This window comes from Vibrio sp. VP6, from assembly GCF_028823755.1.
Taxonomy (GTDB): Bacteria; Pseudomonadota; Gammaproteobacteria; order Enterobacterales; family Vibrionaceae; genus Vibrio; species Vibrio parahaemolyticus.
Window position 1 is genome coordinate 57672 of the sequence record NZ_JAPEID010000015.1, and the last position, 52968, is coordinate 110639.

General features: G+C 45.3%; 51 protein-coding genes and 1 tRNA gene (1 of these 52 cut by a window edge). 20 read left to right on the forward strand and 32 right to left on the reverse strand.

Annotated elements, in window-relative coordinates; all coding sequences use genetic code 11:
* The 4 genes in view from OU793_RS11715 to OU793_RS11730 are tightly spaced (at most 20 nt apart) and all read left to right on the forward strand, a layout consistent with a single transcriptional unit that may run on beyond the window.
* Positions 1-1569, forward strand: partial view of a penicillin-binding protein activator gene (locus OU793_RS11715; protein WP_005458195.1) — the 3' portion only. 243 nt of this gene lie to the left of the window's left edge; the window shows 1569 of its 1812 coding nt (coding positions 244-1812); its start codon lies off the left edge, out of view; its stop codon occupies positions 1567-1569.
* Positions 1556-1921 (forward strand): YraN family protein, encoded by a 366-nt coding sequence (locus OU793_RS11720; RefSeq protein WP_025534742.1) that lies wholly within the window; start codon positions 1556-1558, stop codon positions 1919-1921. Before OU793_RS11715 ends, OU793_RS11720 begins: the two co-directional genes overlap by 14 nt.
* Positions 1922-1924: 3 nt before the next feature.
* Positions 1925-2515 (forward strand): phosphoheptose isomerase, encoded by a 591-nt coding sequence (locus tag OU793_RS11725; RefSeq protein ID WP_005458175.1) that lies wholly within the window; start codon positions 1925-1927, stop codon positions 2513-2515.
* 20 nt (positions 2516-2535) lie between these two features.
* The gene (locus tag OU793_RS11730; protein WP_159404177.1) at positions 2536-3219 is read left to right on the forward strand and encodes a BON domain-containing protein; all 684 of its coding nucleotides are present in this window, start codon (positions 2536-2538) and stop codon (positions 3217-3219) included.
* A gap of 60 nt (positions 3220-3279) precedes the next feature.
* Here OU793_RS11730 and sspB read toward each other — a convergent pair whose 3' ends face one another.
* From sspB to zapE, 8 genes are all read right to left on the reverse strand, one after another.
* On the reverse strand, positions 3280-3762 hold the full coding sequence (gene sspB, locus OU793_RS11735) for a ClpXP protease specificity-enhancing factor (protein WP_053320559.1): 483 nt from the start codon (positions 3760-3762) through the stop codon (positions 3280-3282).
* A 16-nt stretch (positions 3763-3778) separates the two neighbouring features.
* Entirely contained in the window at positions 3779-4414 is a 636-nt protein-coding gene (gene sspA / locus OU793_RS11740) for a stringent starvation protein SspA (RefSeq protein WP_274647774.1), read from the reverse strand.
* Positions 4415-4510: 96 nt separating this feature from the next.
* On the reverse strand, positions 4511-5248 hold the full coding sequence (locus OU793_RS11745) for a cytochrome c1 (RefSeq protein WP_005479715.1): 738 nt from the start codon (positions 5246-5248) through the stop codon (positions 4511-4513).
* Entirely contained in the window at positions 5245-6510 is a 1266-nt protein-coding gene (locus OU793_RS11750; RefSeq protein ID WP_005479717.1) for a cytochrome bc complex cytochrome b subunit, read from the reverse strand. The genes OU793_RS11745 and OU793_RS11750 overlap by 4 nt, the downstream gene beginning before the upstream one ends.
* Positions 6510-7100, reverse strand: coding sequence for a ubiquinol-cytochrome c reductase iron-sulfur subunit (gene petA, locus OU793_RS11755; protein ID WP_005479718.1), 591 nt, complete (start codon positions 7098-7100; stop codon positions 6510-6512). The genes OU793_RS11750 and petA overlap by 1 nt, the downstream gene beginning before the upstream one ends.
* Positions 7101-7646: 546 nt before the next feature.
* Positions 7647-8039 (reverse strand): 30S ribosomal protein S9, encoded by a 393-nt coding sequence (gene rpsI, locus OU793_RS11760; protein WP_005458217.1) that lies wholly within the window; start codon positions 8037-8039, stop codon positions 7647-7649.
* A gap of 15 nt (positions 8040-8054) precedes the next feature.
* Positions 8055-8483, reverse strand: coding sequence for a 50S ribosomal protein L13 (rplM, locus tag OU793_RS11765; RefSeq protein WP_005396465.1), 429 nt, complete (start codon positions 8481-8483; stop codon positions 8055-8057).
* A 252-nt stretch (positions 8484-8735) separates the two neighbouring features.
* On the reverse strand, positions 8736-9839 hold the full coding sequence (gene zapE, locus OU793_RS11770) for a cell division protein ZapE (protein ID WP_017449190.1): 1104 nt from the start codon (positions 9837-9839) through the stop codon (positions 8736-8738).
* 196 nt (positions 9840-10035) lie between these two features.
* Here zapE and zapG point away from each other — a divergent pair, with 196 nt between their 5' ends.
* From zapG to degS, 3 genes are all read left to right on the forward strand, one after another.
* Complete coding sequence (gene zapG, locus OU793_RS11775) at positions 10036-10479, forward strand: Z-ring associated protein ZapG (protein ID WP_005457173.1); 444 nt, start codon at positions 10036-10038, stop codon at positions 10477-10479.
* A 336-nt stretch (positions 10480-10815) separates the two neighbouring features.
* On the forward strand, positions 10816-12183 hold the full coding sequence (locus tag OU793_RS11780; RefSeq protein ID WP_005457169.1) for a Do family serine endopeptidase: 1368 nt from the start codon (positions 10816-10818) through the stop codon (positions 12181-12183).
* 259 nt (positions 12184-12442) lie between these two features.
* A complete protein-coding gene (degS, locus tag OU793_RS11785; RefSeq protein WP_005490480.1) occupies positions 12443-13507 on the forward strand; it encodes an outer membrane-stress sensor serine endopeptidase DegS in 1065 nt (354 codons plus the stop codon).
* A 43-nt stretch (positions 13508-13550) separates the two neighbouring features.
* Here degS and parC read toward each other — a convergent pair whose 3' ends face one another.
* From parC to nudF, 6 genes are all read right to left on the reverse strand, one after another.
* On the reverse strand, positions 13551-15836 hold the full coding sequence (parC, locus tag OU793_RS11790) for a DNA topoisomerase IV subunit A (protein WP_005482017.1): 2286 nt from the start codon (positions 15834-15836) through the stop codon (positions 13551-13553).
* A 3-nt stretch (positions 15837-15839) separates the two neighbouring features.
* On the reverse strand, positions 15840-17720 hold the full coding sequence (parE, locus tag OU793_RS11795; protein ID WP_005457157.1) for a DNA topoisomerase IV subunit B: 1881 nt from the start codon (positions 17718-17720) through the stop codon (positions 15840-15842).
* Positions 17721-17972: 252 nt separating this feature from the next.
* On the reverse strand, positions 17973-18557 hold the full coding sequence (yqiA, locus tag OU793_RS11800) for an esterase YqiA (RefSeq protein ID WP_024703389.1): 585 nt from the start codon (positions 18555-18557) through the stop codon (positions 17973-17975).
* Between the two features lie 48 nt (positions 18558-18605).
* A complete protein-coding gene (gene cpdA / locus OU793_RS11805) occupies positions 18606-19412 on the reverse strand; it encodes a 3',5'-cyclic-AMP phosphodiesterase (protein WP_100661516.1) in 807 nt (268 codons plus the stop codon).
* A gap of 61 nt (positions 19413-19473) precedes the next feature.
* Positions 19474-19917: a DUF1249 family protein gene (locus tag OU793_RS11810; protein ID WP_005482022.1), complete on the reverse strand. Its 444-nt coding sequence runs from the start codon at positions 19915-19917 to the stop codon at positions 19474-19476.
* Complete coding sequence (gene nudF / locus OU793_RS11815; RefSeq protein WP_005497056.1) at positions 19917-20567, reverse strand: ADP-ribose diphosphatase; 651 nt, start codon at positions 20565-20567, stop codon at positions 19917-19919. The genes OU793_RS11810 and nudF overlap by 1 nt, the downstream gene beginning before the upstream one ends.
* Positions 20568-20796: 229 nt before the next feature.
* Between nudF and tolC the strand changes: the two genes are divergently transcribed.
* Complete coding sequence (tolC, locus tag OU793_RS11820) at positions 20797-22161, forward strand: outer membrane channel protein TolC (RefSeq protein ID WP_005497054.1); 1365 nt, start codon at positions 20797-20799, stop codon at positions 22159-22161.
* A 222-nt stretch (positions 22162-22383) separates the two neighbouring features.
* Here tolC and hldE read toward each other — a convergent pair whose 3' ends face one another.
* The 3 genes from hldE to OU793_RS11835 form a co-directional block, all read right to left on the reverse strand.
* Positions 22384-23814, reverse strand: a complete 1431-nt coding sequence (hldE, locus tag OU793_RS11825) for a bifunctional D-glycero-beta-D-manno-heptose-7-phosphate kinase/D-glycero-beta-D-manno-heptose 1-phosphate adenylyltransferase HldE (RefSeq protein ID WP_005497052.1) — start codon at positions 23812-23814, stop codon at positions 22384-22386.
* A gap of 77 nt (positions 23815-23891) precedes the next feature.
* The gene (gene glnE / locus OU793_RS11830; protein WP_005497050.1) at positions 23892-26735 is read right to left on the reverse strand and encodes a bifunctional [glutamate--ammonia ligase]-adenylyl-L-tyrosine phosphorylase/[glutamate--ammonia-ligase] adenylyltransferase; all 2844 of its coding nucleotides are present in this window, start codon (positions 26733-26735) and stop codon (positions 23892-23894) included.
* A gap of 108 nt (positions 26736-26843) precedes the next feature.
* A complete protein-coding gene (locus tag OU793_RS11835) occupies positions 26844-28100 on the reverse strand; it encodes a methyl-accepting chemotaxis protein (RefSeq protein ID WP_005455439.1) in 1257 nt (418 codons plus the stop codon).
* Positions 28101-28148: 48 nt separating this feature from the next.
* Here OU793_RS11835 and OU793_RS11840 point away from each other — a divergent pair, with 48 nt between their 5' ends.
* Complete coding sequence (locus OU793_RS11840) at positions 28149-28967, forward strand: potassium channel family protein (RefSeq protein ID WP_005455438.1); 819 nt, start codon at positions 28149-28151, stop codon at positions 28965-28967.
* 62 nt (positions 28968-29029) lie between these two features.
* Here OU793_RS11840 and OU793_RS11845 read toward each other — a convergent pair whose 3' ends face one another.
* Positions 29030-30565: an inorganic triphosphatase gene (locus OU793_RS11845; RefSeq protein WP_025538085.1), complete on the reverse strand. Its 1536-nt coding sequence runs from the start codon at positions 30563-30565 to the stop codon at positions 29030-29032.
* A 212-nt stretch (positions 30566-30777) separates the two neighbouring features.
* Between OU793_RS11845 and OU793_RS11850 the strand changes: the two genes are divergently transcribed.
* The 3 genes from OU793_RS11850 to OU793_RS11860 all read left to right on the forward strand — a co-directional run bounded on the left by OU793_RS11850 (position 30778) and on the right by OU793_RS11860 (position 33637).
* The gene (locus OU793_RS11850; RefSeq protein WP_274647775.1) at positions 30778-31458 is read left to right on the forward strand and encodes a TIGR00153 family protein; all 681 of its coding nucleotides are present in this window, start codon (positions 30778-30780) and stop codon (positions 31456-31458) included.
* A gap of 130 nt (positions 31459-31588) precedes the next feature.
* Positions 31589-32848, forward strand: coding sequence for an inorganic phosphate transporter (locus OU793_RS11855; RefSeq protein ID WP_005479165.1), 1260 nt, complete (start codon positions 31589-31591; stop codon positions 32846-32848).
* 177 nt (positions 32849-33025) lie between these two features.
* Entirely contained in the window at positions 33026-33637 is a 612-nt protein-coding gene (locus tag OU793_RS11860; RefSeq protein WP_005455434.1) for a TIGR04211 family SH3 domain-containing protein, read from the forward strand.
* Between the two features lie 93 nt (positions 33638-33730).
* On the opposite strand, the gene OU793_RS11865 is transcribed toward OU793_RS11860, so the two are convergent.
* Complete coding sequence (locus tag OU793_RS11865) at positions 33731-34414, reverse strand: general secretion pathway protein GspB (RefSeq protein ID WP_025543200.1); 684 nt, start codon at positions 34412-34414, stop codon at positions 33731-33733.
* Entirely contained in the window at positions 34414-36033 is a 1620-nt protein-coding gene (locus tag OU793_RS11870; RefSeq protein WP_005455431.1) for an ExeA family protein, read from the reverse strand. Before OU793_RS11870 ends, OU793_RS11865 begins: the two co-directional genes overlap by 1 nt.
* Before the next feature lie 138 nt (positions 36034-36171).
* Here OU793_RS11870 and OU793_RS11875 point away from each other — a divergent pair, with 138 nt between their 5' ends.
* Positions 36172-37392, forward strand: a complete 1221-nt coding sequence (locus OU793_RS11875; protein ID WP_140103146.1) for a multifunctional CCA addition/repair protein — start codon at positions 36172-36174, stop codon at positions 37390-37392.
* A gap of 96 nt (positions 37393-37488) precedes the next feature.
* On the opposite strand, the gene OU793_RS11880 is transcribed toward OU793_RS11875, so the two are convergent.
* From OU793_RS11880 to folB, 3 genes are read right to left on the reverse strand one after another with little or no spacing between them, the layout of a single operon-like run.
* Entirely contained in the window at positions 37489-38292 is an 804-nt protein-coding gene (locus OU793_RS11880; RefSeq protein WP_005497040.1) for an undecaprenyl-diphosphate phosphatase, read from the reverse strand.
* Positions 38293-38307: 15 nt separating this feature from the next.
* The gene (gene folK / locus OU793_RS11885; protein ID WP_023584970.1) at positions 38308-38790 is read right to left on the reverse strand and encodes a 2-amino-4-hydroxy-6-hydroxymethyldihydropteridine diphosphokinase; all 483 of its coding nucleotides are present in this window, start codon (positions 38788-38790) and stop codon (positions 38308-38310) included.
* Complete coding sequence (gene folB / locus OU793_RS11890) at positions 38787-39146, reverse strand: bifunctional dihydroneopterin aldolase/7,8-dihydroneopterin epimerase (protein ID WP_140103147.1); 360 nt, start codon at positions 39144-39146, stop codon at positions 38787-38789. The genes folK and folB overlap by 4 nt, the downstream gene beginning before the upstream one ends.
* A gap of 248 nt (positions 39147-39394) precedes the next feature.
* Here folB and plsY point away from each other — a divergent pair, with 248 nt between their 5' ends.
* On the forward strand, positions 39395-40006 hold the full coding sequence (gene plsY / locus OU793_RS11895) for a glycerol-3-phosphate 1-O-acyltransferase PlsY (RefSeq protein ID WP_005479185.1): 612 nt from the start codon (positions 39395-39397) through the stop codon (positions 40004-40006).
* 21 nt (positions 40007-40027) lie between these two features.
* On the opposite strand, the gene OU793_RS11900 is transcribed toward plsY, so the two are convergent.
* Both OU793_RS11900 and tsaD read right to left on the reverse strand, forming a co-directional pair.
* Positions 40028-40843, reverse strand: coding sequence for an alpha/beta fold hydrolase (locus OU793_RS11900; protein WP_025500414.1), 816 nt, complete (start codon positions 40841-40843; stop codon positions 40028-40030).
* 157 nt (positions 40844-41000) lie between these two features.
* A complete protein-coding gene (gene tsaD / locus OU793_RS11905) occupies positions 41001-42017 on the reverse strand; it encodes a tRNA (adenosine(37)-N6)-threonylcarbamoyltransferase complex transferase subunit TsaD (protein ID WP_140103150.1) in 1017 nt (338 codons plus the stop codon).
* A gap of 230 nt (positions 42018-42247) precedes the next feature.
* On the opposite strand from tsaD, the gene rpsU reads away from it, so the two are divergent.
* From rpsU to OU793_RS11930, 5 genes are all read left to right on the forward strand, one after another.
* Positions 42248-42463 (forward strand): 30S ribosomal protein S21, encoded by a 216-nt coding sequence (gene rpsU, locus OU793_RS11910; protein ID WP_001145625.1) that lies wholly within the window; start codon positions 42248-42250, stop codon positions 42461-42463.
* A gap of 28 nt (positions 42464-42491) precedes the next feature.
* The gene (locus tag OU793_RS11915; protein WP_140103148.1) at positions 42492-42935 is read left to right on the forward strand and encodes a GatB/YqeY domain-containing protein; all 444 of its coding nucleotides are present in this window, start codon (positions 42492-42494) and stop codon (positions 42933-42935) included.
* Positions 42936-43083: 148 nt separating this feature from the next.
* The gene (gene dnaG, locus OU793_RS11920; RefSeq protein ID WP_020904246.1) at positions 43084-44844 is read left to right on the forward strand and encodes a DNA primase; all 1761 of its coding nucleotides are present in this window, start codon (positions 43084-43086) and stop codon (positions 44842-44844) included.
* A 99-nt stretch (positions 44845-44943) separates the two neighbouring features.
* Complete coding sequence (gene rpoD, locus OU793_RS11925; protein ID WP_005453778.1) at positions 44944-46806, forward strand: RNA polymerase sigma factor RpoD; 1863 nt, start codon at positions 44944-44946, stop codon at positions 46804-46806.
* Positions 46807-46946: 140 nt separating this feature from the next.
* Positions 46947-47022, forward strand: a tRNA-Ile gene (locus tag OU793_RS11930).
* Between the two features lie 224 nt (positions 47023-47246).
* Here the strand turns inward: OU793_RS11930 and OU793_RS11935 are convergent.
* The 3 genes from OU793_RS11935 to OU793_RS11945 form a co-directional block, all read right to left on the reverse strand.
* Positions 47247-47378: a hypothetical protein gene (locus OU793_RS11935; RefSeq protein WP_017634400.1), complete on the reverse strand. Its 132-nt coding sequence runs from the start codon at positions 47376-47378 to the stop codon at positions 47247-47249.
* Between the two features lie 67 nt (positions 47379-47445).
* Positions 47446-48321, reverse strand: a complete 876-nt coding sequence (locus OU793_RS11940) for a phage integrase N-terminal domain-containing protein (protein WP_029839152.1) — start codon at positions 48319-48321, stop codon at positions 47446-47448.
* A gap of 483 nt (positions 48322-48804) precedes the next feature.
* A complete protein-coding gene (locus tag OU793_RS11945; RefSeq protein WP_236579070.1) occupies positions 48805-49167 on the reverse strand; it encodes a hypothetical protein in 363 nt (120 codons plus the stop codon).
* Positions 49168-49241: 74 nt separating this feature from the next.
* Here OU793_RS11945 and OU793_RS11950 point away from each other — a divergent pair, with 74 nt between their 5' ends.
* Positions 49242-49496 carry a hypothetical protein gene (locus OU793_RS11950; protein ID WP_029839156.1) on the forward strand — a complete coding sequence of 85 codons (255 nt, stop codon included), beginning with the start codon at positions 49242-49244 and terminating at the stop codon, positions 49494-49496.
* A 60-nt stretch (positions 49497-49556) separates the two neighbouring features.
* Here the strand turns inward: OU793_RS11950 and OU793_RS11955 are convergent, their stop codons facing one another.
* From OU793_RS11955 to OU793_RS11970, 4 genes are all read right to left on the reverse strand, one after another.
* Positions 49557-50327 carry a hypothetical protein gene (locus OU793_RS11955; protein ID WP_029839158.1) on the reverse strand — a complete coding sequence of 257 codons (771 nt, stop codon included), beginning with the start codon at positions 50325-50327 and terminating at the stop codon, positions 49557-49559.
* A gap of 178 nt (positions 50328-50505) precedes the next feature.
* Positions 50506-50706: an AlpA family phage regulatory protein gene (locus OU793_RS11960; RefSeq protein ID WP_324186314.1), complete on the reverse strand. Its 201-nt coding sequence runs from the start codon at positions 50704-50706 to the stop codon at positions 50506-50508.
* 188 nt (positions 50707-50894) lie between these two features.
* Positions 50895-52163 (reverse strand): VapE domain-containing protein, encoded by a 1269-nt coding sequence (locus OU793_RS11965; RefSeq protein WP_031823103.1) that lies wholly within the window; start codon positions 52161-52163, stop codon positions 50895-50897.
* Positions 52147-52347, reverse strand: a complete 201-nt coding sequence (locus OU793_RS11970) for an AlpA family transcriptional regulator (RefSeq protein WP_029839162.1) — start codon at positions 52345-52347, stop codon at positions 52147-52149. Before OU793_RS11970 ends, OU793_RS11965 begins: the two co-directional genes overlap by 17 nt.
* Between the last annotated feature and the right edge of the window lie 621 nt (positions 52348-52968).

The window sequence follows — 52968 nt, forward strand, 5'->3', positions numbered from 1 at the left end:
CTTCTGATAAAACGTCTGGCTCGCCAACAATTGACGGAAGTTCAACAGGCGGAGTGGCAACTGGCGCGTGCGACCATACAGCAAAAGCAAGGCGATTACTCTCAGTTGTTGCAACTTCTCAACTTTAAGCCTTGGTGGAAGCTACCAAATGAGCAGTGGAAAGATTACTACTCTCTACGTGCCGACGCTTACCAAAGCCTAAATCAGCCGTTTGAAGCCAACCGCCAACTGGTAGCGTTTAGTCAATACGCGTCATCAGCAGAGCAACGCGAAATCTCAAGCCGAATTTGGATGAACTTTGGCAGTTACTCTGAATATGAACTGACTTCGCTACAAACTGAACCCAGCGAAGACGTGTTAGACGGATGGTTGCAATTAGCAGTTTACGCAAAAACGCTCTCCGGCAATCTGTCTCAGTTAAAAAATACCCTTGAGCGTTGGTTGAACGAGAACCCGTCACACCCAGCGGCAATCTATACACCAGAAGAAATTCAAAACATTCTGTCACTTGATATCGTAAAACCAAATAACACAGCATTGTTGTTACCATTAACAGGTAAGTTTGCGCCTCAGGCACAATTGATCCGCGATGGTTTTGTATTCGCGATGATGAATGATAGAAACCGCGATCCAAGCGCAACGCTTACCGTCATTGATACGAATGCGTACAGCGCTGATGAAGTGAAACAACGTCTTATCAACGAAAACATCGATTTTGTTGTCGGCCCGCTGCAAAAAGAAAATGTCGAACTATTGCAAACCACAATGGATGGTTCAGCAAACAGTCCAGCCATTCCCGCACTGGCGTTGAATATTCCTGAAGATGTTCAGCCAGGTACCGACATTTGCTACCTAGCGTTGTCACCAGAGCAAGAAGTGGCTCAAGCTGCAAAATACTTGTTTAGCGAAGGCTATAGCTTCCCGCTGATCCTAGCGCCAAAAGGCAGCTACGGTGAGCGTGTTGTGCAAGCTTTCAATGAAGAATGGAGCAAGTACAGCTCAAACAAAGTCGCAACAAGCTACTTTGGTGATAAGCGCCAGCTACAAAAAGACATTAACGACGTCTTTGGATTACAAGAGAGCAAACAGCGTATCGCACAGATGCAATCGCTCATGCGCATTAAGTTGGAAACACAGCCACGCAGTCGTCGTGATGTGGACGCAGTTTACATTGTCGCTCGTAGCTCTGAACTAACACTTATCAAACCATTCATTGAGGTCGCAATTAACCCAGATGCGAAGCCACCAAAATTGTTCTCGAACTCTCGTAGCAACAGCGGTGGTGCGACGTACGAAGACTTAACAGGCATTATCTACAGTGACATTCCGCTGTTAGTAAACCCAGACCCAATCGTGACCGCTGAAATGAATGAGCTATGGGCAGATCAATCCAACATGGAAAAACGCTTAAAAGCTCTAGGGATGGATGCCTACAAACTGATCGGTGAATTGCCACAAATGAAAGTGGTACCAGGTTACTCAGTAAGCGGCCAAACTGGTACGTTAAGCATTGACAACAACTGTGTTGTACAACGCGAATTGAGCTGGGCTGAGCGTGGGGCTCTTTAGTAAGCGTCAAATAGGTAATCAGTACGAGACCCTGGCGAAGCAGTATCTGCAGCGTCAGGGTTTGCGTTTTTTAGATCAAAATTATCTGACAAAGTTCGGCGAAATTGATTTAATCTTCCAACAAGATGAAACTATCGTCTTTGTTGAAGTCAAATATCGTAAGAACGATCATTTTGGCTCAGCGGCAGAAATGGTCACAAACGCTAAAATGCGCAAACTGATCAAAACAGCACAAGTTTGGCTCTGCCAACAACGCACAATGAACACCATAGATTATCGGTTCGATGTCATCGCCATTCATGACAGTGGTCGCGACATCAACTGGATACAAAATGCAATATCTGAAGGATAAGCGATGCTAGACAGCATTAAAGATAGCTTTACAGAAAGTATTCAAATTCAAATCGCAGCCGCAGAAGCTCTGCCTGATGCGATCACGCACGCCGCTCAAGCCATGGTTTCGAGCTTGCTGAATGGCAACAAAATTCTTTGCTGCGGCAACGGTGGCAGCGCCTCAAATGCACAACAGTTTGTTTCTTGTCTTTTAAATCGCTTTGAGACCGAGCGCCCTAGCCTTCCCGCTATGGCGCTGACTGCGGACAACACCACACTAACGGCAGTTGCAAACGACTACCACTATCAAGAGATTTTCTCTAAGCAAGTTCGTGCATTTGGCCAACCAGGCGATATTCTTCTGGCTCTTTCTACCAGTGGCAACAGCAAAAACATCATCAAAGCGATGGAAGCCGCCGTAACTCGCGACATGACCATTATCGCCCTAACAGGTAAAGATGGTGGTGAGATGGCAGGATTACTGGGCGAAAACGATGTAGAAATTCGTATTCCATCCCATCGCACGGCTCGCATTCACGAAGTGCATATGGTCACTCTTCACTGCTTATGCGATTTGATTGACCAAGTACTTTTCCCTGCTCACGAAGAATAACAGATTTGAGAATCAGCATTATGATACGTAGCCTTGTCATTTTATGTACCATCTTAAGCTTGAGCGGATGTGCAGGACTGTTCATTGCTGGAGCTGCCACCACGGCAAATATTGTGACAGATACTCGCACCACGAAGCAGATCTGGCAAGACAACAATATTGAATTTGAAGTCGCAGCGATCGGTAATAAAGAACCGTTTAAAGGGCATGTTCGAGTTGTTGCGAGCTCGTACAATGGTACGGTTGTTTTAATGGGCCAAGCTCCAACTCAAGATTTGATTAATCAAATTGAGCAACGAGCTAGAGCCATTGATGGCGTCAAAACCATTCATAACCAAATTAAGGCTAAAGAGCCATTGAGCGTGACGCAAATCAGCAACGACAGCTGGATCACAACCAAGGTAAAATCGGCTCTATTAACCGACTCGGACCTCAATGGCGTTAAAGTCAAAGTCATTACAGAGGATGGTGACGTATTTTTGTTTGGCTATGTAACCGCTCAGCAAGGTGAACGCGCGACGGAGATTTCGCGCAATATCTCTGGCGTAAAACAGGTGATCAAAGGGTTCCAATACGGAGACGCAGAACCAGTTAAAGTCGATTTACCTAGCGACGGTGTGACAACACAGACACAGACACAGACACAGACACAGACACAAGATGATAGTGCTCCAGATGTCGAAACGTTTACCATCAGTGACTAAACGATATTGAAAAACTTGAAACCGAAGTATAAAAAAAGCAGCGTTAACGCTGCTTTTTATTTACTTAATCACTCTTAAGCTTGGTCGACCTTTAGGACGAGGAGCATCTTCCTCTTGGGATTCTGCACCAATCTCCTCAGAAGTTTCTTCCGTCACCGCCTTAAAAGATGGTGACAAATCTTCTTCTTCAATCGTTTCTTCTTCGATGTGCGTGTACGCTTCTTCTGGTTCAAACATTGTTCCAGCACCGTTTTCACGAGCATAAATAGCTTGAACTGCATACACTGGCACGATCACTGAGTGTGGTCGGCCACTAAAACGAGCATGGAAGGTAATCGCATCATTACCCAACTCTAAGTTACCAACGGCACGAGGAGCAATATTCAAGATAATCTGACCATCTTGAACAAACTCAACAGGCACACGCACACCCGGCATAGTTGCATCAACAACCAAGTGGGGAGTTAAGTCATTGTCTACTAGCCAATCGTAAAATGCGCGAAGCATATACGGACGGCGAGCAGTCATTTTTGCAATATCCATAACGTCTCTAAATCGCTTAGCGAACTAGACGCATTTCACGTTCAGCTTCAGTTAAAGAAGCAAGGAATGAATCACGCTCAAATACGCGGTTCATGTATACCTTGATTTCTTTTGAGCCTGGGCCAACTAGGTCAATACCAAGTTGAGGTAGGCGCCACAATAGTGGAGCTAGGTAACAATCGATTAGGCTGAATTCTTCACTCATGAAGTATTCGTATTCAGCAAAAATTGGCGCTAGAGTCAGTAGATCGTTACGAAGTTTCGTACGCGCTTTTTCTGACTCTTCTGCATTACCTTTAACAATTTTTTCAGCTAGTGAGTACCAGTTACGTTCAATACGGTACATCATCAAACGGCTGTTACCACGAGCAACTGGGTAAACCGGCATTAGAGGTGGATGAGGGAAACGCTCGTCCAAGTACTCCATGATGATTTTTGAATCGTAAAGAGCTAGCTCACGGTCAACAAGAGTTGGCACTGATTTATATGGGTTTAGCTCAACAAGCTCAGCAGGAAGATTAGCTTCATCAACAAGCTCAACTTCAACACTTACGCCTTTTTCAGCTAGTACGATGCAAACCTGATGGCTATACAAATCTGATGCACTTGAGAAAAGAGTCATCACAGAACGTTTATTGGCAGCTACAGCCATGGAGCCCTCCAGTACACTTACAAATAAAAATAATGGAGGCTAAGCCTCCATTATCCATCAATTAAAATTGGGAATTAGCACAGTATGATAGCACAATTAATGCACATCACGCCAATACTCTTTCTTAAGCATCACGACAACAATCGTTAGTAGAACTAGGAAACCCATTACCCACCAACCCAAAGCATGACGCTCAAGTTGAACTGGGTCGCCGGCGTAAACCAAGAAGTTCACCAAGTCACCAACCGCTTTGTCATATTCGCCTTCGCTTAATTCGCCAGTACCGTTTGTCTCAGTACCAACAACCACTTTGACTTCTTCACCATCAACCATCTTAGTGCCGTACACTGGCGTTGGAATACCTTGCAGTTCTTCAAGAACGTGCGGCATACCAACACTTGGGAATACGATGTTGTTCACGCCAAATGGACGAGATGGATCAACATAGAAAGAGCGTAAGTATGTGTACAACCAATCCGCACCACGCACTCGGGCTACCAAAGTTAGATCCGGTGGTGGAGCACCAAACCAGTTTGCCGCCTGCTTCGGTGGCATAGCATTAACCATGAGGTCACCGATTTTCGCTTCAGGGTTGAAAATCAGATTTTCCTTCATTAGGTCAGCTGGAATATCTAAGTCTGTTGCTACACGCTCATAACGCTGGTATTGCGTAGAGTGACAAGCAAAACAGTAGTTCATGAACAACTTCGCGCCATTTTGTAGCGAAGCTTTATCCGTTAGGTCCACGTTTGCTTTATCAAGCGGAACGTTGGCCCCTGCTGCCATCGCAAGAGATGGCAACATAGCAAATAGAATTACAATCCACTTCTTCATTTGAATGTCACCCTCTCTGGTAATGGTTTGGTTGCTTCATTTTTGCTGTAGAAGAACAGCAGTACAAAGAACATGAAGTAACACAAGCTAAAGATCTGAGATAGTAGTGTGTACGTCGGTGTTGCAGGCAACGCACCTAAAATGCCCAGAGCGATAAAGGCGATAGTGAACTGAACAATATTCAATAGGTGGATTTTGCTACGGTAACGGTATGAACGTACTTTACAGCGATCCAACCAAGGCAGAACAAACAGTACTGCGATAGACGCCCCCATTAGGATTACACCCAATAGCTTGTCTGGAACCGCACGCAAGATTGCGTAAAACGGAGTGAAGTACCATACCGGAGCGATGTGTTCAGGCGTCTTCAATGGGTTTGCAGCTTCAAAGTTAGGCGGCTCAAGGAAGTATCCACCCATTTCTGGGTTAAAGAACAACACATAACAGAAGAAGAACAAGAAGCCAGCGACACCAACCAAATCCTTAACCGTGCCATATGGATGGAAAGGAATAGAGTCAATAATGTCGTATTTCTTCGTGTAGTAATCGTGGAACTTGAACTGCGTTTTGTAATCATCGCCCATTGAACCTTTTGGTAACTTAGTTTCGATACCGTCAGGGTTGTTAGAGCCCACTTCGTGCAGTGCCAATACGTGAAGCACGATAAGTAGAAGTAGTACGATAGGCAGCGCAATTACGTGTAGTGCGAAGAAACGGTTCAACGTTGCACCTGAGATGATGTAGTCACCACGAATCCAAAGCGTTAAGTCATCACCGATAACAGGGATTGCACCAAACAGAGAAATGATTACCTGAGCGCCCCAGTATGACATCTGACCCCATGGTAGTAGGTAACCCATGAATGCTTCAGCCATTAGAACTAGAAAGATCAACATACCGAAGATCCACAGTAGTTCACGAGGCTTTTGGTACGAACCGTAGATCAGACCACGGAACATGTGCAGGTATACAACAACGAAAAACGCTGATGCGCCAGTTGAGTGCATGTAACGCAGAAGCCAACCGTACTCAACGTCACGCATGATGTATTCGATAGATGCAAACGCACCTTCACCAGAAGGAACGTAGTTCATCGTTAGCCAAATACCCGTTAGGATTTGGTTGACAAGAACCAGCATCGCCAGTGAACCAAAAAGATACCAAAAGTTGAAGTTCTTCGGCATTGGGTATTCAGATAAATGCTTTTTATAAGCATTCATTGCTGGAATACGCTTTTCTACCCAATCTAATAGTGCTTGCATTATGCATCCCCCTCATCAACACCCACAATGAGCTTGGTGTCGCTCAAATACATGTGTTTAGGAACGACAAGGTTCAATGGAGCAGGTACCCCTTGGAATACTCGGCCTGCCATATCGAACTTAGAACCATGACAAGGGCAGAAGAAGCCAGACCTTACGCCCTGCACCTGCTCTGAGAAAGAGTCTGGTAGGTAGGTAGGTGAACAACCAAGGTGAGTACAGAAACCAACGGCAACAAAGTACTCTTCTTTAATCGAGCGAAACTCATTCTGAGCGTACTCTGGCTGCTGTTCCATTTCAGATTGTGGATCACGAAGCTTATCACTGATCGTTTTTAGGTTATCCAGCACGCTTTGAGTACGGCGAACAATCCATACAGGTTTCCCCTGCCACTCAACACGTACCAGCTGACCTGGTTCAATTTTACTTATATCCACTTCCACCGGTGCACCCGCCGCTTTGGCTTTAGCACTCGGATTCCATGATTTAATAAAAGGCACGGCGACGGCGACTGCCCCTAATCCACCAACAACTGCCGTTGTAGCGGTTAGAAAACGCCTGCGACCGTTATTTAAAGGCGCGTTGCTCATCCAAACATTCTCCCATTTGCTCCCTTTGGATCGTTATTATTCCGCTTATAAGAGCATGGCTAACAAATAATGAATTTAGTTCTAATTATTGGGGAGAAATGATAAAGAAAACCCTACTTTTTGACAAGATAAAGCTACCTTTTTGTAACATTTGTGAGGCAAATCGCTCGCGTCGTCACAAAAGCGGCAGAATTATAAAAAATTGATGTGATTTGTAACAAGAAAGCGAAATGAAGAACAACAAAATTAAGCCTCAAATGCCTTTTATTTTGGTTGTTTTCAGAGAATTACACCGAATACGTTTTCAATAAGTGACAAAAATCACTAACACGTAAATTTAAACTTTTGTAGCACAAGGAAAGCGTAAATATCGCGACAAAACCTTCGTAAAATGTTGCGTGGATATTAAGGGGGAGTGTTCTGATATAACCAGAGAGAACGGATGCTTTATCTGACAATAAAAAACAAAAAGCTCGGCATATAGCCGAGCTTTTGGTGCACAGTCCCAGAATAATTCTGGAAAGCATAATTTCCGGTAAAAGGAAATTAACGCTTAGAGAACTGTGGACGACGACGTGCTTTACGTAGACCAACTTTCTTACGTTCAACGCAACGAGCGTCACGAGTAACGTAACCAGCTGCACGTAGAGCAGGACGTAGAGACTCATCGTATTCCATAAGCGCGCGAGTGATACCGTGACGGATAGCACCAGCTTGACCAGAAATACCGCCGCCTTTAACTGTAACGTAAAGGTCTAGCTTCTCAGTTAGTTCAACTAGCTCTAGAGGTTGTTTAACAACCATGCGAGAAGTTGGACGACCGAAGTATTCATCAAGGCTACGCTTGTTTACTACAATGTTGCCGCTGCCTGGTTTAATAAAAACACGTGCAGCTGAGCTTTTGCGACGGCCAGTGCCGTAGTATTGATTCTCTGCCATTTTCGAAATCCCCAATTAGATGTCTAGTACTTGTGGTTGTTGAGCAACATGGTTGTGCTCAGCGCCTGCGTAAACTTTAAGCTTACGGTACATAGCACGGCCTAGAGGACCACGTGGAAGCATGCCTTTAACTGCTAGCTCAAGAACCATCTCAGGTTTACGATCGATCAGCTTTTCAAAAGTGATAGATTTTAGACCACCTGGGAACTCAGAGTGACGGTAGTACACTTTGTCTTTAGCTTTGTTACCAGTTACAGCAACTTTCTCAGCGTTGATAACGATGATGTAGTCACCAGCGTCAACGTGAGGAGTGTATTCAGCTTTATGTTTGCCACGTAGGCGAGATGCAATTTCACTTGCTAGACGGCCAAGAGTTTTACCTTCAGCGTCTACAACGTACCAGTCGCGTTTTACAGTTTCTGGTTTAGCAACGAAAGTTTTCATGCTAATAATAACCCGTTAATTAAAATTTAAACTTTAAAGGAACACCCGTTTGGTGCTCCCACACTGTCTAAGAGCCCAGTCATCACCCCTTCGAGTCGTTGGTACTCTCGACCATCTATTTCGAAATAACTTCGATAATCCGGTCTGCAGTAACGGTGGGTCGCAGGATTATAGAGAAGAGCGAAGAAAAAATCACCTTTTTTTGCGCCAAATCACTAATTTTTTCTTCACTTTTTAAAGAGGCAATCAAATTTACGCCAAATGCTCGCGAGCAAGATACTCATGACTCTGCATCTCGGTTAAACGCGATACACAACGCTTGAACTCAAATTCCAGTTGTCCTTCGGTATATAAGGCATCCATCTCGACTTCCGCTGAAATAATCAGTTTTACGTTACGCTCATAAAACTCGTCGACTAAAGCAATAAAACGCCTCGCAGCATCATCAATTTTACGATTCATCTGACGAACATCGGCCAGTAAAACCGTGTGATAAATACGTGAGAGTTCAATGTAATCGTTTTGACTTCGAGCGGTTTGGCACAACTGCTCAAAAGAAGCATGTAACACCCCATCACTGGCTTCAATCACGTTAATCTGTCGATGATTAATGTCGATTTTGTGGGCAACGCTTTTACGCTCAGCCGTAAGCTGCTGATAATAGGTATTTAAATTAATAGAAGCCTGCTCATCCAATGGATAATGGTAGATTTCGGCTTGTTCCAACGTCCTCAGACGATAATCGACACCACTATCCACATTTAGGACATGGCAACGCGCTAAAATCATATCAATAGCAGGAAGAAAACGTGCTCGCTGTAAGCCATTACGATACAAATTTTGTGGTTCGATGTTTGACGTCGCCACCAGCACCATCTGACGCTTAAACATTTCTTGCAACAATGTGGCAAGAATCATGGCATCAGTTATGTCAGAGACAAAGAACTCGTCAAAACAAACAATATCCGCTTCTTGTTTAAATAAGTCGGCAACTTTGGAGAGAGGATTTTCTACCTCCCCCAAGCGCTTTAACTCGTCATGTACCCGATACATAAAGCGGTGAAAGTGCACGCGCATTTTTCTGTCAGTAGGTAAGGCATCAAAAAAGGCATCCATTAAATAGGTTTTACCTCGGCCTACCCCGCCCCAAAAGTACAAACCTTTTGGGGGTTGAGGCATCTCGACCTTTTTGCCCATGAGCTTCTGCCATTTAGAAAGTTGAGGGATCGGCGCAGACTGAAACTCAACAATATCATGGTAGAGTTTGTCTAAAGCGACAACGGCTTGATGCTGGGCTTCATCGCGCTGGAATCCATGTTCTGCTATATCTTTTTGATATCGTTTTAGTGGTGTCATCAGATTAAGTCGTGTTAGAGGTACAGAGAAAATGGTCACCTCGGGGTCAACTTTGAGAATAGAGAGAAGTAGTTATCAGTCCCCGAAGACATACTGCTATTTTTCTTTATCGGCTGTGAAAGCCATAGTAACATGGACAAGCACCGCGTGTAACTAAGTAGTAAAAGACTTGTTAAAACAACTATAAGGAGCAGTTATGCCTTGGATTTATGCCATTGTGGGTTTGCTGGTCGGTACAATCGTAGGCGTAGTCATTAGTAGACTAACCACCCCTGAATACAAGAAACAAAAGTCTGTGCAAAAAGAACTTGAAGCGGCTAAGTTTGAACTAGAGCAACAACGTCAAGAGCTCGTAGATCATTTTGCACAAACCGCAGAAATGTTGGATACCCTGGGTAAGGATTACACTAAACTCTACCAACATATGGCGAAGACCTCTTCAGAACTTCTGCCTAACTTGCCAGAACAAGATAACCCGTTTGATAAGAAAACGGCGATGTCTTCAGAGCAAATCAAAGAAGACCAACCAGAGGTCAACGAACAACCAAAAGACTATGCCAACGGCGCGACCGGTCTTTTGAAAGATCAAGAAAAAGAGATCATCAACGCTCCCGACGTGGTGACGGCTAAAGCCTCTTAACCTGCTCTTTTCCTTTCTTTTGGGTCGATATAAATCGTAATTTGTATCGACCCTTTTTGAACTTTTCTGCAGTAATCCCTCTCTAACTTGCATGTGAACTGCCGTCACCCTTTGAATATCCAAACTAGACCTTATATTAAAAATATCAATCAAGATAAGTTGATGTTCATAAACCTATGCAGGCAATTCGTTTCAGTCTATTACGGCCTTTGAATAATGGCATGCGCTATCGGTTGGGCTAAACGTACCCTGTCATGGATGACCAAACGCTTATTCTTATTGGTGTAAAGTGCGGATATTTCTTTTTGGCAGACATGTTTCAAGAGGAGTTACTGGATGAAAAAGCCATTGCTTGCGCTAACCGTTCTATCTTTAAGTTTGAGTTCCATTATCACGCCGATAACGGCCACGGCAGCACTGCCTCTAAGTGTTGATGGCCAGCAATTACCAAGCCTAGCCCCGATGCTAGAGAAAGTGACCCCAGCAGTCGTGAGCATTGCGGTTGAGGGTAAACAAGTTCAAACCAGTCGTATTCCGGAACAATTTCAGTTCTTCTTCGGCCCTGACTTCCCGATGGAGCAAACTCGAGAGCGTCCATTCCGCGGATTGGGCTCTGGCGTCATTATTGATGCCCAAAAAGGGCACATCGTCACTAACTATCATGTGATCAAAGGCGCGGATGAAATTCGAGTGCGCCTCTATGACGGCCGCGAATACGATGCAGAACTCGTTGGTGGTGATGAGATGGCAGACGTCGCATTGCTGAAATTAGAAAAAGCGAAAAATCTAACTCAGATTAAGATTGCCGACTCTGACAAGTTACGCGTCGGCGACTTTACTGTTGCTATCGGCAACCCATTTGGTCTCGGCCAAACCGTCACCTCGGGTATCGTTTCTGCACTGGGTCGTAGTGGTTTAAACGTGGAGAACTTCGAAAACTTCATCCAAACCGATGCCGCAATCAATAGCGGTAACTCTGGCGGTGCATTGGTGAACCTTAACGGTGAGCTGATCGGTATTAACACCGCCATTTTGGGACCAAATGGCGGCAACGTCGGGATTGGTTTTGCCATCCCATCGAACATGATGAGAAACCTCACTGAGCAGATTTTAGAATTTGGTGAAGTAAAACGTGGCATGTTGGGCGTTCAAGGTGGTGAAGTGACCTCTGAGCTGGCAGAAGCACTGGGTTACGAGTCAAGTAAAGGGGCATTCATCAGCCAAGTCGTGCCTGATAGCGCAGCGGACAAAGCGGGTCTAAAAGCCGGTGATGTGGTTGTATCAGTGAACGGTAAGTCAATCGACACTTTCTCTGAGTTGCGCGCCAAAGTCGCCACATTAGGAGCAGGTAAGAAGATCACGCTAGGCGTTATTCGTGATGGTAAGAGCAAATCGTTTGACGTGACTCTTGGCGAGTCCACCAACATGAAAGCCAAAGCGGAAACGTTGCATGAAGGCCTAAAAGGAGCAGAGTTAAGTAACACTACACCAAGTGATGCAATCCAAGGGGTAAAAGTCTCCAGTGTTGCAGAGAATTCACCTGCCGCGCAATACCAGCTAAAACAAGGTGACATCATTATTGGCGTCAATCGTCAACGAGTGAAAAACCTTGCGGAGCTTCGCTCTATTGTTGATAAACACAAAGGAGTGCTTGCACTAAATATCCAACGCGGGGAACGCACTATCTACTTGGTGATTCGATAGTCTCTAGCCTCTAAAATCAGGGCAAAACCAGACGATTGTTCCATCACTCTTGGTGATGAAGCTCGAAGAGTTAATCTTACTATCAATCTGATTATTAAAAGGGCAGTGCGATCACGCACNGAAGCTCGAAGAGTTAATCTTACTATCAATCTGATTATTAAAAGGGCAGTGCGATCACGCACTGCCCTTTTGTTATTTTTCAATGTAATGCTATTCTTCACCTTTCTATGCCATTTTGGCGCTCATGCATGGAGAGGATATGCTTAGCTTTTTATTACGTTCTGTCTTTTTAGGCTTAGCAACCGCTGCCGTTGTACTGCTCGCAGTTCCATCATTGCGCAATAACGTTATTCCTGTCGCGCTCGACCAACAACCGAAAAATATCGCATCTCTTGAGTTGTCGTTTAACCAAGCCGTAAGAAGAGCGGCGCCAGCGGTTGTGAACATCTACAGCCGAAAATACGTTGAAAACGATCGCAGTAAACTCTCGACACAAGGGCTGGGTTCTGGGGTTATCGTCAGCGAAAAAGGTTATATCATTACCAACTATCACGTGGTAGCTCAAGCAGACCAAGTCGTTGTTGCATTGCAAGATGGTCGAGCTGCTGCCGCTCAACTTGTTGGCACCGACAAACGCACGGACATTGCCGTTTTACGAGTTGAAGGTTCTAACCTACCTGTCATCCCATTGAATTCTGAATACAAACCTCAGGTTGGTGATGTCGTTTTAGCGATTGGTAACCCATACAACTTAGGGCAAACCACGACCTTCGGCATTATTTCCGCGACAGGTCGCTCTTCTATTAGCGATGGTCGTCAAGCCTTCATCCAAACTGATGCTGCAATCAATGAAGGTAACTCGGGCGGCGCATTGGTGAATACTCAAGGTGAATTGGTGGGCATCAACACCGCATCTTTCCAGCAGGCAACCGATCTTGAAACCTACGGTATCTCATTTGCAATCCCAGCCCCACTCGCCAGCAAAATTATGCAGAAAATCATCGCTGATGGTCGTGTGATTCGCGGCTACATCGGTATTGATGGGCAAGACATCAATGCAGTGACGGCCCGTTTACTAGGAAACGAGCACATTGGCGGTATCGTTGTTTTAGGTATCGACCCAAATGGTCCAGCAAGTGCCGCAGGCTTTGAAAAGCAAGACATCATTATCAGTATCGATGGCAATAAAGTTCAGGGCCGTCAAAGCGTGATGGATATCGTCACGGATTTACGCCCAGGCACTTCTGTCGACGTTGGTATCATTCGTAAAGGCAAGGAAATGACTCTAAAAGTCACCATCGCCGAAGACAAACAAGAAGCATAAAAAAAATCCCAGCCAATGGCTGGGATTTTTGTTTCTATTCGTTTTATTCGCTTTCGCTCGATTCTTCAGTGCTGCTCGACTCACCAAGCTCAACGTCAATTCGCGTCACTCTCTGTAAGCCTCTTGGCAGCAGACTACCTCTGCGACCACGCTCACCACGGAAGTTCTCAAGATCAGCAGGTTTCAAACCTAGCTTGCGCTTACCAGCGTACAAGGTTAAAGAAGCACCTTGCGGCAACGCGATTAAGTGGGACAACACTTCTTCACGCTCTTTCGCTTTAGCTGCTGGGATGTTGATAATCTTGTTACCTTTACCTTTCGCTAATTGCGGCAAGTCTTTAATTGGGAACAACAACATACGCCCTTGGTTGGTAATCGCGAGAATCTCATCCGAATCCAGATCGCCGACTTCTTTTGGCGTCATCACTTCAGAATTTGCAGGCAACGTAACCAACGCTTTACCGCTACGGTTCTTCGATAGCAAATCAGCGCCTTTACACACAAAGCCGTAACCAGCATCGGAGCCCACCAGCCATAGCTGATCTTCTTCGCTCATGATCACCTGACGAATACTGCTACCCGCTGTGATATTCAAGCGACCAGTAATCGGCTCACCTTGACTACGTGCTGATGGCAACGAGTGCGACTCAAGCGAGTAACTTCGACCATCGCTGCCAAGGAAGACCGCCGGCTGACTGCTCTTACCGCGCGCATGCGCCAAGTATTTATCGCCTGACTTGTAGTTCAAGCTTTCCGCATCGACATCGTGTCCTTTCGCATGACGAACCCAACCTTTTTCAGACAGTACAACGGTAATTGGTTCACTTGGTACTAGGTCACGCTCAGTCAGTGCTTTTGCTTCAGCACGTTCAACTAAAGGAGAACGACGGTCATCGCCGTATTTCTCTGCGTCGGCTTTAATTTCTTTCTTAAGTAGTGTGTTCAGACGACGCTCAGAACCAAGCAGCTGCTCTAGCTTCTCACGCTCTTTCTCGAGTTCGTCTTGTTCACCACGGATCTTCATCTCTTCTAGCTTCGCTAGGTGACGAAGTTTGGTATCCAGAATCGCATCGGCTTGAATATCGGTAATACCAAAGCGTTCCATCAACACCGCTTTTGGATCGTCTTCGGTACGAATGATCTCAATCACTTCATCTAGGTTGAGGTAAGCAACTAACAAACCTTCTAAGATGTGTAGACGAGCCATCACCTTGTCTAAACGGTATTGTAAACGACGACGCACGGTACTGCGGCGGAACTCAATCCACTCAGATAGGATCTGTACGAGACCTTTCACTTGAGGACGGTTATCCAAGCCAATCATGTTCAAGTTAACACGGTAGCTACGCTCTAGATCAGTAGATGCAAACAAGTGATTCATCAGCAAATCGCAATCGACGCGATTCGAACGTGGCACGATTACGATACGAGTTGGGTTCTCATGATCCGATTCGTCACGAAGATCTTCTACCATCGGTAGCTTCTTCGCACGCATTTGGTTTGCGATCTGCTCAAGCAGCTTCGAGCCAGACACTTGATGCGGAATCGACGTGATGACGATGTCTGACCCTTCTTTATGCCATACCGCACGCATCTTGATGCTGCCACGGCCGTTGCGATAGATCTTTTCAATTTCCGCTTGAGGCGAAATAATCTCCGCTTCTGTCGGATAATCTGGACCTTTCACAAACTGCATAACTTCAGGCAATTCTGCTTTCGGATTGTCGATCAGATGGATAGTTGCGTCAGCCACTTCACGAACGTTGTGAGGTGGGATATCTGTCGCCATACCAACCGCGATACCCGTTACGCCATTCAACAAGATATGAGGTAGACGTGCTGGCAACATTTGAGGCTCTTTCATCGTGCCATCAAAGTTTGGTTGCCATTCCACAGTGCCCTGACCTAACTCACCCAGCAATACTTCTGCAAACTTCGACAGTTTCGCTTCGGTATAACGCATTGCCGCGAAAGATTTCGGGTCATCCGGAGCACCCCAGTTTCCCTGACCATCAACCAGTGGGTAACGGTAAGAGAATGGTTGCGCCATTAATACCATCGCTTCGTAACATGCAGAGTCACCGTGCGGGTGGTATTTACCTAACACGTCACCAACGGTACGTGCAGACTTTTTGTATTTTGCTGATGCCGAAAGACCAAGCTCCGACATCGCGTAAATGATGCGTCGTTGAACCGGTTTTAAACCATCGCCAATGTATGGCAATGCACGGTCCATGATTACGTACATCGAGTAGTTCAGATAAGCGTCTTCAGTGAACTTGCGCATTGGCAACTGTTCAACGCCATCGTAGGTAATTTCTGTAGACATCCGTTAAACCTCTGCCAAATCGCCGTTGTTTTGTAGCCAAGAACGACGGTCATCTGCGCGTTTTTTACCTAGCAGCATGTCCATCATTTCCATAGTGGCTTCAGAGTCGTCGATCGTAAGTTGAACCAAACGACGCGTGTTCGGATCCATTGTGGTCTCGCGTAGCTGAATTGGGTTCATCTCACCCAGACCTTTGAATCGTTGTACGTTGATTTTGGCTTTCTTCTTCGACAAACGTTCTAGAATGCCATCTTTTTCATCGTCATCGAGGGCGTAGAAGACTTCCTTACCACAGTCGATTCGATACAGAGGCGGCATTGCTACATAGATATGACCCGCTTCAACGAGCGCGCGGAAGTGACGAGTAAACAAAGCACACAATAGCGTTGCGATATGAAGACCGTCCGAGTCCGCATCGGCAAGGATACAAATTTTACCGTAGCGTAGGCTGTCAAGGTTGTCGCTGTCTGGGTCGATACCCAACGCAACCGAGATGTCATGCACTTCTTGAGACGCCAGAACTTGATCGGCAGAGACTTCCCATGTGTTTAGGATCTTACCACGCAGTGGCATTACCGCTTGGAATTCACGATCTCGGGCTTGCTTCGCGCTGCCACCCGCAGAGTCACCCTCCACGAAGAAGATTTCGGTGCGATTTAAGTCTTGTACGGAACAGTCTGTTAGCTTACCTGGCAAGGCAGGACCCGATGCGACTTTCTTACGTACGACTTTCTTGCTTGCGCGCATACGACGGTGCGCGTTAGCAATACACACTTCCGCTAGTTGCTCTGCAAGTTGAGGCTTTTCGTTTAGCCACAGACTGAATGCATCTTTTACCACACCAGAGACAAACGCAGCGGTTTGACGCGAAGAGAGACGCTCTTTAGTCTGACCAGCAAACTGTGGATCTTGGATCTTAACCGACAACACGTACGAACAACGGTCGAAAACATCATCGCCCGTTAGCTTCACACCACGTGGTAGCAAGTTGCGGAATTCACAGAACTCACGCATCGCATCCAACAAACCTTGGCGAAGACCATTTACGTGTGTACCACCCTGAGCTGTTGGGATAAGGTTCACGTAACTTTCGGTGATCATCTCGCCGCCTTCTGGCTGCCAGATTACTGCCCAGTTTGCTGCTTCTGTGTCTGCAGAAAACTCCCCAGTAAACGGTTCTTCTGGTAGTACTGGGTAACCTTTTACGCCTTCGGCTAGATAGTCTTTCAAACCATCTTCGTAGTACCACTGGTAGTCTTTGTTGTTTACTTTATCGGTAAACGTAATTTCTAGACCTGGGCAAAGTACCGCTTTCGCTCGTAGGTTGTTCACCAAACGAGTTACAGAGAAGTTAGCTGAATCGAAATACTTCGCATCCGGCCAAAAGTGCACGCTAGTACCGCGATTGCGGCGACCACATGTGCCCGTTACAGTAAGGTCTGATACTTTGTCACCGTGCTCAAAAGCAATTTCGTACACTTGACCATCACGACGTACCGTCACTTCAACTCGCTTAGACAGCGCGTTTACTACTGAGATACCTACACCGTGCAAACCACCTGAAAACTGGTAGTTTTTGTTGGAGAATTTACCACCCGCATGGAGCTTACATAAGATCAGCTCAACACCAGATACTTTCTCTTCAGGGTGGATATCAACAGGCATGCCTCGACCATCATCGATCACTTCTAGTGATTGGTCAGCATGTAGGATGACTTGTACTTTTGAGGCATGTCCGGCTAGCGCTTCATCGACACTGTTATCGATAACTTCTTGGCCCAAGTGGTTTGGGCGCGCTGTATCCGTATACATCCCTGGTCGGCGACGTACTGGCTCAAGGCCATTCAGTACTTCAATGGCACCAGCATTATATTGTTCAGTCATAATACGGAATTGTTCTCAAAGTTTACTTGTTACCCAAGTCTTACCTATCGGTAAGCACATACTCAGGAAACGAAAAAGCTACCCTGTCAGCATCGTTAAGTGTTTATAAATCTGATGCATAACAACGTAGCCAGGGTCGATGACCCTTAAGATCTTTAGGCAAAACATAGTCGGAAAGCATACCGCCTATGTCAAGAAACAGTTGGATATATCAATAAAAACTATGAGCCTATTCCAATCGTCTCATTAGTATTACAGTTCAAGGAATTCGATAATCTTAGCAGGATAACGCTCAAAGCCTACAAAACTGTGATCACCGCCTTGTTCTACCGTTTGCTTAGCTTTTGCAAACTTATCTACCGCTTGGCGATAGTCTAAAACCTCGTCTTCGGTTTGCTGCAACAACCAGAAAGAGTGAGGCGACGCGATGCTTTGTACATCAAGAGCTTTTAACTCGTCAATATGACAAGCTTCAAGTGTATAGGTTTCATGCGTGTATGGGTTGGTTTGCTCCCCCAAATAATCAACAAGCAACTCATAAGGTTTGACTGCAGGGTTCACGACAACCGCTTTAAAACCGTACTTAGCGTTTAACCACGTCGACATGTAACCACCAAGCGAGCTACCCACTAAGCCAATGTTGTAGTCGTCTTTGTATTGCTCAACAATATCCAACAACAATTGAGCGGCTTGTTCAGGAAAGCAAGGCAATTGTGGGACGATTACTTTGATGTCCGGACGATGCTGCGCGCAATATTCTCTCATTAAATTGGCTTTCATTGAGAGCGGTGAGCTGTTGAAACCGTGGATGTACAATAGAAGTGAAGGTTTACTCATAGAAGTCTCGCATGAAAAAGCGAGCCCGAACTTAGAGCTCGGGCATCATTAATATCCGTTGGAAGAGAAATCTGGCTGGAATTGGCCTTCTGGTAAACGGTCGACATGGGTTGTGATGTCGCCGTTGGTGTGCAGTTCTAGCTCACGCCAACCTGGGGATGTGGTATCAAGCGCGAAATCATCGGAATTCGGCTTAAACTGAACACACGTTGATGGTGTTGCCATCACTCGAATACCTTTGTGTATTACGTTCATGTCTTGATGAACATGCCCACACAAAATGCCTTTTACATTGTCGAATCGATCCACAACTTGCCAAAACGCTTCTGCGTCTTTCAACGTATGCTGATCAAGCCAAGCGCTCCACACCAGCAAAGGATGGTGATGCAATAAAACCAGTGTATGACGCTCAGGAAATTCCGTTAATTTCTCTTCCAAAAGAGTCAACTGCTGATCGCTTAAACGCCCATGAGGCACGCCTACTACTTGAGAATCAAGCAAAATCAATTGCCACTTTTCACCCAGCAACACATGTTCTGCCGCTTGAATTTGTGGTGAAGGTAACACACTGCCCATATTGGGTTTGTAATCGTGATTTCCCGGCAGCCAATAACAATCCTTTTGCAGCGGCGCAATGCCATCAGCAAATCGTTGATAAGACTCGGCGCTATGATCCTGTGAAATATCGCCAGTCGCTAAAATGTAATCAAACCCCACTTTGCGGCGCAAAACTTCGTTAACCACAGCAGAAAAGCTGTCGGCCGTTTTTACGCTCAGCAAACTTCCCTCGTCTGCAGCGAACAGATGAGTATCCGTGATTTGTAAAAGTTTGATGCTGTCATTCGATGATTGCAAAATGAAAACCTGATTCGTTCACTCTATAGTTTCTTGTTATTTTCCTTGAATGACGTGACGATCAATTGAAGGCAAGCGGCGTTCTACTAATGCCACTTCGTAAACAAAACGTCAGCCATTCACCAAGGAACGTATTAAGTTGATGCTTTTCATCTCTCTGCATCAACTGGTCATTGGGATAATCATATTTAGCTTTAATGCGTGAGAACTCTCCGCTTGAGCATACTTCAGCCACTCTCGCATCGTGATAAAGCCTGACAGACATCGTCGGCAAAGGAAACACTGGCGTTTCATCACTCTGACATATCTCAACAACTGTGGTGTATTTTGTGATTTCATTCACGGTCAGTTGGTAAACCATGTTCGCCGCTTGATAGCAACGCACATCCCCAACCTCAGCAGAGACAGGCAGTAAGGCATTTAACTTAGCGTAATTGGTCTCATAGGTTCTCATCAGACCCGCTAAATCAACATGATATCGCTGTTTTTCAGCCACCTGCGCCATTACTTACTCTCCACTATTTGGGGATATCCCCATTGTGACCTCAACTCTTGATGGTTTAATTGCAACCATTGCAACGCAATAATAGAAGCACCATTCTCAAATATTCCGTCTTTCACCCATTGGTACGCTTGTTCACGACTTAGCACATGAACTCGAATGTCTTCATCTTCATAGTCTAAACCATGAATGCCGTGCGCTTTAGAAGCATCAACTTCACCAACAAACACATCCAGTTTTTCAGAGCATCCACCGGAAGAAGGATAATAAGAAGTGACTGATGCCACTCGCCCTACGGTAATGCCTGCTTCTTCTTCGGCTTCACGGCGAATCACCTCTTCTGCGGATTCATCGCGATCGATCATACCGGCGACAATTTCTAGCTGCCAAGGGTGTTCATGTTCCAATGCGCCAATGCGGATCTGCTCAATGATAACCACTTGATCCGTTTTAGGATCGTAGGGCAGCATTGCTGCGGCATGGCCACGCTCGAACATTTCTCGTTCCACCACGTCGCTCCAACCACCAGCGAATAGCTTATGCTTAAAACGGTACTTCACCATTTTAAAGAAGCCTTCAAACACAGATTCTTTCGAGATGATTTCTACGTCTCGTGAAGTAAACTCATCTTGTCGTTTGTCACACTGTTGCATTCAACACCTCTCTGAGTGAATCTTGTAGTTTACTCATTGTTAATCACTTGCTCAAAGGACTTGGCTCAACTTTTTGTACAATAGTTATAATTTATTTTAAGTCTGAGTCAAAAATTTATTGCACAGATGGATAATTACGTGTAAAAAAGTGCAAACTTTAGAGTAAATATCGTTCAAATTGAGTTAAACTACTGAGAATTAACCAATCTATTGACCGCGGGAATAGAAAATGAAAAAATTGCTTCCACTATTTATCAGTGCAGCGCTAGGTGGCATAAGTTCTTCTGCATGGGCAGATTCTTTAGCTGAAATCTACGACTTAGCAAAGCAAAATGATCCACAATTGCTCAGTGTAGCAGCACAGCGTGACCGAGCTTTTGAAGCAATCACCTCTAGCCGTAGTGCTCTATTACCACAAATCAACCTAACTGCGGGTTACAACCTAACTCGTGGCGACACCGACTACGACGATAGCGCTTTAGGCAAATCATCAAACGATCAAGACGCCTTAACCGCTGGTGTTAGCTTTTCTCAAACACTTTATAACCGTGCATCTTGGATTTCTCTAGACACAGCAGAGAAAAGCGCTCGTCAAGCAGACGCAACTTACGCAGCAACCCAACAAGGTTTGATCCTTCGTGTCTCTCAAGCGTACTTCGAAGTATTGCGCGCTCAAGACAACCTAGTATTTGTTCGTGCAGAAAAAGCAGCCGTTGGTCGCCAACTAGAACAAACAAAACAACGCTTTGAAGTTGGTTTGTCGGCAATTACTGACGTTCACGACGCACAAGCTCAGTACGATGCTGTACTAGCGGATGAAGTGTTGGCAGAAAATGACCTGATCAACAGCTACGAATCGCTACGTGAAATCACAGGTCAAGAACACAAAAACTTAAACGTTCTTGATACTAACCGTTTCTCTGCGACTCGCACTAGCAGCCCAGCTGAAACATTGATCGAAGAAGCGAAAACGAAGAACCTTAGCCTATTGTCAGCTCGTATTTCTCAAGACATCGCGCGCGACAACATCTCACTAGCTAGCTCTGGTCACCTACCAACTTTATCTCTAGATGGTGGTTACAACTACGGTGATTATTCAGGCACAGAAAGTAACTACAACAGTGGTCTTGGCCGTAATGCAAATAGTGACCGTACAAGCGACGGCTTCAATATTGGCGTTAACCTAGCAGTGCCACTTTACACTGGCGGCAACGTGACATCACAAACCAAACAAGCTGAGTTTGCGTACGTTGCAGCAAGCGAAGATCTTGAAGCTCAATACCGTAGCGTAGTGAAAGATGTTCGTGCACAAAACAACAACATCAACGCTTCTATTGGTGCGTTAAAAGCGTATGAGCAATCGGTAGTTTCAGCGAGATCTGCGCTAGAAGCGACAGAAGCAGGTTTTGATGTAGGTACTCGTACTATCGTTGATGTTCTAGACGCAACTCGTCGCCTATACGATGCGAACAAAAATCTTTCAGACGCTCGTTACAACTACATCCTGAGTGTTCTTCAGCTTCGCCAAGCGGTTGGTACACTAAGCGAACAAGACATCTTGGATGTGGATGCAGGTTTGAAACCAGCGAAATAACGTTCAGTTATACAATGAAATTAAAACGCCAGTTGATTCTTCAACTGGCGTTTTTTGTTGTCTATCATTCGATGCAAATTACCTAACATTGTACGCCTAGCGATTATCTCGCAAATGCATTGCCATACCAGAACGTAACGTAACGTAGGACAGCAAGCATAGAAAAACAAAAAGGCCGCTTTGCAGCGACCTTTCAGATAGTGTTGTTCAAAGCAGTAAGGCTTAGCCTTTGCCGCCTTTAATTGCATTGATGATTTCGCTGGTTGAGCAACCATCTTCAAAGTTCAAAACACGAACTTCACCACCTGCTGCAATCACTTCTTTACCACCGGCAATCTCTTCTGGTTTGTAGTCACCGCCTTTAACTAACATGCTTGGCAGCACTTCAGAGATAAGACGCTGTGGCGTATCTTCACTAAACGGTACAACCCAGTCAACTGCACCTAAACCTGCCAATACTGCCATACGGCGATCGGTTGGGTTTACTGGACGACCAGGGCCTTTTAAACGCTTTACAGACTCATCAGTATTTACTGCGACAATTAAGCGATCACCTAGCTCAGCAGCATGGTTAAGGTAAGACACATGACCAGCGTGAAGAATATCAAAACAGCCATTAGTCATAACGACTTTCTCGCCACGAGCACGTGCTTTTTTCACCGCTTCGATCAGTGCTTTTTCTGAGATGACACCAAAGTCGGTATCTTGACTACCATGAACCGCTTCTGCCAATTCAATTTCAGACAGCGTCGACGTACCCAATTTACCCACGACAACGCCAGCAGCTGCATTAGCAAGTGCACACGCTTCTTCAAAAGATTTGCCTGCCGCAACCGATGCTGCAAGTACAGAAATCACCGTGTCGCCAGCACCTGTTACGTCGTAGACTTCTTTCGCTTGCGTTGGTAGATGGAATGGCTCTTGGCCGCGACGAATCAACGTCATACCGTGCTCACTACGTGTTACCAATAGCGCTTCAAAATCAAACTCTTCAACAAGTGCCAGTGCTTTCTCTACCAGCTCTTGATCCGATTTCACTTTACCGACCACATCTTCAAACTCTTTCATGTTTGGTGTCAGTAGAGTTGCACCGCGGTAACGTTCAAAGTCCGCACCTTTGGGATCGATGAAAACAGGAATATTCGCTGCTCGCGCTTTCTGAATGTACGCTTGAACGTGCTCTAGAGAGCCTTTTGCGTAGTCAGACATGATCACCGCTTTCACGTTTGGTAGCGCTGCATCCATACGAGACAGAACCGGGGTCGCGTCGGTATTCTCAAACTTATCTTCGAAGTCAAGACGGATAAGTTGCTGGCCACGGCTCATAACGCGTAATTTAGTAATGGTTGGATAATCAGGCAACGCAACAAAATCACACTTCACGTTCAATGCGCTGAGTGTTTCCGTTAGCACTTTTGCTGGCTCATCTTCACCAGTCAGACCAACAATGTGAGCATGACCACCTAGTGACGCGATGTTCATCGCAACGTTCGCAGCACCACCCGGACGCTCTTCATTGTTTTCTACTTTTACAACAGGTACTGGTGCTTCTGGCGAGATACGTCCAGTTGGGCCATACCAGTAACGGTCTAGCATGACATCACCGATGATGAGCACACCAGCGCTGTTGTAATCAGGTAGAATTGGTTTCATTATTGGTCTCCAAAAATTAAATCGTGGTGAGTTTAGCACAGCCTTTTTCTAGGCTGAACCTTGAGCACTACTTCTACTTAGGCGAACCACTGGTTCCATGCTTGCTTCACCCATTCTCTTTCTGCAACAAACTTATCTTCAACCACATCTGCATCCAAATTAAGTAGGTTTCTGTGATGTATTTCGTTACGCATCGTCGTATACGCGCGTATCAGTTGCATCGCTTGGTCTTCTTCCATGACACCTTGAGCAATTAGCGTTTCATATATTCGGACATTGTCACACCAACGCGTAAGCTTAGGTTTCTCGTGACTATAGTTAAGCACCAAATATTGAGCCAGAAATTCGATATCGGTAATACCACCGACGTCTTGCTTGATCATGAAGCGACCAGATTTCTTACCGCCTAAATGATCGCGCATTTTTTCGCGCATCTCGACGACTTCTTTTTTCAACGTTTGCTCATCACGCGGTTTACACAACACATCATGACGAGTGTTATGGAAAGCAATCGCCAATGGTTCATCACCATAAATCATGCGAGCGCGCACTAAAGCTTGATGCTCCCAAGTCCACGCATCTTGATGTTGATAATCATCAAACGCATCGGTTGGACTCACCAACAGGCCGGACGCACCAGAAGGACGTAAGCGAGTGTCCACTTCGTATAGAATGCCTGATGCGGTGCGGGTTGAGAAAATATGGATGATGCGCTGTGCTAAACGAAGGTAGAACTGGCGGCCGTCAATTTCCTTCTTACCATCGGTGTATACATTAACTGGGCAGTCGTGCATAAAGACGATATCTAAGTCTGAGTTGTAACCCAACTCCCATCCACCGACTTTACCATAACCGATCACGGCAAAGCCTTTGCCTTCACGGTCTTTCACGTGTGTTGGCTCGCCGTATTTTTCAGACACTTGAAGCCACGCTTGGCTGACCACCGCTTCAACAATGGCTTCTGCTAGATAAGTTAAGTGATCACTTACTTTCATGACTGGCAGCACGCCAGCGATATCCGCTGCGGCAATACGCAGAATACAAATTTGCTTAAACTGACGCAGCGCTTCCATTTGCTGCTCCATATCATCTTCGGGAATACGGGCAAGGAAATCGCGCAATTCAGTGCGATAGCTATCTAGTGGAATTGGGTTGTACAGCTGTTGAGGATCTATCAACTCATCCAGAAGGATTGGATAACGAGACAACTGTTCGGAAATCATTGGACTTGCGGTACACAAGCGCACTAACTGTACCAATGCAGCAGGATGCTCATCCAACAATTCCAAGTACGTCGTGCGCGTGCAAATATTGTGCAGCAAGTGCAATACTCGCGGTAAACCAAATTGAGCGTCTGGGTGGGCAAACACCGCGTCAAACACTTTTGGCATCAAGCGATTTAAGACTTCTCGCCCACGGGGGCCGAGCGTTTTCTTGGCCAAGTCGGCTTTAAAGTTGATGATAGCTTTAGAGAATATGGCCGGCTCTTCAACTTGAATGTCCTGCTCTAAAATCAGTTCTAGCACATCTTGTTTATTGGCCATATCCCATAATTCATGGAAATGACGAGCAATCGTGCTGCCCTCATCTTCTTCGTCGTCACCAATCAAGGTTTCAAATACTTGATGCACTTTGTTCATGTGCTGCTGAGTTTGTTCGATGAGCAGATCCCACGACTCTAGTTGCATCGCAGTTGCCAGTTTTAAACGCTCAATGTCGCAATCGGGCAGCGTTTGAGTCTGCTTGTCTGCCATTGCTTGCAGTAGATTTTCTAGCTGGCGTAAATATTTATATGCCGCTTCCAGATTACTGACTTCTTGCGGGGTTAACAGTGCAAGCTCTTCAATACCATTTAAGGTTTCGAGCAAGCCACGATTGCGCAAAGATGGCTCTCGCCCGCCACGAATCAGTTGGAAAACTTGCGCGATAAACTCAATTTCTCGAATACCACCAGCGCCCAGCTTGATGTTGTTGGTTAAACCGCGACGTCGCACTTCACTGCTGATCATTGATTTCATACGGCGCAACGACTGAATCGCACTAAAGTCGATGTAACGACGGAACACAAACGGACGCAACATTTTGCGTAGCTCTTGATATTGCGGATACATTTCGCATCCCATCACGCGCGCTTTGATCATCGCGTAACGTTCCCAGTCTCGTCCTTGCTCTTGGTAGTAATCTTCCAACGCAGCATAGCTCATGACCAACGGGCCGCTTTCTCCAAATGGACGCAACCGCATGTCGACGCGATAACAAAAACCATCAAACGTCTGTTGATCGAGTGCTTTGATGATCCGCTGACCAAGACGAGTAAAAAACTGTGCATTGGCGATACTGCGGCGGGCACCTTGGGTTTCGCCGTTTTCAGGGTAAGTAAAAATCAGGTCGATATCGGAAGAGAAATTCAGTTCACCGCCGCCTAGCTTGCCCATCCCAATGATCAACATCGGTTGAGCTTCACCCTCTGCATTTGTTGGCGTTCCCCATTCTGCGCAGCAAATTTTGTATTGCCATTGGTATGTCTCAAAGATCATCGCCTCTGCCAATTGGGACAAATGCCGTAATGACTCTTCAAGTGTCCAAGCATGTAAGAAGTCTTTCCACGCGATGTAGACCATTTCTCGATTTCGGAACTGACGCAGAACGCGATGACCAGACATTTCATCTGGGCATTCTGCCAATAAAGCGGCCAGACGGGTGCGATAAGCTTGGTGTCGGCTAAGCTCACTTAACATCGTTGGTAACTGCTGCGCGAGAGCCTCGTCACGGTGAATGGTTTCCGTAATAAATTGGCTCAACGCCGAGACGTAATGAAACTGCTCTACGACCTCATTTGGCCATGATTGAAGGTAACCCGCTTCTTGGGCATTTTGAACGGCAGATTCGGCGACAGAGACCAGTGACGAAGGCAGCTGCATGTTTCTTCCTTGTGTGAAAAGCACGGTGATTCATTCTTTATACCAGACTTAAAGCAAATAAAAACGCCCACAAAAGGTTTGTGGGCGTTTTATCAAATCCAATTCGCTTTATACGCTAAATGACTTAATCTTCTTATCTAGCTCTTCGGCATTACTTTGCATCATTTCAGAGGTTTCCAGTAACTCTGTGACCACCACGACCGATGCTTCAACCAGCTCACGAACGTTCGTTAAGTTCTGGCTCATTTCTTCCGCTACACTGCTTTGTTGTCCTGAAGCGGTGGCAATTTGGAAGTTCATGTCGTTGATTTGTGTTACTTGAGCAACGATGCCATCAAGCTCACTACCCGCGTTAGAAACCAGTTCCACGCCTTCAGCAGCTTCGACAACACTTTTCTCCATCAAATCAACCGCAGAAGTCGCGCTGGCCTGTAGCTGAGTGATCATTTCTTGAATTTCCACCGTCGCTTGTTGCGTGCGCTGCGCAAGGTTACGAACTTCGTCCGCCACCACAGCAAAACCACGCCCAGCTTCACCAGCACGCGCCGCTTCAATCGCCGCATTCAAAGCAAGCAAGTTGGTTTGCTCAGAGATGCCTTGAATCGTACCCACTACGCTACCTATCGACTCAACACGCTCTTCGACTTGGTTTACGGCTTGTGCAGAAGAAGCAATATCTGAAGATAGCTCGCTCATTTTCGCCACTGTGCTTTGCAAGAACTGTTGACCTGTCACGGCTTGCGTGGAAGCCTGTTCCGTCAAAGAAGAAGCCGTTTGAGCATGATCGGCCACCGTTTGTACGGTCGATGACATCTCACTCATGGCCGTCGCCAGTTGGTCAATCTCGTTGAACTCTTCTTGCGCCGACTCTTTAGTTTCTGACATGCTCAGCGTCATCACTTCCGTCAGTGTCGCTAGCTCGTCGGATGCGTTGATTTGCATTTGAATCACGTCATGCAGTTGGCGACGCGTTTTCTCTAGCTCTCGTGCCACATCTCCGTATTCATCTTTACAGTCCATACCAAACGGTACCGACAAGTTTTTGCTCGCCATTAATTTGATGGCTTCATTGAGATACTGAGTTTGGCGCAGCATTACGCGTGCGGCGGCCAATAGTAAAGCCACAAAAACGACGATAAGTAGCGCGGTCTGCCACACGACTTGAGTCAAATACGCTTCGTAATGTTGTTGAGCAACTTGCGCATTTTGAGTGGCTGCTAAAAGTGAATCGTAAAATGTGTTTGCGTCCCAAAGTTGTTTTGCCACGATCAGAACGGTACTGAATACCATCAACATGACCATTTTCGGTACAAGTCGAATGTCGGATATGACCCTTTCCCATGGCTTGAATGCCAGCTTTTCCATTGTCAGTTCTCCACTGAGTCTTATATAGTTTTTACATCTCTTATAGTTATGTTTGCGCTTGGGTTCTATCACGCGATTTATTTCGAGCTTCGTATGAAAAATAATGATATCAAAGACAGCACTCGACCGATGGGCCTGTTGTCACTAATCTTGTCCTTTATGGCGTTATTTGTGATCTCTGGCCTGTTGTTTTTTCCAATTGATAACGAAACCCGTCAAGTTCTTATCGGTCTGGATTTTATAATCTGTAGTATTTTTCTATTGCAGCTCACCATTGATTTGATCCGCTCCACAGATCGACGTTCATTTATTAAGCTGCATTGGATAGATTTTGTGGCCAGCATCCCAATGATCGAGCCATTACGCTTTGCTCGCATCTTTCATATTTTGCGCGTGGTGTTGGTGCTGCGCTCTTCAAAGTTCATTCTGCATCAGCTCAAAGAAAACCGCCGAGAAACGACCGTCGCTTCTATATTGCTGTTGATGGTGATCCTCATAACGCTCGGTTCCACCGCCATGCTGTTTATCGAAGCCAAAAACCCAGCTGCGAACATCCGTACTGGAGCTGATGCTTTGTGGTGGGTCTTTGTGACCATCTCCACTGTGGGTTACGGCGATCATTATCCAGTGACCTCTGGAGGAAAGTTTTTAGCCGTCATCATCATCGTTTGTGGAGTGGGGATCTTCGGTATGATCTCTGGTGTGATTACGTCGATTTTAACCGCTCCGACTAAACAGCAAGATCACCGTTCTAAGAACAAAGAGCGGATGTTAGAACAGCTATTAGAACAGCAAGAACAAATCCTTGAGCGACTAACTCTTATCGAAGAGGAAATGCAGCAACGCAAAATTCAGACAAAAAAATAGGACCTATCGGTCCTATTTCTCTTTAAATTAATGAAGATAACGCTACTTTGCGCTCACTTATCTTATTTTTCACGCCAGTACGGCTGAGTCTCTACGCTGATTGCTCTTGTTTGATCCATTGCATGAAGAATCGAACGCTCTTGGCGGTGCAGCCAACGCTCTAGCTGTTCTTTCTCTTCATTTTCCAGCATATCGACCAAAGGCAATAGATGGTTCAGCATCAACAGATCATCAATGCCATGCACTAAGTCAGCCCAAGGAAGGCGGAAACTATTACGCTCGTCGAAGTTGTACAAGCTCGCAAAACCAATTCCAGTGTAAAGGTTACGCAGCAGACGGTAACGCTGATCCACATACTCTTGCGCAGACAAATCACGCTCTGCAGGGAAAGCTTCCATCAGCTCAGCCCAAGTGCGATCCAATTGCGTCACCGAAAACGGCATGATGTTGCTTGACATCTTCTCGCGCGCTTTCTCATCCAAGAATGGCTGCCAGCCACGTGCTAAGATCCAGCGGCTAAGATCCAGCAGTAATCCTGTGTAACGCGCCGAACTCAGCAATGTCAGCATCTCTTCACGACTTGGCAACTCTTCCAACTGTTGAGTCAACTCAGAGACAAGGAACTTACGCGCGTCAAGTTTGCGCAATACGTTACCTTTATCATCAAGCAACTCTTCAAGGTGAGCATGTTCATCAAGCCAAACGAGCTCTTCTTCTAACCACTTCAATTCTTGACGCAAGATAGCGCTCGCACGACGAGGCACTACGCCACCAAAAATGGTCAATGTTTGGCGAATAAAACGAATGGCGTTACTGATTTCACGCAGCGCTTCCACACTGTCGCGCTCTGAGTAAATTTGTTCGTGGTAATGCCAATGCGATAAAGCATGTTCAAGTGAATTGATTAAGCAGTATTCAACGGTGTCTGTTTTGTTACTGTCCACTAAAGAAAGCGGCTTCACTTCGTCGCCAGTGTAACCAGTCGCTAAACGGTAGCCTTTTGCGGCTTTGCTCAAGTTACCCAGACGCATCCCACCTTGTTCGCAGAAACTGCGCGCCAAAGTAAATAGTGCATCGGTCTGGCCAGATTTGAGTTCAAGTTCGACTTCACAAATCGGTTCTTGTCTCTCTTCTCCGTCTTCCCCTTGCGCAACAACCATACCTTGGTCAAACGCGACCTCTACTTGGCTGCCATCTGGCATACCAATCAGCCACTGCTCACGCGTGAAGTTGGTCGAAAAAAGCGGAACTAACTCGGATTGTAGAGTCGCGACATCTTTGCCTGACGGCCAGATATCGGAAGGATGAAGCGAAAGATCCGGTTCATTATTTGTGTGCTCAGCATTGTATTCTGGTCTTTGATGTAAGCCTGCGACAACGCGTCCTGCGGTTTTTACGGTTTGGACGAAAACGTCATCAAAACGGCGAATTCTTAAACCAATGTCGTGCTGTCTTAGCCAATTGTCGGCTGTATCAAAATAGGTGTTACCCAAGTCACGACAACTATGCTGAAGTACTTTTGTTTCAGAAATTTTTGCTCGTAAAGTTTCTGAAAATTCAGGAGAAACAAAAAACTTCAGTTCTATCTCGGTTTCCATAGCTATACCTTTCAAAGCAGATAGAAACAGGATATTGCCTAATTTCTCGCACGGCAAGAAAGAAATATCACCCGAATGATGATCTAAAACAGTTTTAATGAGCCATTTAATGCGTTAACATGCGCGCCTTTATAGCCATCGTTCAACATTTCGCCAAGAACTAAGAAATGGTGTATGTTTTTTTAAGGTTATAGTTATTAGGTTGAATGACCATGCCAGTAAATACAATTATGGGGTTATTTGCAAAGTCCCCAATTAAGCCTTTGCAACGCCACGTTGTGTGTGTCAACGAATGTTGTTCACACCTGGTGAAGTTCTTTGAAGTTTCTTCAAAGGGTGACTGGGAAAAAGCATCTGAGATCCGTGCACAAATTTCTCATCTAGAGAAAGAAGCGGACGTGCTAAAACGTGAAATCCGTCTAAAACTGCCTCGCGGTTTGTTTATGCCAGTCGATCGTACTGACATGCTTGAGCTTCTGACTCAACAGGACAAACTTGCTAACCTGGCAAAAGACATTGCTGGCCGTGTATATGGTCGACAACTTGTCATTCCTGAGGCTCTCCAACCAAACTTCCTCGCTTACGTTCAACGTTGTCTTGATGCTGCTAACCAAGCGCAAAAAGTAATCAATGAACTTGATGAACTGCTAGAAACCAGCTTCAAAGGCCGCGAAGTGACGCTCGTCGCTGAAATGATTCATCAGTTGGACGTTATTGAAGATGATACCGATGCCATGCAGATTGAACTGCGCCAACAACTGATGGCGATTGAATCTGAAATGAACCCTATCGATGTCATGTTCTTGTACAAGATTCTTGAATGGGTAGGTGGTATTGCCGACCAAGCGCAGCGCGTAGGTGCTCGTTTGGAAGTGATGCTATCTCGATCTTAAAACATAAGTTAACGACATAACGAAGAGCATAATGAACACGTGTCAGATGGACGATGACTATTTTCACCGTCTTATGGTTTGGCGCGCGTAAAATTTTGCTCCGCTTGTTATAAAACAACTAGGTATTACGATGGATATCCTTGCGAACTACGGCACTGTCCTGATTATTGTTGCAGCGATTTTTGGTTTCATGATGGCGATTGGTATTGGCGCGAACGACGTTGCTAATGCGATGGGTACATCAGTAGGTTCAAAAGCGCTAACCGTAAAACAAGCTATCATCATTGCGATGATCTTCGAATTTGCGGGTGCATACCTTGCAGGCGGTGAAGTAACCGACACTATCCGTAAAGGTGTTATCGAAACATCTCTCTTTGCTAGCCAACCAGACATTCTTGTCTTCGGTATGATGTCAGCACTTCTTGCTGCTGGTACATGGCTACTGCTTGCTTCTTACATGGGCTGGCCTGTATCAACGACTCACTCTATCATCGGTGCAATCATCGGTTTTGCATGTGTGTCTGTAGGTACTGAAGCGGTTGACTGGAGCAGCGTTCAAGGGATTGTCGGTAGCTGGATCATTACTCCGGTTATCTCAGGCTTCTTTGCTTACGTCATTTTCGTCAGCGCACAGCGTCTGATTTTTGATACTGAGAACCCACTATTCAACGCAAAACGTTTCGTTCCTGTTTACATGTTCATCACGACAATGGTGATTGCACTTGTAACCATCAAAAAAGGTCTGAAGCACGTTGGTCTTCACCTGACTAACGGCGAAGCGTGGATGTGGGCAGTAGCGGTATCTGCACTTGTTATGGCTGGCGGCTACTTCTACATTCAGAAAAAATTCGCTAACCGTGAAGAAGACCGCAGCTTTGCTGGCGTAGAAGGTATCTTCAGCGTTCTAATGGTAATCACAGCTTGTGCGATGGCATTTGCTCACGGCTCAAACGACGTCGCAAACGCGATTGGCCCTCTTTCTGCAGTAGTATCGACTGTTGAACATATGGGTGAGGTTACAGCGAAAAGCACTATTGCATGGTGGATTCTTCCATTGGGCGGTATCGGTATTGTTGTCGGTCTTGCAACCATGGGCCACAAAGTAATGGCAACCGTTGGTACAGGCATCACTGAACTAACACCAAGCCGTGGTTTTGCTGCTCAGCTTGCAACTGCATGTACGGTTGTATTGGCATCAGGTACTGGTCTGCCAATCTCTACCACTCAAACACTGGTTGGTGCGGTTCTAGGTGTAGGTTTTGCACGTGGTATCGCTGCGCTAAACCTAGGTGTAGTACGTAACATCGTGGCTTCATGGATTGTTACGCTACCAGCAGGTGCACTATTGGCTGTCGTATTCTTCTACGGCATTCAAGCGATGTTCTCTTAATACATCCGTCAATAGAATGTAAGCGCTTTGTCATTATTGACTCAAACGCACAGAAAGGGAGGCTTTGCCTCCCTTCTTTGTTGCACCGAACTTTGAAACTGCATACTATTCGTCTATTTCCGGCTCCAATCATTCGGTGCCAACGCTGTATCCAAGAAAATCGTTAAGGGATTTACTGTGAAAAAACTAATCATCACGGTTTTGTTTACTTTGCTAGCAGCACCAGCGGCACTAGCAGCAAACCGTTATATTTCTGATGACCTATTCACTTTCATGCACTCAGGTCCAAACAACACTTACCGTATCATTGGCAGCATTAACGCTGGCTCTAAAGTTCAGCTTTTACAAGCCAACAAAGATACAGGCTACACGCAAGTTCGTGATGACCGCGGCCGCACTGGTTGGGTACAAAGCAAGTTTGTGACAAATCAAGAAAGCATGGCAATTCGCCTTCCTCGTATTGAGAAAGAGCTGTCAGAAGTGAAAGAACAGCTAGCAAATGCTCGTCAAACTTCTGATACCGAGAAAGCGGGTCTAGTAACATCACTAGAAACTCGTAACCAACAAATTACAGATCTAGAGAAAAAATACTCGGAGATCAGCGACCAGCTCACTTCTGTTGAAACAGAAAACCGTGAACTTCGCGCCAAGCTGGATACGCAAAAAGATGACATGCTGCTTAAGTACTTCACTTATGGTGGCGGTGTAGCAGGCCTTGGTCTTTTATTTGGTTTGATTCTTCCTCATATCATTCCACGCAGAAAGAAATCACCTGCAGGTTGGGCATAACTGCCCCGCAAACTACCGGTTTGCACATAGCGGATACGAAAAAGGCCACATTCATGTGGCCTTTTGCTTATCTAATGGTTTCACGCGAGAGCACTAACCATCCCATTCGTAAAGTGCAGGGATTCGGATTTGCTCACCTTGGAATTCGACAATGACAGCCTGCGGCTGAATCTCTTTCAGCGTGACTTGTCCATCCACCACATCCCCTTGGTGATACTCCACATTATTGATTTTCACCCAACGACGATTGGCGTCACTGGCATACATATGCGTTTGCAAATTAAGGGCCGGAAGACGTCCTTGCCACTGCTGCGCATTGCGCTCCAAGTCATTCACCTGTGACGGTGCAGAAGTCGGTGCATCGTTTTGAGACAGCGCATTTTCCACTTTTTTGGCGAGATCTGGAGACAAGGAAGACAAGTCTAGATCATCCAATGACAAACCTAAGTCGTCACGACGATGCGTAGATACTGTGCTCGTGACGGGAGTAGCCGTTGTCGGATCTGGAGCCTCACCCTCGTTGGCATACTCGGAGGGTTGCAAGAATGTCCCAATGTCGCGAGATAACTCGGCACTCGGCCATTCTCGTGGCAGTTGAGCAAGATCCGTTGATTCTGGATAATCTAAAACTTCAAATGGTTGTACGACTTCCGCCACCACTACCTCTGGCGTAACCGCTTGAGTCTCTGGCGTAAGCAAATCTAAATGCCACGCAACCGCAATCGCTGACACGCTAATAGGCACAAGAAAGAGTCCAACATGTTTGATGACTGACATTACGCCTCCTCCTTGTTAATGCTTGCTAGTGTTGGCGCATTAGGTTGCACACTTTGTTGTAAGCGCTCTAACGTGCGATGACCCGCAATGCCATCCACACCGATGCCCTGCCAACGTTGGAACAGTTCCACTCGTTCTTTTAACGCACCGTCAAAAATGGACGTTTCCAGTGGTGATTCACTCACCGCTTTGGCAAGCAATTGGTCAAGCACTTCTATCGCCGGCCCTTCCATATCTAAACGCAACGTCTCTTTAAGCGGCGCTTGCCACAATTCAATGATGTTGCCCTGCCACATTGGTTTCAGCCACGAAACAGGCAAACGCAGGCGCTGTTTGCCATTGAGCACTTCTACTTGGTCGTTGCCAACTGCATACAAAATCACGTAACCAACATCGCCTTGATAATTCAGCTCTAAAATAACCGGTCGATTTTGCTGCATCAGCAAGGGCCACGTTGCCATTTTTCTTTCACAACGCATGGTGGATTGAGGCTCAGACAAGCAAAGATTATCGCGCACTGATGCTCGATATCCCCAAAGGCGGTAAAGATCATTCACGGCAAGATTGGATTGTTTCTGCGCCAACAGCATATCGCGCTGTACATCAGTTAGCTGCTCACTTGCCATAAGAGGAGCAGGAGTAGACGAAGACGCAGCAACGGGTACTTCCGACATCGGAGCCTTTGGCTTCATTGGCATGTAATTTATTGCAGCCCAGCCGACACCAACCGCTGCCATTACACCAATAGCAGCCGATCCCCACGCTGGCCATGTAAAAGATTGACGAGGTTTATCTTGCTGGTAAATGTCCGCCTGAAACTGCATGACTTCTTCGCAGGCTTGTTGCACCGTCTGTTTATCGACAACGACACTGCCCTGGTGATAACTCATATTCAATGCTTTATCACAAATCAGGTTGATGAGACGCGGAATGCCATGGCTATACTTCGCAATCAACTTACTGGAACTGCGATGAAACAGTTGCTGATCGCCACCAGCCGTGTGCAAACGAAACGCGATGTAATCCGCAGTCTCTTTCTCATCAAGAGGTAACAGATGATAACGGCCAGTGATACGCTGTGCGAGCTGACGCAACTGCGTAGTCTGTAACAAGCGTTGTAACTCTGGCTGCCCTACCAACAGCACTTTAAGCAGCTTTCTGGTATCGGTTTCTAAGTTCGTTAACAAGCGCAGTTGCTCAAGTACATCGGCAGCAAGATGCTGAGCCTCATCAATGACGAGCAACGTCTGCCAACCCACCTTGTGGTTACGCAGCAAATAATGATGTATGACTTGGTTTAGCTGTTTTAACGTCGCATCCTGCGGATAAGAGATCTTAAATTCATCGCAAATCGCTTCTAGCAGATCTCGGCTCGAAAAAGTCGGATTGAGAATCAGCCCCGCTTTGGTGCTTTCATCTAAATTCGCGAGCATGGCTTTGGCCACTGTCGTTTTGCCTGTTCCTACCTCACCGGTCAGCATGGCAAAACCACCGCCGTCGCCCAATCCCGCATTGAGGTGCGTGATCGCTTCTTTATGACGTTGGCTTAAATACAAATAACGTGAGTTTGGAACAATCGAAAACGGCTGTTCAACAAACCCAAAAAAGTCCTTATACATTAGGATCTCCAGCTAAAAACCCATCCCAAAAGAATCAAATATGATGTAAACATAGTTGCATCTGTTCTTGGGAGTAAAGAAAAGTACCATTGCTTGCTACAATGTCCAACGTCATATCCATAAATTCAGAGGTAATTCGTGCAAGTTTATTTAGTAGGTGGCGCAGTTCGAGATCAATTGCTCGGCATTGACAGTTATGACAACGATTGGGTGGTAGTCGGTGCCACACCAGAAATGATGCTTGCTCAAGGATACACTGCCGTCGGAAAAGACTTTCCTGTTTTTCTTCATCCTAAAAATAAAGAAGAACACGCACTTGCACGAACCGAAAGAAAATCAGGCTCAGGTTACACGGGCTTTGACTGTTTCTTCGATCCAAGCGTCACGCTAGAAGAGGATTTGATTCGCCGTGATTTAACCATTAACGCCATGGCGATGGATGATAGCGGCCAGCTGTACGATCCTTATGGCGGTCAAACCGATTTGAATAATCGCATATTGCGTCATGTATCGGATGCTTTTGTGGAAGATCCCCTTAGAGTACTTCGGGTCGCACGTTTTGCTGCAAAACTTACCTCGCTGGGATTTACGGTAGCAAAAGAAACCATGCAACTCATGCGCGACATCGCAGACTCTGGTGAACTCAATACGCTAACCCCAGAACGCGTGTGGCAAGAGTGGCATAAATCGCTTTCAACGCCTCGTCCCGATGTGTTTTTATCAGTATTGCGAGATTGCGGCGCGTTAGCCGTCGTGCTACCAGAAATCGATGCGTTGTTTGGGGTGCCTCAACCTGAAAAATGGCATCCAGAGATCGATACGGGTATCCATACGTTGATGGTAGCAGAGCAAGCCGCAAAGCTGAGCACGTCACTCCCTGTTAGATTTGCCGCACAGGTGCATGACTTAGGGAAAGGCGTGACACCAGAGAGCGAATGGCCTAGCCATAAAATGCATTGTCATACCGGTTTAAAGCTAATTAAAAAACTGTGCGAACGTGTACGTGTACCGAATGAATTTAAAGATTTAGCGCTCATGGTCTGCGAGCAACACTCCAACATTCATCGCGCCGCTGAGTTAAAGCCGCAAACCATCATCAAAATCCTGAACAAGTTTGATGTATGGCGCAAGTCGGAGCGCCTAAAAGACATTCTAATTTGCTGCCAAGCGGATCATGCAGGCCGCAAAGGTTTAGAAGATCTACCGTATCCACAAGCGGATATTTTTATGCTGGCCTATCAAGCAGCGGCATCAGTAGATGTGCAAGCCATCATTCAGGATGGCTTCAAAGGTCCAGCTATTCGTGATGAACAAGAAAAACGACGTATTGAAGCGGTCAAAGTCGCTTTAAATAAGTAACGCCAAAATAAAAACGCCCGCTCAATTGAGCGGGCGTAAAAAAACCCAAAAAAAAACCCCCCCCCCAATTGGGCGGTTCGTTTTTGTTTTCAAGGATTAAGCACTAAGCAAGAATGCAAATAGGCCCACACCTAGAATCAGACGGTAAATCACGAATGGCGTCATTCCCATGCGTGAAATCATCTTCAAGAAGAAGTGGATACAGATGTATGCGCTAATAAATGAAGTCAGAATACCAGTCAGCAAAAAGCCTACGTGCACAGGCTCACCGCTGGTAACCAGCTTCATACCCAAGTAGCTACCAGCTAATGTGATGATAGGAATCGACATCAAAAATGAAAAACGCGCTGCCGCTTCACGAGTGAAGCCCAAATATAGAGCGGCAGTGATCGTTGCACCAGAACGTGAAGTTCCAGGGATCATCGCAAGTGCTTGAGCAATACCAATAAACACCGCTTTCTTCCAGCCAGTTTGGTACTCATCGGCAACAAGCTTGGCATTCTTATCCACCCACCAAAGCAACAAACCGAATACGATGGTGGTTGTCGCAATCACATAGGCACTGCGCAGGTAGACTTCGATAACGTCTTTCATCAGCAAACCGAACACACACGCCGGAATCGTCGCGATCACGATCATCCATGCCAGTTTTGCTTCTTTACTGCGGTCACCTTTGAAGATCGAAGCAAACAATGCTTGGAATAAAGTGATCACTTCGTGGCGGAAATAAATCACAACCGCCATCAATGTACCGACGTGTACTGCCACATCAAACGCTAGACCTTGGTCGGCCCAGCCGAAAATGGCAGAGGGTAGGATTAAGTGCGCAGAGCTGGAAATGGGCAAAAACTCTGTCAGACCCTGAATCAGAGCCAAAATAAAGGCTTCAAAATAACTCATGTAAACAACTCAAATTTAAAGTGAAAAAGAAACTGGTTTGAGTGAATCAACGGGCTGCATAGCGTGCCAAATGTCGGCTACAGTGCGTCCATCGCCGGGGATCACTAAATGAGGTTCGAGATCATACAAGGGCTTTGTGACAAAAGGATATTTGTAGATATCACTGCGAGGTAGCTCCGGTTTTTGTGTCGAGATGCACTCACCGAAGAGCACTATATCGAGATCCAGTGTTCGATCCTGATACTTTTGCGCATTTTCCTCACGCCCCCACTTATATTCAATCTCACGTAAGTGGTGACTCAACTCTTCGAGTGACAACTTTGTGCGCATCACAATCACAAAGTTGTAGAAGTTTTGGCTACTAAAGCCGATAGGTTCACATTCGTATATCGGTGAGACGAGGAGATCTTCGCCGAGCTTTTGCAACTCGAGATAGGCAACCTTAGCGTGTTGCTCTCTGTCTATGTTTGTCCCCACACCGATATAAGTGGTGATCATGCTTGGCCTCGTTCAATCACAACCCCAACAGATCGTGCCTGAGGAATGGCGCCCGGTTTCGCTAAACGAATCTTCACCCAAGGGACGCTGAAGCGTTGCATGATAAGTTCTGCAACTTCTTCCGCCACGCGCTCTACCAACAAGAAGCGACCATTTTCAATATGATTTAATACTGCTTCACTCACCTGTGAGTAATCTAAGGCATCTTGAACATCATCACTTTTACCCGCAGGCTTGTTGTCGTGCGCCATTTCAATATCCAGAACCAACTTTTGTTTAATTTGTTGTTCCCAGTCATACACGCCAATCGTAGTGATTACTTCTAACTGTTCAATAAATACTTTATCCAGAGCCATCTTATGTCCTTCTTTACAGAGGTCGGATACCCGTCAGGGGTAATTTGATCGTAATATTCTATACCTAAGTAACCTTTGGCTAGGTCATCGAAATGTTACTTAGGTATAAACTGCGCAGCATCTTTATATACAAGAACTCACATAATGCAAGCTCTATCGCAGAGAGTATTTCAGCTCACCGCTGAATCAGGCTATGATACCAACTACGCGGGAACTGAGCATTAATTTCCAATCCATCAAGGACTTCTATGGACGCACTGGCACTAATAATGACAATGGCCGCCTACTTACTGGGTTCTGTTTCCAGTGCGGTGTTGATTTGTCGCCTGTTAAAACTGCCAGACCCTCGTAACGTTGGCTCAAACAATCCAGGCGCGACCAATGTATTGCGCATTGGTGGAAAAGGCGCGGCCGTATCGGTGTTGTTGTGCGATATGCTCAAAGGGACGATTCCAGTTTGGGGGGGGTACTTTCTTGGTATCGATCCTATCATTCTTGGCGTTATTGCTATCGCGGCATGCCTTGGTCACATGTACCCAATTTTCTTCCACTTTAAAGGGGGTAAAGGCGTCGCTACCGCGCTTGGTGCCATTGCTCCAATTGGCTTAGACCTCACAGGCCTAGTTATGCTGACTTGGCTCTCGGTTGCCGTCCTGTTTCGCTACTCTTCCCTTGCCGCACTCGTCACTGTGTTAGTCACACCGTTTTATACTTGGATGTTCAAACCGCAATACACCCTGCCCGTTGCCATGTTGTGTTGTCTAATCGTGTTTAAACATCATCAAAACATTCGTCGTTTACTTTCGGGTGAAGAGCCTAAAATTGGTGAAAAGAAACTGACAGAAAAAAACTCGGCATAACGCCGAGTTTTTAAATGCATTTTAAGCGTGAACTTTGTTTAGGAAGCTCAACAGCATCTGATTCACAAACTCGGGCTGTTCAAGCGAACTGATATGACCCGCTTCAGGAATCTCCACCAACTCACTGCCCGTAATGCAGTCATTCATTAGGTAAGATTCAAATACCGGACGCGGCTTATCTTCTCGACCAACTGCGATCAATGTTGGCAGTGCGAATTTTTCTGCATCTTCAATCACATCACGTCGCCCAAACACCATGCGACCGATACGAGCAACCTCTACAGCTCGCTCACCTGTTAGCGATTCAAGGCTTTGTTTAAATGAAGCGACCAATTCTGGGTGAACTTGATCCGCGTTATTCGCAAAGAACAGTGGTGCAACGGCTTCGATAATAGGCTCAGGAACACCTTGAACTTGGCTGATGGTATCTAGCATCGCAAAGTATTTTTTATGCGTCACTTCTGGTTCCCAACCAATAAAGGTATCCATCAACACCAATGACTTCACTCGTTGCGGGGCTTGAGCGGTCAGTTCCGCGCCCCACATGCCGCCAACAGATAAGCCAACAATGGAAAATTCGTCGATTTCCAAATGATCCATTAGCGCCAGCATGTGTTGGGCATAATCAACTAAAGACGTGGTCGAAGCAGGAGCGGCGTCCGATTCACCATGCGCCCATAAGTCAGGCACAATACAACGATAGGACTGGCTCAAAACTTCAATTTGAGGCGCCCACATTTGGCAATCCCACAAATAGCTATGTCCAAACAGCAGCACAGGCCCTTCGCCTTTGTCTAGGTAAGCAAGTTGCTGACCTTCAATTTCAAACTTCTTCATTGTTATATCCATTTATTATTCTTCCGCGCCATCCTATCACTGAACACAAAGAAAACTGCTCACATCAGTCTGGAAATCTCGCGCCTTTTTCTTGGGAAAATAAACCACAAAAACAAAGGCCTCTATAAATAGAGGCCAGTCAATATACAAGGTTTGATTACGCGATTGGCGTTAGCTGGTCAATTGGCCAGCGCGGACGCGCTTCTACCGACATATCTGCAACTTCACCGTTCTTCAAACGTTGCATACCTGCATACGCAATCATTGCACCGTTGTCAGTACAGAACTCGGTACGTGGGTAATACACTTCACCACCGATTTTCTTCGCAAGCTTCTCAAGCTCTGCACGCAAGCGGCGGTTCGCACTTACACCACCAGCAATAACGATACGCTTCATACCGGTTTGCTCTAATGCACGCTTACATTTAATTGCCAACGTTGCACACACGGCTTCTTCAAAAGCGTACGCAATATCAGCACGAGTCTGCTCGTCATCGCCATTCGCTGCAATCGTGTTTGCCGTGAAGGTTTTCAAACCAGAGAAACTCATATCCAAACCCGGCACATTGGTCATTGGTCGTGGGAACTTAAAGCGACCCGGAGTACCTTTCTCTGCTAGCTTAGATAACAGAGGACCGCCTGGGTAATCTAGCCCCATCAGCTTAGCCGTCTTATCAAATGCTTCACCAGCTGCATCATCAATGGATTCGCCTAGAATCTTGTATTCACCAATGCCTTTTACTTCCACCATCATCGAGTGACCGCCAGAAACCAACACCGCCACAAATGGGAATGGTGGTGGGTTGTCTTCTAGCATTGGCGCAAGTAAATGACCTTCCATGTGATGAACAGGAACAGCAGGCACACCCCATGCGTAAGCAATACTGCGACCGATGGTTGCACCCACTAGCAAAGCACCAACCAAACCAGGACCGGCCGTGTAAGCCACGCCGTCGATGTCTTGGGATGTTAAGTTTGCTTCTTTTAGTGCCCCTTTAATAAGAGGAATGGTTTTCTTTACATGGTCACGTGAAGCCAACTCTGGCACCACGCCGCCGTAATCCGCGTGAAGTTTTACTTGGCTGTAAAGCTTGTGCGCCAACAGGCCTTTTTCATCGTCGTAAATCGCGATTCCTGTCTCGTCACAAGAGGTTTCGATACCAATAATGCGCATGGTTTTCTCAGTATGCTTTCTGTATAGAGGAAATTTGGGCGTCATATTACCTCGCCTTGGTGCTTCAAACAAATTTTGTACAGACAATAAACGACAAAAGGCTTTACAAAGCTGTTGTGATCGGATTAAAATTCCGCACCATTTTTGATCAAGCTGGTAAGTGACCAAACAATTATGATTTGGTCTGTTGAATGCCAGCGTTAACGAATAACCCCTGAGGTGAAAGGCATATGCCAGTAGTTAAAGTACGTGAAAACGAACCGTTCGACGTTGCTCTACGTCGTTTCAAGCGCTCTTGCGAAAAAGCAGGTATCCTTTCTGAAGTGCGTCGTCGTGAGCACTACGAAAAACCAACTACAGTTCGCAAACGCGCTAAAGCAGCAGCTCAAAAGCGTCACGCTAAGAAGCTAGCTCGCGAAAACGCTCGTCGCGTTCGCCTGTACTAATAACTGAGCTCCCAAAAGGAATTTAGTTATGGCTCTCATTGATCAACTCAAAGAAGAGCAAAAATTAGCGATGAAAGCCAAGGACAAATTGCGCCTTGGTGCTATTCGTTTAGCCTTAGCAGCAATCAAGCAACGTGAAGTTGACGAGCAGATCACTCTGAACGATGACGACATTCTTGCTGTGTTGACTAAAATGGTTAAGCAACGTCGCGACTCTGTTACGCAGTACGAAGCAGCTGGTCGTCAAGATCTTGCTGATGTGGAACAAGCAGAAATTACAGTTCTTGAGGAATTTATGCCTCAACCACTGACAGAAGAAGAAGTTGCTGCTCTTATCGAGAAAGCAATTGCAGAATCTGGTGCAGCTGGCATGCAAGACATGGGCAAAGTAATGGGCGTTCTGAAACCACAAATTCAAGGGCGTGCAGATATGGGTAAAGTAAGCGGTTTAGTTCGCGCTAAATTGGCTTAACACCCCACCCAATTGCAGCAAGCCGTGCTATCCTTTGGAACGCACGGCTTGTTTGTATCTGGCAGAATGGAATAAAACAAAGTCTCGCACATGCTTTTCTCTATAACCCATTCACACCAATCATGATTTTTCTTTTTTGTTAGGTTTTATGGCTGGACACATCCCTCGCAGTTTTATTGATGACCTTCTAGCTCGGCTTGATATTGTCGATATCATCGACGCACGCGTGAAACTTAAGAAAAAAGGCAAAAACTACGGCGCTTGTTGCCCATTCCACAACGAGAAAACACCGTCATTCAGTGTGAGCCAAGAGAAGCAGTTCTATCACTGTTTTGGCTGTGGTGCACATGGCAACGCCATCGACTTTATGATGGAGTTTGAACGCCTAGAGTTCGTTGAAGCGATTGAAGAACTTGCCTCTTATCTAGGTTTGGACGTTCCTCGTGAACAACGTAGTGGTGGCGGTGGGCAGTTCAATTCTGGACCGCAAGCAAGTAGCAGTGAAAAACGCAGCCTATACGATTTAATGGGTAGCATTGCCCAGTTTTACCGTAACCAACTCAAACAACCTTCGAGCAAGGTCGCGATTGAATACCTAAAAGACCGTGGTCTATCTGGTGAAATCGTTCAGAAATTTGGCATTGGTTACGTGGCTGACGAATGGGATTTAGTCCGTAAAAACTTCGGCCAGAATAAAGACAATCAAGACATGCTTGTCACTGGCGGCATGCTGATTGAAAACGACAAAGGCAACCGTTATGACCGCTTTCGTGGTCGTATTATGTTTCCAATTCGTGATCGTCGTGGTCGAGTAATTGGCTTTGGTGGTCGAGTACTTGGTGAAGGTACACCAAAATATCTCAACTCACCGGAAACGCCAATATTCCATAAAGGCAAAGAGCTTTATGGCCTGTACGAAGTGTTACAAGCGCATCGTGAACCAGCACAAATTTTGGTGGTTGAAGGCTATATGGACGTTGTCGCTCTGGCTCAATACGGCGTAGATTATTCCGTCGCGTCGCTAGGCACCTCGACAACGGGCGATCATATTCAAATGTTGTTCCGCCAAACCAATACCGTGGTGTGTTGTTACGATGGCGACCGAGCAGGTAAAGAAGCGGCATGGCGAGCGCTAGAAAACGCACTTCAATTCCTCAAAACTGGGAACACATTGAAGTTCTTATTCTTACCTGATGGGGAAGACCCTGACAGCTACGTTCGTAAATACGGCAAAGCAGCGTTCGAGCAACAAATAGAACAAGCGACACCACTATCGAGCTACCTTTTTGACAACTTGATTGAGTTACACCAAATCAATTTGGGTAACAACGAAGGTAAGTCTGCGTTGAGAGCATACGCTAGCGCCTTGATTGACAAGATTCCTGACCCATACTTTCAGGAGTTGCTCGAAAAACTATTAGATGAGCGCACGGGGTTTGATAACCGCCTACGTCAGCCTCGTAAAAAGATAAGTGAAACTCGACCTCAACCGCACAAAGAGATCAAACGAACTCCTATGCGTGAGGTTATTGCTCTACTTATTCAAAATCCGAGCTATGCTCAAATGGTACCGGACCTTTCCTCAGTGAGAGACTTATCCATACCAGGCCTAAGTTTATTTGCAGATGTACTTGATAAATGCCAGGCGCATCCCCATATCAACACAGGCCAATTATTAGAGCACTGGCGCAACAGCCAGAATGAGGCACTTCTGTCTCGTCTTGCGAGCTGGGATATTCCGCTCGACGAAGACAACCAAGAAGAAATATTTTTAGACTCACTGGATAAAATTATTGCCCAGTGCGTAGAAAAGCAAATTGAAAACCTGCAGGCCAAAGCAAGAAGTGTCGGTTTATCAGCCGAAGAGAAAAGGGAGCTGCTAGCACTTATGCTAGATTTAAAAGCGTAACCCTGTTTAATTAGTCAGCAACAATTTAATTTGTTATAGTAAGTGGTTTGCATTTCGCATACTGATTCCTTCACCAGATTACGAAGTTGGATACCGTCTATGGATCAAAATCCGCAGTCACAGCTAAAGTTACTTGTTATTAAAGGCAAGGAGCAAGGCTATCTGACCTACGCCGAAGTAAATGACCACCTACCTGCTGAAATCGTAGATTCAGAACAGGTAGAAGACATCATTCAGATGATCAACGACATGGGTATCAAGGTAGTAGAAACTGCTCCTGATGCTGATGATCTAGCACTGAACGATGACACAAACATTACCGATGAAGATGCAGCTGAAGCTGCAGCAGCAGCACTTTCTAGCGTAGAAAGTGAAATTGGTCGTACAACAGACCCAGTTCGCATGTACATGCGTGAAATGGGTACTGTAGAGCTGCTGACTCGCGAAGGCGAAATCGACATCGCAAAACGCATTGAAGAAGGTATTAACCAAGTTCAATCGTCTGTTGCTGAATACCCTGGCACTATTCCTTACATCCTAGAGCAATTTGATAAGGTTCAGGCAGAAGAACTTCGTCTGACTGATTTAATCTCTGGCTTTGTAGATCCTGACGCTGACGATACAGCAGCGCCAACCGCGACTCACATCGGTTCTGAACTGTCTGAAACTCAATTAGAAGAGGAAGACGAAGAAGACCTAGAAGATGATGAAGAAAGCGATGACGATTCAGATGATTCAGAAGAAGATGTAGGTATTGACCCAGAGCTAGCGCTTGAGAAATTCAACCAGCTACGCAGCACATACCAAAATCTTCAGCTAGCGATCAATGAGTACGGCTACGACAGCCCGAAAGCAACCGTTGCTAACGAAATGATGCTAGACGTATTCAAAGAATTCCGTCTAACACCAAAACAGTTCGACCACCTAGTGAACGAACTTCGCACAGCAATGGATCGCGTTCGTACTCAAGAACGTTTGATCATGAAGTCTGTGGTTGAATACGGCAAAATGCCGAAGAAATCGTTTATTGCCCTATTCACTGGTAACGAATCAAGTGATGCATGGCTAGACGAGATCCTAGCATCTGACAAGCCATACGCTGAGAAAATCAAACGTAACGAAGAAGAGATCCGTCGTTCAATCGCTAAGTTAAAAATGATTGAAGAAGAGACATCTCTAAACGTACAAAACATTAAAGACATCAGCCGTCGCATGTCTATCGGTGAAGCGAAAGCACGCCGTGCGAAGAAAGAGATGGTTGAAGCGAACTTACGTCTTGTAATTTCTATCGCGAAGAAATACACCAACCGTGGCCTACAATTCTTGGATCTAATCCAAGAAGGTAACATCGGTCTGATGAAAGCGGTAGATAAGTTTGAATACCGTCGTGGTTACAAGTTCTCGACTTACGCAACGTGGTGGATCCGTCAGGCAATCACTCGTTCAATCGCGGACCAAGCACGTACGATTCGTATCCCGGTACATATGATCGAAACGATCAACAAGCTAAACCGTATCTCTCGTCAAATGCTGCAAGAGATGGGTCGTGAGCCGCTACCGGAAGAACTGGCAGAGCGTATGCAAATGCCAGAAGACAAGATCCGTAAAGTACTGAAGATCGCTAAAGAGCCAATCTCAATGGAGACACCAATCGGTGACGACGAAGATTCGCATCTAGGTGATTTCATCGAAGATACAACACTAGAACTACCGCTAGACTCTGCAACAGCAACAAGCCTGAAAATGGCTACAAAAGATGTACTTGCAGGTCTAACGCCACGTGAAGCGAAAGTACTTCGTATGCGCTTTGGTATCGACATGAACACTGACCACACTCTAGAAGAAGTTGGTAAGCAGTTCGACGTTACTCGTGAACGTATCCGTCAGATCGAAGCAAAAGCTCTACGTAAACTTCGTCACCCTAGCCGCTCAGAAACTCTGCGCAGCTTCCTCGACGAATAATAAAGCGTTGGACAAAAAAGGTGACCTTAGGTCACCTTTTTTATTATCACTGGTTCTAAGTGGATAAAAACTAAGCGCAATTGCCCTAGTTGCTATCTAGACACCTTGCAACGCTTCCCCTATAATCGTTGACCTATTAAGGCCCCTTAGCTCAGTGGTTAGAGCAGTCGACTCATAATCGATTGGTCCGCAGTTCAAGTCTGCGAGGGGCCACCATATTCTAGAAGGCGTAGCAGGTTAGTACCTGCTACGCTTTTTTTGTACCTAGTGATTTTGGGTGTAGTTGTGGGTGTAGTTAGGAAGTTGCTTAGCTCACAATTTTGGACGCTTTGCTGGGCTTGCCAACATTTTTCCATCACGAGCAGAACAGAAAATTCGATAAGATAATAAAAAAGCGCCCCTTATGTGAAAAGGGGGCGCTTTTTTATTATCTGCCTATTTTACTCAATTCCGTGTTTACGATCATACCAAATAGCTAACAAAGGCAAACCGATTGTACCAACGGTAACTAGAGCTAAAAATAAAAGTTGAGCTAAAGTCATACCCGTTACATCCAAAAGTTGTACTAACATATTGAAACCCGCCCTAATGTTCTTGTGGTTATATTTTAACCTAAAAATACAAAACTTGATAATGTGCTTACCGGCCAAGATAGATAACTGTAATCTCTTCTCGCTCATGCCCTAACTCTCTACTAATAATAAGGCGAGCTTCTTTATCTGCACTTTTTTGTTCTCTACTAAGTTCTCTGCTAGTTAAACCACCCGCTTTAGGTGCATTCATTCCTGTCAGTTCTATGTATCGCTGTTGAGCATATTGATGGCGTAGACCATGGTTCTTGCATAACCCAACCTTCCTACAAGTATTTTCGTAGTGCTTTAGCTGTTGAATGTACTTTTTGCTTGCGGGAATCAGAGAGCCTCTTGGGGCAATAGCTATAGCTCGTTCTAACACCTGCTTTTGATATTCGTTTCTGATTGGTACCTCTCGCGCCTTGCCACCTTTAGTCCAAGAACCCATTAAATGAATTCTATCTGCTTTAATCGCTATACTGGGGTTAAACTTCAAAGCTTCTTCCCGCCTCAGACCGAATGCAGATTGTAGCTCTAACGCTATTTTTATATATGGGTCTGAGATTGCGTTAAACTTTACTTCATCAAGCTCTTTCGCCTTGTTGGTACTATTGTCACTGAAAACTCTCTTTCCTATCCCCAACTCTTCATTGGACTTGGGTAACAAATGCTCACGTCCAGTCTTTTCGAATACCCAACGAATATGTGCCATTCGGTTTTTTATAGTTCCAACGCTTAAGCCTTGACTTTGCCAATGCTCAACCAAAAATTTTACGTGCTTTAACTTAAGTGTATGTGGAGTTAAGTGCCTGTACCCTCCTCTCTTTAATTGTTTTTCGATTTGGATGAGGATGTTTTTACGTGCAGCTTGAGATGCATAACTCCCATCAATGTTGCGCTTCATTAACAAAACTAGGCCGTGTCGTAAGTTTGGTTTGCTCATGACTCTTACTCCTAAATAAATAAGAGCCATATAGCTCATATGGCTCTATCTACTTGAAAAAATGATGGAGAAAACGTAATCAAACCACGTGAACCTGATGGTTAGTGATAAGCCCAATTCAAACTTATGGTTAGTAAGATGAATGCCTCAGAGGCGATTAGGGCAAGAGTGATGGTTTGTGTATCGATAGTTACGAATGTCGTACATGATCTACTTGAAGAAGCGTGAGCATCTACGAGAAGAGCATTGTGACGTCACAATGCTGGTTACGTTTCTTTCTCCTATTGAACATTTATGATTTATGAAGAGTCTTTATAGCGACGGCTACTTTTTTATTTACGTGATGAGGCTACCAAGCCGTCACTTGGCTGTCACCAAGTGACCCCGCTTAAAAGAAATAACGAGAATATAGAAAAAATAAGGTGATGCGCTCGCGGTATACCTCCTGTCACTACCTATTTCACAGCTAGTGACAGGAGGGCTTCAACGTGCGTTCTTTATGCTGTTGAGCAGTGGTTCTTTGATACCATCAATACATAGGACAGCTTCTTGCAAAGACGATTCAAGGCGTGGATCAAAGTAACCATACTGAACGAATATCTGACGTTTGATGTCATCTGGAGATTTCAAGTAATTGATTATATTTTCATCTGTAAGCTTAAATGTTGGCTCTTGGATTAACATGGCCGTAATTGCTTTAGCCATGACGGCGCGATGCTGTAAATCCAAACTTGTAATAGCATCTCTAAACATACCTTCTATATCTTCCATGTAGCGCTTCCAAATAAATTCGTCCATCTGCACCATACATACACCTTTACGTTGTTTTGTTCGCACTGCGAACATTTCACTCCTCTGCTAATCTTAAGTAGAAAGCGTAACCTATTACGTGACAAATGCATAAATCTGGCAGATTGAATATGGAATATAAAAAAAGCCCTACGCTCATCTCAATCTTTGGGAGCATTTTCATTTCATTGCTTAAAGTTATTGTTTGTGTTTTGGAAGCTTCAAGTAAAAGCTCAAACATCGATCGCGAACATATTAGCTATGATGATGGTATTTCAGACAACACCTACTTTGATGACATCGGGTGTGAATTCGAGCGGGATTTAGAGGGTAAGTTGAGGAATAGGATTACAGAAAAACGCCATAGAGATAATTCAGATTGGTAGCTGGTAAAAAGTGACTCAACGTTTACTGTACATTAAGTCACTTCATTCTAATTATAGGCTTCAGTCAAATGTATTTGTTTGATGATAAGAGAAAGACCATAACCAATCGCCAGCTTCCGCTTCATCTAAAGGCACAGGCTCTTGGTTTAAGCCAAAGATCATCAATTTACTGCTTCTTCCATCTACACTATGAACCAGTTTAAGGTCAACAAGCTCAATTTTCCCATTAAATCTGCAAACGTAGTAAGAGCCTTCATTTGTAGGTTGGCTCATAAACCAAGGTGAGCGTTCTGGCCCTACTGCGCTAAAGCAATGGATATTCCTAGCAAAGTTAAATACCGCCTCAACGAGCTCCGGTTTACTAAATTCAGACGTAATCTCTACATCATGGGCAAGTTGAAATGGGGATATGCTCCAACCATAACGATTAAAGCTATCAACAAAAAAATCGATTAAGTTATCAGCATTATCTCTTAAGGCATCCATGTAATCATCTAGATAGAATCCAGGCCCACCAAACAATGAAAGATCCACATATCTAAATACTTTAACCCCCATAACTGACTTAGCCCAATCTAAAGCGGTGCTAAGGTTCAAAAACTGCTTTGTATCCTTACCGTAATCAACTATTACACAATCAATGTCTTCTATCACAGAACATAGTGCATTATCATGATTTAACGGAGTCATGGGAGATAAGTACTCCTCATAATAACCAAACAATACGTTTCTCATGTCAACATGACAAGACATAGAGATACTTGTTTGGTTGCAATATTTAACTGATGCAGAATCAAACTGCTTGCTCCCATTACGCTTAGTACTATTCATATTTCCTTCCTTCTTGATGAATGAGAAGCGAACAGCCCCTCAATGTCAGAAAGAATGTTAAAGCCGATAAAGTTAAATATTTTTTTTAAGCTAACGATTACTGCATTTATCCCAACAAGTGGAATTAACGTTCGCAGTGCGAATAAAAAGCGAGGCCTATAGCCTCGCGTACATAAATTTAATCTTTAAAAGCCTGTTCTTGCTCTACTAGCCAATCAACAAAGTCTCGCTCACGCCAGCCTAAACAACGCCCATTTATCTGTATTGGCTTAGGAAAACACTTGTCTTTCGCCCACCAACGCCAAATAGTCCTTGGACTGCGGCCCAGTGAATCTGAAACTTCTTTAAGGGACATAATTCGATCTCTTGCCATGAGCATCCTCCTTTTCTCATTTGATGACTGAACCAGTATCTTTGATAAAAAGAGGCGTAACGGTTTTAAGAGGTCGATTGATTGAATTGATCAGATGTTCGCAGTGCGAACGACATAAACTTGGTTTTTCTCAATTTACTTCACTTACTCCACTTTAAGTGAGGTAAGTGAAGTAAAGTTATAAACATACAATCTCAGAAATGTGGACGATAGCTGCTTGGAAACAAATACAGCCTGTAGCCATCTTTGTAACGAGTTTCAATTTTCCCCTCATCAGCTAATCGCTGTAGAGCTCTGCCGACATGAGCAACATAGTTACATGGTATGCCTAAGATCTGGCTAATTTGGCCTGGTGCAAGCCATTCAGTCTGGCTTCGATTATCATCAGCCTCCATTGATATTCGCTCCTGAAGCATTTTATACCAACGCCCTTTATCCAAATATTTATCAGATACCGTATCAACCAGAGCCTGCTCGTCCATTGACAGTACCCAAGGCTCACCAGCTTCATACATGTGCTTGACCTCCAACCAAAACTGCCGCAATGACTCGGGCTCTTCTTGGCGAAGGCTGCCAGTTCCGTTGTATTGCCACCCGAGAATCCGATTCACAGTAGTCATATCAATGGGTTCATTTAGTTCAATCACACCAAACCGAGTATTACCCGTTCTGTCCTTTAAGAAGTCTTGGCCGTTTACCGTCGCTATCAAAAGCGTTTGCCTCGGTTTTTTAAGGTCGGTACGCGCATAGGGCAACCTGATTGTGTCTGCCTCTTGGGATATAAATGCTTTCAGCTGACCTTGACTGTGCTTTGTTGAAGACTCCAGTTCACCGAGTTCAACAATCCATGACTTAATAATAGGTAACACGCTATCTTTGCAGCGGGGATCTAATGCCCGACCTCCAAGAAATGCCCCTTGTACGATGTCACCTATTCTTGATAAGAAAGCGGTTTTTCTAAAAGACTGCTTACTCTGAAGCACCGGAACTAACTTACTGCTAAACCGAGGCTCGTATAGCGCCGCAATACAACCTACAAGCCACCTCCGCATAATTAGCTCCGTAACTTCAGGTCTCTTAGAACGGATGCACCCAATAACTTTCTTCACTCGTTCGACGCCATCCCATTCAGAGTCAGCCAGATGCAAAACAATAGGGTGATATGAACGCTCCTTTGCCAAAACATGTAGATGATCACCAATTGCTGCTTTTGGTACATCGAATCTTGCACAGTCGCTTATCAGCTTACTCATTAACACCTCATATTCCATAACCTTACCGTTATGGAGCACTTCTATCTCAGTGTTCATCGCATTTAAGTAAGGGACGTATCCTTTGTGATCTAACAGTACCCTCAGGTTGTCATCTGTATTGAGAATAAGCTTCTTAAACCCTTCTTTTTTCTTGTCTGGAAAATCGAGTTGAGACTCGCTCGGCTGACTTTTATCACTTGCTGCTGTCACTTTTCCCCCCTTGATTCTCCATCCAGTTATCTAGCTCAGACTCTCGCCACCCAAGGCAGCGTCCATTAATCAGAATGGGTTTCGGAAATGTTTTCTCTTTTGCCCACCATCGCCAAATTGTTTTGGGTGTCCGGCCTAAAGCTTCTGATACCTCTTTTAATGGGATTATTCGATTTCGTGTCATTACCTGTCTCCTTATCTCATTTGAGGGCAGGAGTTAGTATCTTTGAAAAAAAAGGAGGGAACGATTTTGGGAGGTCGATTGCATTAATTGATCTTGATAAAAAAGTTATAACCAAAAGAAGATGTTAGCAGTGCGAACAAAAAATAAAATTGGCCTCAAAAGTTCTGGCAATAAAGAGTGAAACCAATTTGTGGACAAAAGTTTCTCAGAATGGTTACGTAAATTTGTAAAAGGCGAATTACTTGAAGTATGGCAAATTAAAGAGCTTACCACCCTTGTGATTATAGGAATGTTTAGATTGGATTGAAGCATGTTTTATATGAACAATTGATACGCAGAAGTTTCAGGTGTTATGATGCCTCGTAGATTCGTAAGCCTCTGATAGGGTGTGTATTTTGGTGGATTCAATAAAAATATGGCTGACTTCTAAATCGTGGTTTTGGAAATCTAAAGCTAAGTATGCAAGGATGGGCTTTCTTCTAGATCGGACTTTATACAAACAACGAGCATCTTTTACTAAAACTAAGAACAACACTACAATTTTAGGCTCCATTACCATTGTAGGTCTTAGTATCAAGTTTGAAGTGCGACACTTTTTACAGATGCGCATGAATATACTCC

Bases quoted from the DNA above. Each gene is read 5' to 3' on its own strand.
- OU793_RS11725 (WP_005458175.1), top strand. From the start codon at position 1,925: ATGCTAGACAGCATTAAAGATAGCTTTACAGAAAGTATTCAAATTCAA.
- OU793_RS11730 (WP_159404177.1), top strand. From the start codon at position 2,536: ATGATACGTAGCCTTGTCATTTTATGTACCATCTTAAGCTTGAGCGGA.
- sspB (WP_053320559.1), bottom strand. From the start codon at position 3,762: ATGGATATTGCAAAAATGACTGCTCGCCGTCCGTATATGCTTCGCGCA.
- sspA (WP_274647774.1), bottom strand. From the start codon at position 4,414: ATGGCTGTAGCTGCCAATAAACGTTCTGTGATGACTCTTTTCTCAAGT.
- OU793_RS11745 (WP_005479715.1), bottom strand. From the start codon at position 5,248: ATGAAGAAGTGGATTGTAATTCTATTTGCTATGTTGCCATCTCTTGCG.
- OU793_RS11750 (WP_005479717.1), bottom strand. From the start codon at position 6,510: ATGCAAGCACTATTAGATTGGGTAGAAAAGCGTATTCCAGCAATGAAT.
- petA (WP_005479718.1), bottom strand. From the start codon at position 7,100: ATGAGCAACGCGCCTTTAAATAACGGTCGCAGGCGTTTTCTAACCGCT.
- rpsI (WP_005458217.1), bottom strand. From the start codon at position 8,039: ATGGCAGAGAATCAATACTACGGCACTGGCCGTCGCAAAAGCTCAGCT.
- rplM (WP_005396465.1), bottom strand. From the start codon at position 8,483: ATGAAAACTTTCGTTGCTAAACCAGAAACTGTAAAACGCGACTGGTAC.
- zapE (WP_017449190.1), bottom strand. From the start codon at position 9,839: ATGACACCACTAAAACGATATCAAAAAGATATAGCAGAACATGGATTC.
- zapG (WP_005457173.1), top strand. From the start codon at position 10,036: ATGCCTTGGATTTATGCCATTGTGGGTTTGCTGGTCGGTACAATCGTA.
- OU793_RS11780 (WP_005457169.1), top strand. From the start codon at position 10,816: ATGAAAAAGCCATTGCTTGCGCTAACCGTTCTATCTTTAAGTTTGAGT.
- degS (WP_005490480.1), top strand. From the start codon at position 12,443: ATGCTTAGCTTTTTATTACGTTCTGTCTTTTTAGGCTTAGCAACCGCT.
- parC (WP_005482017.1), bottom strand. From the start codon at position 15,836: ATGTCTACAGAAATTACCTACGATGGCGTTGAACAGTTGCCAATGCGC.
- parE (WP_005457157.1), bottom strand. From the start codon at position 17,720: ATGACTGAACAATATAATGCTGGTGCCATTGAAGTACTGAATGGCCTT.
- yqiA (WP_024703389.1), bottom strand. From the start codon at position 18,557: ATGAGTAAACCTTCACTTCTATTGTACATCCACGGTTTCAACAGCTCA.
- OU793_RS11810 (WP_005482022.1), bottom strand. From the start codon at position 19,917: ATGGCGCAGGTGGCTGAAAAACAGCGATATCATGTTGATTTAGCGGGT.
- nudF (WP_005497056.1), bottom strand. From the start codon at position 20,567: ATGCAACAGTGTGACAAACGACAAGATGAGTTTACTTCACGAGACGTA.
- tolC (WP_005497054.1), top strand. From the start codon at position 20,797: ATGAAAAAATTGCTTCCACTATTTATCAGTGCAGCGCTAGGTGGCATA.
- hldE (WP_005497052.1), bottom strand. From the start codon at position 23,814: ATGAAACCAATTCTACCTGATTACAACAGCGCTGGTGTGCTCATCATC.
- glnE (WP_005497050.1), bottom strand. From the start codon at position 26,735: ATGCAGCTGCCTTCGTCACTGGTCTCTGTCGCCGAATCTGCCGTTCAA.
- OU793_RS11835 (WP_005455439.1), bottom strand. From the start codon at position 28,100: ATGGAAAAGCTGGCATTCAAGCCATGGGAAAGGGTCATATCCGACATT.
- OU793_RS11840 (WP_005455438.1), top strand. From the start codon at position 28,149: ATGTTTGCGCTTGGGTTCTATCACGCGATTTATTTCGAGCTTCGTATG.
- OU793_RS11845 (WP_025538085.1), bottom strand. From the start codon at position 30,565: ATGGAAACCGAGATAGAACTGAAGTTTTTTGTTTCTCCTGAATTTTCA.
- OU793_RS11850 (WP_274647775.1), top strand. From the start codon at position 30,778: ATGCCAGTAAATACAATTATGGGGTTATTTGCAAAGTCCCCAATTAAG.
- OU793_RS11855 (WP_005479165.1), top strand. From the start codon at position 31,589: ATGGATATCCTTGCGAACTACGGCACTGTCCTGATTATTGTTGCAGCG.
- OU793_RS11865 (WP_025543200.1), bottom strand. From the start codon at position 34,414: ATGTCAGTCATCAAACATGTTGGACTCTTTCTTGTGCCTATTAGCGTG.
- OU793_RS11870 (WP_005455431.1), bottom strand. From the start codon at position 36,033: ATGTATAAGGACTTTTTTGGGTTTGTTGAACAGCCGTTTTCGATTGTT.
- OU793_RS11880 (WP_005497040.1), bottom strand. From the start codon at position 38,292: ATGAGTTATTTTGAAGCCTTTATTTTGGCTCTGATTCAGGGTCTGACA.
- folK (WP_023584970.1), bottom strand. From the start codon at position 38,790: ATGATCACCACTTATATCGGTGTGGGGACAAACATAGACAGAGAGCAA.
- folB (WP_140103147.1), bottom strand. From the start codon at position 39,146: ATGGCTCTGGATAAAGTATTTATTGAACAGTTAGAAGTAATCACTACG.
- plsY (WP_005479185.1), top strand. From the start codon at position 39,395: ATGGACGCACTGGCACTAATAATGACAATGGCCGCCTACTTACTGGGT.
- OU793_RS11900 (WP_025500414.1), bottom strand. From the start codon at position 40,843: ATGAAGAAGTTTGAAATTGAAGGTCAGCAACTTGCTTACCTAGACAAA.
- tsaD (WP_140103150.1), bottom strand. From the start codon at position 42,017: ATGCGCATTATTGGTATCGAAACCTCTTGTGACGAGACAGGAATCGCG.
- rpsU (WP_001145625.1), top strand. From the start codon at position 42,248: ATGCCAGTAGTTAAAGTACGTGAAAACGAACCGTTCGACGTTGCTCTA.
- OU793_RS11915 (WP_140103148.1), top strand. From the start codon at position 42,492: ATGGCTCTCATTGATCAACTCAAAGAAGAGCAAAAATTAGCGATGAAA.
- dnaG (WP_020904246.1), top strand. From the start codon at position 43,084: ATGGCTGGACACATCCCTCGCAGTTTTATTGATGACCTTCTAGCTCGG.
- rpoD (WP_005453778.1), top strand. From the start codon at position 44,944: ATGGATCAAAATCCGCAGTCACAGCTAAAGTTACTTGTTATTAAAGGC.
- OU793_RS11935 (WP_017634400.1), bottom strand. From the start codon at position 47,378: ATGTTAGTACAACTTTTGGATGTAACGGGTATGACTTTAGCTCAACTT.
- OU793_RS11940 (WP_029839152.1), bottom strand. From the start codon at position 48,321: ATGAGCAAACCAAACTTACGACACGGCCTAGTTTTGTTAATGAAGCGC.
- OU793_RS11945 (WP_236579070.1), bottom strand. From the start codon at position 49,167: ATGTTCGCAGTGCGAACAAAACAACGTAAAGGTGTATGTATGGTGCAG.
- OU793_RS11950 (WP_029839156.1), top strand. From the start codon at position 49,242: ATGGAATATAAAAAAAGCCCTACGCTCATCTCAATCTTTGGGAGCATT.
- OU793_RS11955 (WP_029839158.1), bottom strand. From the start codon at position 50,327: ATGAATAGTACTAAGCGTAATGGGAGCAAGCAGTTTGATTCTGCATCA.
- OU793_RS11960 (WP_324186314.1), bottom strand. From the start codon at position 50,706: ATGCTCATGGCAAGAGATCGAATTATGTCCCTTAAAGAAGTTTCAGAT.
- OU793_RS11970 (WP_029839162.1), bottom strand. From the start codon at position 52,347: ATGACACGAAATCGAATAATCCCATTAAAAGAGGTATCAGAAGCTTTA.